This is a genomic window from Phormidesmis sp. 146-33, from assembly GCF_052939515.1.
On sequence record NZ_JBJPHU010000023.1, the window covers coordinates 1 to 54,616 of the forward strand.

A 54,616-nucleotide genomic window follows, 5' to 3' on the forward strand; every position below is an offset into this window, starting at 1 on the left:
CACTAATTTCCTCGTGTTTGTTGGGTTTCACCTACTTCTGTCAGGCAACCAGGTCTATTAGTTGCTCACTAATACCAAATTCACTAGTTACTGATACAGATCCTCGCCCCCTAAATCCCCCATTTTGGGGGACTTTGAAACGGCTTCCCTGATGGGGTTTTTTCAAATCTGAGAGATAGAAATCGGTTAATTAACTGATTTTTTATGAGTATCATTTGTTGGTTGATTTGGTATAAGTTGATACGAGAATTCAACCCCGGTTCGCTTTGACAGTCTCAATCTGCTTGCTGTCTGCTAGTACTACGATCGCTCAACCTAAGCCAATTTTCTCACCTCGGCAACTAACACCCAGTTCTACAACTTTACCTAAGCAAGATAAAGAGCTTGAAAAAGTTCAATTTGAGAACATTCGGTTGGAAGCGTATAGAGTCGCCCGACAAGAGGTTGACAAAGCGTTTGGAATACTATCCATTGCTCTCACCATAACAGGGCAAACGCATGAAAATTCTTGATCCTTTCAGATTGAGGATTTCAGCCTCTAAGCATTTTTGCCCATGAGGTCTGGAAGCCTTGCAGGGTAGTCACCCAATTTTTTTATGCGTTTGCCCTGTCTCACCATAACGGCTGGTGTACTGTGGACATTTCGCCAACGCATAGTGAGCGATCTAGAGAATCAGTTGGAAAAGCAATTCAACGAACAAATCGATAAAAAGCTTGACCAAAAAGTGGCAGAGCAATTAAAAGAAGAAAAAATTGAGCAAGCAGTAGAAATGCAACTAGGCAATGGAGTGAGGTCAGAAATTAATAATCGAAAAGAAGCATTTAGTAAAGATTTTGAGGAAATGAAGCTAGACTTCCATAGCAAGATGTCGCAAATAAGGGTTGATGGCGAGAAATTTAGAGAGGAGCTTTTACATCAACTTTCAGGAATACTGCCACCAATGCAACAAACACTCAGTTTTGAAGAATCTCAAAGCACACCCAAGCGACAACAGAAACTTCAAAGGCTCACCACGCAGCTTAATCTTCTGGACTCTGCAATTCCGCAGTTGTTTACAGCAGAAGATTACATAAAGCAGGGACAAGCTTTCTACTTTGAGTCTCGGTATGATGACGCACTTGCTTCTTATGAAAAAGCCAATCAAATGAGACCTGACTACCTTGATGCTTGGTTTGGTAAAGGGAAGGCATTGAGAAGATTGAGACGATACAAAGAAGCAATTATTGCTCATGAAAAAGTTATTCAAATTGACCCTGATCACTATTCTGCATGGGTCGAGAGAGGTTCTGCTCTTAGATGGTCAGAGCAGCCTAAAGAAGCAATCCTGTCATGTGAGAAGGCTATCGAAATCAAACCTAACTATGCTAGAGCTTGGTATAACAAAGCGTGTTATCTTTCGCTACAAAATGAAGTTGAACTGGCAGTTGAAAGCCTGAAAGAAGCAACTAAACTTACTCCTGATGGTAAATATAGAACAATGGCACAAACTGATTCAGACTTTGACTTCATTAGAAATGACGAACGATTTAAGAAGTTGCTCAACATTTAGCTTCCCTTGTTGATGGACTATAAAATTATTCCTCTTAACAGTTAGATGGTTAGTCAAAGGCTAATACTATTTCTGAGTAATAACCTGACCAATCCGCTTTAGCACCCGCGTTGCATTGTAAAGCTCTCTAGCTGAGGTGAAGGGCGCGAACACTCGCGAAAGCGAATATTGAGAAACTTTACCCTGAGCCAACTTCACAAAAAGAATGTCATCTCCATTCGTAATCATGCCAAAGCCAGGTTGATCAGGATGGGGACTTGCCATGAGATAGGTCAGCGCTTGAGGTAAAGCAGCCAAGACAGCAAGAGTCGTTTTCTTGGATTCTAAAATTACAACCCAGAACTGGTTTTGCATCACCAAGACATCGATCCGCCCCCGCAAAACCTCTTCACCATCATCTAATACCAAACCGTCCAACTAATGATACAGATATAATGTAGTCAAGTTAAGAGGCTAACAAGATGGCACCTCAAAAATCTCATGCACACTCAGTGCCATGCTCGCAGTAAAGAACGGATTCAACTACTGTATCTTCTGCAAAGTGGTCAAGCCAAATCGGTGACTCACGCCGCCGAACTGCTAGGACGAGGGCGCATTACGCTACAGCGTTGGTTGAGTAAATACGATCATGGCGGCATGGAGGAACTGTTAACCCGTGAAGTCCCAATCGGTCGAACCTGTCAAATCCCGGAGGCAGCTCAAGCAGTCTTAATAGAGCGACTGTCCAGTCCAGTCGGGTTCAGTAGCTACGGCGAAATCCAAGAGTGGCTGAAGACTGAGTACGATCATGAGATCACCTATGAAGGCATCCATAAGCATGTTTGCTATCGACTTGGGGCAAAACCGAAGCGACCTCGACCCATCAGCACTGAGCAAGACCCGCAAAAAGTGGACTTTTTTAAAAGATCTTAGGGGCTGAACTGAGCGATATTTTGGAGGAGGATGGGAGAATCCGCCCGTTGAAATATTGGTGTTAAGATGAAACCCGCCTGGGATTACTGACCACATTAGGCAAACGCATCACCGCCCTGGGTGTCAAACCGGCACAGCCGGTGCAGTGGCCCAGAGAAGCAATTTGGCTATATGGGGTGGTTGCCCCCAGTACCGGTGAGTCGTTCTTCTACGAATTTTCCCATCTCGATACCGCTTGTTTTGAGGTGTTTTTAGACCTAGTTGCCCAAGCGTATCCCCATGTCCTGAATGTGATTCAAGTCGATCAAGCTCCCGCTCATTCCAGCCACAAGCTTTGCATCCCGGAGAACATTGTCTTACTTTATCAGCCCCCTCACAGTCCGGAACTCAATCCGATTGAGCGTCTGTGGGAAGATTTGAAGCTGGATTTCAAAGGAGAAATCTTTGCCACCCTAGATGAGTTGAGGACAGCACTGCGCGAAGTGTTGGGCTATCTGACACCGGATTGGATTGCTGCTGTGACACAATATCCATTCATCATGAATGCCCTATCTGTATCTATCTCTAGTTGATTTGGTATAACGTGATTTGAACCGTTGGCTCTGCTTTCACCTTAAACGGCGGATTATAAAATCCTGCTACAGCCAAAAGTGGCGAAGCCATCAGCAAAGAGACAGTCCCTTCTAATAAGTCGCCATCAGTACAGTGATACACATATCTTCGTCGAAGCGTGTCCAAAACTTCCCGATCGACATCCGTCAGATCAGGTAACCCTTCAATCCACTCTTTAAAGAACTGCTCATCTTCAGTCCGCCTCAACCCAAACTGATTTTCAGCTTCGGCTAAAGTCGTAATGGCATCAGTGATGGCAGTAATTTGAACCATCAACTCACCGCTGCTTGGTTTCCACTCTCTGCTGCCAAGACTTCTAGTCGCTCTTGCTGGTCTTGAGAAATGCAGCTTTGAATCAACTCTTCCAGGTCGCCCTCCAACACAGGCGGCAGCGAAAAGTTTTTGCCCAAACGGTGATCTGTGACGCGACTATCTTTGTAGTTGTAGGTACGAATCTTTTCCGATCGCGATCCCGTTCCCACCTGAGACATCCGCAGCGAAGTCACTGCCTCTTGCTGTTCTTGCAGCTTCAGTTCATACAGTTTGGCTCGGAGAATCTGCATCGCTCGTTCGCGGTTTTGCAGTTGCGATCGTTCCTCAGTGCAAAAAATCCGAATCCCCGTTGGCTTGTGTCGTAAATCAACGGCGGTTTCTACTTTGTTGACGTTCTGACCACCCGCACCGCCCGATCGCGCTGTCGTCAATTCAATATCTTTGGGGTCAATGTGAACTTCCACTTCGTCTACTTCCGGCATCACCGCGACCGTCGCCGTCGAAGTGTGAACTCGTCCCGATGCTTCGGTTAAAGGAACTCGCTGGACTCGGTGAACTCCCGCCTCAAATTTCAGTTCGCTGTAGACGCGATCGCCCTGAATCTCCAGAACCGCTTCCTTAAAGCCGCCCATGTCTGCCAGAGACTCACTGACCAGCTTCACTTTCCAGCGCTTCGTCTCCGCATAACGAGAATACATCCGCAGCAAATCACCCGCCCAAATACTCGCCTCATCGCCACCTGTCCCCGCTCGAATTTCCAACATGATGTTTCGGTCATCATTCGGATCGCTGGGCAGCAGCATCACTTTCAGTCGAGTTTCCAAATCATTGAGGCTTTGCTGAAGCTCTTCAGCTTCCATCGCAGCCATTTGCTGCAACTCCTGATCGCTGCCCGACTCTTTAACAATTTGCCGAGCGTCGGCCAGATCCTGCTGAGTTTTGCGCCAGGCTTCATAAGTATTGACGACTGTCTCTAGAGACGATCGCGCCTTTGCCACTTCTTGAAACTCAGCCGGATTTTTAGCGATGTCAGGATCACTCATCCGCCGAGTCAACTCATTAAAAGTTTGCTCAACGGAATTCAGCTTGTCAATTAAATAAGATTCAGCCATGAGACCAGAAAAAAGTAGGGGTTAACTAGGCTCCACGATCAGTTGGGGCGATCGTCGGAGAGATTGAATCCAGAAGTCGGACATCAATCCAAACTCTAAAATCCAAACCGCCTAGCTTGGCTACTTTGCTTGTCCGGCTGAGTCGTCCGTCATGCCATACTTCCGCAAGAATCGTTCCACACGACCCTCGGTATCAATAATCTTTTGCGTCCCGGTAAAGAATGGGTGATTGCCAGACCACACGTCAACATGCAGTTCGGGCTTGGTGGAACCGATGGTCATGACGACTTCGCCATTACAGTAGACTTTCGCCTCTGGGTACCACTTGGGATGAATGTCAGGTTTGGGCATCGAAATTTCTCCAATCTTTCTAGATCTATTTTAGCTTTTAGCAATCTGCTGTGAGCCAGCTTCCTACCGTTTCGAGAACTGAGGAGCCTTACGCGCTTTCCGCAGACCGTATTTCTTCCGCTCTTTGGCACGGGGATCACGAGTCAGGTAGCCTTCCGTCTTCAAAGGCTTACGGTTTTCAGGGTCAAGCTGACACAGGGCACGAGCCACACCGAGACGAATCGCATCCGCTTGTCCCGTCAATCCGCCCCCGTGAGCATTCACGAGAATGTCATACTCACCTTCGAGTCCCAAGGTTTCCAAGGGAGCCTTTGCCGCTGAAATATACTCAGGATTGAATTGAAGATACAGATCTCCAGCTTTACCGTTCACTGTCAGCGTTCCATCACCCGGAACCAGACGAACTCTGGCCACCGCAGACTTACGGCGACCTGTGCCAAGATAAACGACACGACCTTCAGTGGCTTGCATTAGCTATCTTCTCCGGGAATGGTATTGATTTGTAGAACTTGAGGCTGTTGGGCGGCATGGGGATGAGCCGCTCCCGCATAAACTTTCAGCTTGGTGAATAGTTGGCGACCCAGAGAATTTTTGGGCAGCATTCCTTTCACCGCATGTTCGATGATTCGCTCTGGAATTCGAGCTTGCAGTTTGTCAAACGTCTCGGTTTTCATTCCACCAGGACGCCCAGAGTTGCGGCGATAGATCTTCTGAAAGCGTTTTTTCCCGGTCACATCCACTTTCTCAGCATTGATGACGATTACAAAATCGCCTGTATCCATCGAAGGGGTATAAGTAGGCTTGTTCTTACCGCGTAAAATCATCGCGATTTCAGTGGAGAGTCGTCCCAAGCGCTGATTGGCTGCATCAATGACGTACCAATTGCGTTCTAGAGAATCGACAGGAGGGAGATAGGTCTTTTCCATGATTTCTTCAGTCTTGTAAAAATTTGCGATCGAGCTAACTCAAGCAATACTCTGAATCGGTCGGACTTGGCAGAACTAGCCTCGGCTGGCTATCAAACCAAACATCGGGCGAGAAGGGCGAATCAGGATAGCCAACCCTCAACAAACACAAGCCTTGAGACGGGGCAGCGTATTTCACTTCTTCTCGACGTTCCGCCGTCCAGAGTTGGGTGAAGTCATCGGGCGATCGCTCTCCTCGCCCCACCTGCACCAGCAATCCCACCAACAGCCGCATCATTCCATACAAAAAGCCGCTGGCCTGAACTTCAATGTACAAAAAGGCTCCCTGACGCTGACACTCTGCCGCCTGAACATCCACCCAGGAATGCGGACGACTCGATCCCGCACGATGAAAGGCTGCCAAATGGTGCCGACCCAGCATCGGATTCAGCGCCTTCTGAATCAGCGTCTCATCCAACGGCTCATAGTAATAGTGCCAAGCGTAAGGCGCGACAAACAGATTGGGACGGGCATCCGTAAATAGCGTGTAACGGTAACGTCTCCACACCGCAGAAAATCGAGCGTGCCAGGTCGAATGAACTGAAGTCGAGGCGCGAATCAGAATATCGTCAGGCAAACGAGAATTTAAAACATCTGCCCAACGATGAGCCGGAATCAGAGTTTCGGCATCAAAATGGACGACTTGGGCGGCTGCGTGAACGCCTGTATCAGTTCTTCCTGCTGCGTGAATCACCACTGGGCGGTTAAGAACCGATCGCAGCGCCGTCTCAATTTCTTCCTGAACGGTTCGCTGATTCGGCTGACGCTGCCACCCATGAAAACGAGTGCCCAAGTATTGAATAACTAAGGCAATGCGTTGAGTTGGTTGGGGTTGAGCAGCGAGCATGAGGTTAAGTCAATTCGATGTACGCCATTTCTGCGTTGTCGCCGCGTCGGGGAACAGTTCGGATAATCCGGGTGTAGCCACCTTGGCGATCGGCGTACCGTTCTGGAGCTTGCTCAAACAGGGCGTGAACCAGTTGTTTGTCGAAGATGTATCCCATGGCTTGACGACGGGCCGAGAGGGAACCGTCTTTAGCGAGGGTAATCATCTTTTCGACTTCAGGGCGCATGGCCTTGGCGCGAACTTTGGTCGTCTTGATTCGACCGTTGCGGATCAGTTCAGTGGTAAGCGATCGCAAGAGCGCTTTACGCTGATCCGCAGGTTTTCCAAGCATGGGAACTCTGCAACGATGACGCATAACAAGTTTATAAGTAGAGGGACTTCGTTCCAAATTCTAAGTTCCAGGCTAATGACTCAACCCAGAACTCAAAACGGATTTTAGTTGGACTTTTGGGATTTCTCTTGAGGCAGAGTAATTCCTAACCGTTGCTGTAAGGCTTCGACCACTTCTTCGGCCGACTTTTGCCCGAAATTCTTTATTTCAAGCAGGTCTTCCTGGCTGTAGTCGAGCAGGTCAGCAACTGAGTTAATTTGCGCCCGCTTCAAGCAGTTGTAAGCGCGAACCGAGAGTTGAAGCTCTTCGATCGGAATCTGACTTTCTGGCCCGTCCTCTCCAGTGAAATCATCATCGGCAGGTTCAGAAGGAATGTCTTTAAGGGGATTGAACAAATCAACCAAGATGTTAGCAGCCTGACTCAACGCTTCTTGAGGCGTTAAGCTGCCATTTGTCCAAATCTCCATCAGGAGACGGTCTTTCTCAGTCGCACCGCCGCCTCTCGCATCTTCAACACTGTAATTCACCTTCCGAACGGGCATGAACACAGAATCAATCTGCAAAAAGTCCAGCGCTGCGGTTTCCTCACGATTTTTGTCAACCGCTCGGTAACCTTTGCCTTTCTCAATTCTGAACTCCATTTCCAGCGTAGAACCCGCCGAAAGCGTTGCAATATATTGATCGGGATCGACTAGCTCCACCTCAGCCGGGAGATCGAACTGCTCGGCCGTCACCGTCGCAGGCCCTTGCACCAGCAATCGACCAATCTGAGGTTGAGCAGAATAGCTCTTAAAGACCACCTTCTTCATGTTGAGAAGAATGTCTAGAACATCCTCGCGTACCCCTGGAATGGTGGCAAACTCGTGAGAAACGCCCGCAATCCGAACAGCCGTTGCTGCGGTTCCTTCCAGGTTTGACAGCAAAACCCGCCGCAAAGCGTTACCAACGGTCGTGCCTTGACCCCGCTCTAGCGTCTCTAAAATAAACTTGCTGTACTGGCTCTGGTCTTTGTCCGTTGTGGACTCTACACATTCAACCTGAAACTGTGCCACGGAGTGACCTCCCTTCTCCTTGATCGTGAGGGCTTTCCCTCATTTGACTCAAACCCGAACCTTTTCTGGATAGCTGGCAAACACAACCCAAACGCTTAGACTCGACGACGCTTGGGTGGACGGCAGCCATTGTGAGGAATCGGAGTGATATCACGAATCAGAGTAATTTCTAACCCTGCCCCTTGCAGTGCCCGAATCGCGGTCTCTCGACCGGCTCCCGGCCCGCTGACCATCACTTCTAACTGACGCATTCCTTGATCCATTGCGCGACGGGCTGCACTTTCTGCCGCAGTTTGAGCCGCAAAAGGCGTTCCTTTCTTCGCACCCTTGAATCCACTGGAGCCAGCAGAGGCCCACGAGATGACTTCGCCACCTGTATCAGAGATGGTGACGATCGTGTTGTTAAACGTTGATGAAATGTAAGCCACGCCGCTGGGGACGTTTTTCTTTTGCTTACGGGGGCCAGTCTTTCTGGTTGGTTGTCTCGCCATGTCTAAACTCTGATCTAAGGTTCTAAATGAGTGCTGAGAAGGAACTTTAGACTCTAGACGATGGACTTTGGACGAATCCAAAATCTCAGGTCTAGAGTCTGGAGTCTACTTATTTCTTACCGGGCGCTTTCTTCTTACCGGCCACAGTTCGACGACCACCGCGACGAGTCCGGGCGTTGGTGCGAGTTCGTTGTCCGCGAACGGGTAAGCCAAGACGATGACGACGACCGCGATAGCAGCCGATATCCATCAATCGTTTGACGTTCAGGTTGTCAAATCGTCGTAAGTCACCTTCGACTTGATAACCACTTTCGACCGCTTCTCGAAGGGCCGAAACATCCGCATCGCTCAAATCTCTAACGCGAGTATCCGGGTTCACGCCTGTTTTGGCGATCACTTCTTTTGCTCTGGTGAGTCCAATTCCGTAAATGTATGTCAGACCAATCTCAACGCGCTTATCGCGGGGAAGGTCTACTCCGGCAATCCGTGCCACGCTTCTCTCTCCCTATACTGAATTGCTTGAGGATGTAGATATTACCCTGCTTGCCTAGAAGTCCCCTTCCTCTGAGGCAAGTCTACCAACTAACCTTGGCGCTGTTTGTGCTTGGGATTTTCACAAATCACCATCACGCGACCCCGACGGCGGATGACGCGGCACTTTTCACAAATCTTCTTGACTGACGCTCGAACTTTCATGCCTTAACCTTGGCAACACTGCAACAAACACAACATTCTAACAATTTTTTATAGTTTTTGTCAAAGGTAGATTTCGCTACAGCCTTTTAAAACCATTTTTATTTTTTGTTTCGCAAGCGATAGGTAATTCTGCCCTTGGTCAAGTCGTAGGGCGTAAGTTCAACCTTGACGCGATCGCCCGGCAAAATCTTAATGTAGTTGCGACGAATCTTGCCAGAAATATGAGCAAGAACGTTAAAGCCGTTATCCAAATCGACGCGAAACATTGCATTCGGCAGGGAGTCAACCACCGTCCCTTCCATTTCAATCAAATCTTGTTTAGACAAACTGTTTTCCTCCGTTACAACAAAACATTTTTGGAGTCAAGAGAGTTTACACCATCTTTTCCAGTTTAGAGCATTAAATTTGCTTTCTGCATATCAGGAAGGTGACCATATCAGAAAACAAGGGGTAGAACCCACCGCAGCTAAGAAATTGGGAGCGGGCCGACTCATTAAGTCTTGTGCTAAACAATCTCTTTTAGGGCAGTCGTGACTTCTTCCAGTGGGCGATCGCCGTCAACCGTGGTCAAATTCTGGTGAGCTTCGTAGTATTTGATCAGGGGTGCGGTTTGCTCCCGGTAAACCTCTAAGCGACGGCGAATCACTTCCTCGCTATCGTCCTTGCGTCCGCGACTCAACAAACGCTCTACCAGGGTTTCGTCTGGAACGTCTAAATTGACGACGCGATCAAGGGTCTGACCCAGTTCCGTGACTAATTCCGCTAGAGAGTCGGCTTGGGCTACATTACGCGGGTATCCGTCTAGAATCCAGCCAGCCTCAGCATCCGACTCTCCCAGTCGTTCTCGAATCAGGTCAATCACAAGCTGATCCGGAACAAGTTCTCCCCGATCCATGTATCCCTTGGCTTTGACTCCTAGGATTGTCTGCCCAGCAACCGCCGCTCGTAAAATTTCGCCTGTGGAAATATGAGGGATCTGTTTAAGGGAAGCCAAGACCATTGCCTGGGTACCTTTGCCTGCTCCGGGTGGGCCTAGAAAGATGAGTCGAGCCACTACTGTTTCACCATTCCTTCGTATCTCTGGGAGATGACGTAAGTTTGAATTTGTTTCGCCGTGTCAATCGCGACCCCAACCAGAATTAGGAGTGAAGTTGCGCCTAACCCCTGAAAGGTTGGAACCCTAGTTGCGCTCTCCACGATCGTAGGGACGATCGCGACCACTCCTAGAAAGATCGCACCCAGAAATGTCAACCGATTTAAGACTCGCTCAATGTACTCAGTCGTCGCCTTTCCGGGACGAATTCCTGGAATACTTGCACCCATCTTCTTCAAGTTCTTTGACATCTCATCGGGCTGAACCACAAGCGAAGCATAAAAGTAGCTGAAGAAGAGAATCAACACAAGATAGACAAGATTGTGTGCCCAAGAAGTCGGCCCCAAATAAGTTCCAAGAAACTGGCTGACGGACGCATTTTGGAGCGCCTGAGCAACCAGCGCCGGAAGAGTCAGAACCGTAGAGGCGAAAATGATCGGCATGACCCCACCCTGGTTAAGGCGGAGCGGTAGATAGCTGCTTCTTTCTAGATACTGGCGACGACCAACCTGACGGCGGGCTGAAATGATCGGAATTCGACGAGTGCCCTCTTGAACAAAAACGATTCCAATCACCATCGCCAGGAACACAAGCAGTAGAATCACAACACCACCCACAACGCTGCGATCGCCACTCTGCGCTAACTCAAATGTTTTTCCTAACGAAGTCGGCAAGGTTGAAACGATGTTTAAGAAAATCAGCAAGGAGGCCCCGTTTCCAATGCCTCGCTCCGTAATGACTTCACCAACCCACATCACAAACATTGAACCCGCAGACAGCGCCAATGCCGTTTCAGCAACAAATAGGGGGCCTGCATCCAGCGCAAAAGGACGAAGTAGCCCGATCGCCAACAGCGAACTTTGAACAATTGCTAACCCTAACGCCACATAGCGAGTGATTTGAGAAATCTTGCGCCGTCCGGCTTCTCCTTCATTCTTCTGCAAGTCTTCTAACTGTGGGATTGCCGTAGTCAGTAATTGCAAAATAATCGAGGCGTTGATAAACGGCAAGATCCCCAGTGCAAAAATTCCCAGGGTTCTCAGACCACCGCCAGCAAACAAGTCAACAAAACTGAGAGCCGAGTTGCCCGAAATGTTGGCAGCAAAAGCGGCCCGATCGATCCCCGGTAGCGGAATATAAATCCCCAGGCGAACCAGAATCAGTAAGCCGATCGTCAAGAGCAAACGCCCTCTAAGTCCGGCAGCTTGAGCCATCTGAGAAAAGGTTTCCTGAGCGGTTGGAGCTTTATCTCGACTAACGACCATAAAAGAACACCTCGTACATATATTCGTAGCCTAGCAGACCGATTTGCCCAGTTCCAGAAGGTGCTTATTTTGAGACTAGAAAGCGCCACCCCGGCAAGGATGACGTTTAGTGAGCTGTTGAAACGGCTATGCTTTCACCTTGGGGGCACGATGCCAGGTTGGTTTGGGTTCCAAGACTTCACAGGTGCCGCCAGCTGCTTCGATTTTAGCGCGGGCACCCTCTGTAAAGCTGGTCGCTTGGACGTTCAGAGCTACAGACAAGTCTCCGTCACCCAAAATTTTCAGCGGCCCGTCATCTTGAGTGACAATGCCCACTTCCATCAAGGAAGCCAGATTAACCCCTGTGTTAGCAGCAAGCTCCGCCAGGTCGCCCACATTGATCACAGTGTAGTTTTGCCGATTGATCACAGTGAAATACTTGCGTTTGGGTAGTCGGCGATACAGAGGCGTTTGTCCGCCTTCAAAGCCTGGGCGAGTCGGGCGACCGGAACGAGACTTTTGACCCCGCATTCCAAAGCCACAGCTTGCACCTTGTCCGGCAGCAATACCTCGACCGACTCGACGGCCACGTTTGGTTGCACCTTGTTGAGGCGCTACATCATCGATTCTCATAGTGTTTAGTCAGTGCTAATGAAAGTTTCTTGACCTAATCTCTCGACTCAATCTTGAGAGACTAAGCGTAGAGGTTTTCGACTGGAACACCCCGTTCTTCAGCCACTTCCGCGAAGGTTCGCAGTCCATCCAACGCACTGACCGCCGCCCGTGCATTGTTGAGCGGATTGCCAGAACCAAGCTGTTTGGCCAGAATGTTCTTCACGCCCGCAAGTTCGAGAACCGTCCGAACGGCTCCCCCAGCAATTACCCCAGTCCCTGGAGCCGCTGGACGCATCATTACTTTTGCGCCGCCACCGCTGCCATTGGTTGGATGAGGAATTGAATTGGATTTGGTCAAAGGGACTTCTACAAGATGCTTCTTGCCATCCGCAACGCCTTTCTTAACCGCGCCGATGACATCGCTGGCCTTACCAACGCCGACCCCGACTTGACCCCGCTCGTTACCGACGACGACGATCGCCCGGAAGCTCAGTTTTTTACCGCCCTTGACGACCTTCGTCACCCGGCGAATCTGAACCACCCGCTCTTGCCAGTCCGATTTCTCTTCACGAGGCTTGTTACTTTTACGACCTTTTGCCATGAGTTTCTCCTAGAAATTCAAACCAGCTTCACGGGCAGCGTCTGCCAATGATTTGACCCGACCATGATAGAGATTGCCACCGCGATCGAAGACCACCGACTGAATGCCCTTGGCGATCGCGCGTTGCGCTACCAGCTTACCCACTTCTGCCGAAGCTTCCTGATTTGCGAATGATTCGAGCTTTTCTTTCAGTTCGGGATCGAGGGTCGAAGCCGAAGCCAGCGTATGTTGAGCCGTGTCGTCGATCACTTGAGCATAGATGTGCTGATTTGATCGAAACACTGCGAGACGAGGGCGTTCTGAAGTACCTTCGACGCGTTTACGAATGCGAGTGTGACGACGGCGAGTGGAGTCTTTACGATTCAGTTTCATGGCTTATTTCTTCCCTTTACCACCGGACTTACCAACCTTGCGTCTGACCGCTTCGCCTGCATAGCGAATTCCCTTCCCTTTGTAGGGTTCGGGAGGGCGAACGGCGCGAATTTTGGCTGCTGTATTGCCGACAATTTCTTTATCAATTCCGCTGACAATCACGTTTGTGTTGCCTTCCACTGCAAGCTGAATCCCATCTGGAGGCGGAATATCGACAGGCTTACTGTATCCGACGTTGAGGATCAGGTTTCTTCCCTGCACTTGGGCCCGATAGCCCACGCCTTGAATCTCCAGACGACGCTGGAATCCCGTGGATACGCCCTCGACCATATTGGCCACAAGCGTGCGGCACAGACCATGACGCTGACGAGCCGCACGAGACTCATCCCGACGCTTGACTTCGACCGTTGTCCCTTCCTGTTCCACAATCACTTCTGGGGGAAGCACTCGTGAAAGCTCGCCCTTGGGCCCTTTGACCGCCACATGCTGACCATCGATCGTGACCGTCACCTTGGCGGGAATATCAATGAGACGTTTACCAATCCGAGACATAGCTGAATTACCTTTATTGATAGAAGCGTTTAGCTGTTAGCGGCGGACTTGAGACTTGAGACTCTAGCCTTTGATCGTGATTTTTAGCTTGATCCAGTCCAACGTCTAATGCCTGAGATCTAGAGTCCAATTCGCTGTGAGCCAAACAGCAACGAATAATATCCAGACTTACCAGACGTAGCAAAGAACCTCACCGCCGACTCCAGTCCGTCGAGCTTCCCGATCGGTCATAATGCCGCTAGAAGTCGAGACAATTGCAATGCCAATTCCACCCAGCACACGGGGCAGTTCCTTCCGGTTGACATAGACGCGCAGACCGGGTTTGCTGACTCGTTTCAAGGCTGTGATAATCGGTTTGCGGTTTTTACCTTTGTACTTTAAGGATAGAACGAGCCGTCGATCGACCCCTTCGCCCGATTCTTCATAGCCCGAAATAAACCCTTCAGCCTGTAGCACTTTGGCAATGCTGTGGGTCATTTTGGTACATAGGACTTCCGTGGTTTGATGCCGCGCCAAACTTGCGTTGCGGATGCGCGTCAGCATGTCTGAAATTGTGTCGTTAGCCGCCATAGTTCCCTCTTAATGAAACTGCATCAATTTTCTCGAAAAGGCATACCCATTTCTTTAAGCAGGGCGCGACCTTCTTCGTCGGTGTTTGCAGTTGTGATGATTGAAATGTCCATCCCGCGAATCTGATCAATGCTGTCGTACTCGATCTCTGGAAAGATCAGTTGCTCTCTCAGACCGAGGGTGTAGTTGCCACGTCCGTCAAAGCTTTTGGGGCTAATGCCTCGGAAGTCACGAATGCGAGGAAGTGAAAGGTTGATCAAGCGATCGAGAAACGCGAACATGCGATCGCCTCTCAGCGTCACCATCACCCCAACGGGCATTCCTTCTCGGATTTTGAAGCCTGCAATTGCTTTTTTGGCGCGAGTCACGACGGGTTTTTGTCCGGCGATCGTCGCGATCTCATTGATAGAAGCTTCTAGCGCCTTGGCATTCTGTGACGCTTCGCCCAATCCCCGGTTGATCGTGATTTTGACCACCTTCGGAACTTGGTGGACGTTCGTGTAGTTGAATTGCTCCGTGAGTTTCGGGACAATTTTTTCTTGATACTGATCTTTTAATCGTTGTGCCATAGTTTCGAGTCCTTGCCCTGGGCTTGGTCAGGGATATAGTTTCGAGTTTTGAGTTTCGAGCGCTGAGGTTAAAGAACCTAAACGTTGGAACTCAAAACTCTTTAGTCGATGATTTCGCCTGTTTTCTTCAACATCCGCACTTTCTTGCCGTCCGAGTTGATCGTGTGGCAAACGCGGCTGGCGACTTTTTGCTTTTCGGAATAAAGCATGACGTTGGAGCTATGAATTGGGGCTTCTTGAACCACAATCTGACCCGATTCACCTTCTTGCTGAGGCTTGACGTGCTTGGTGCGAAGGTTTACACCTTTGACAATGACTTTGCTCGTCTTAGAAATCGTTTGCAGAATTTCGCCCACTTTGCCCTTGTCGCTTCCAGCAATCACCTGAACGGTGTCGCCTTTCTTGACGTGCATTTTGTAACGAACAGCGGGTTTTTGTTTAGTCGCCATTACAGAACCTCCGGAGCGAGGGAAACGATTTTGGTAAAGCTCTTGTCGCGCAATTCACGAGCTACCGGGCCAAAGACGCGAGTGCCTCTAGGATTGCCATCCGCGTTGATGATTACGGCGGCGTTGTCATCAAACCGAATACTCATGCCGCTGTCCCGACGCATCGTGTGTCTGGTACGGACAATCACCGCCCGAACCACATCAGACTTTTTGACCGCCATGTTTGGAATGGCATCTTTAACGACCGCGATGATCACGTCACCGACTCCGCCATAGCGACGGTTACCGCCGCCAATCACACGGATACACATCAGCTTACGTGCGCCACTGTTGTCCGCTACGTTGAGATAACTTTCTTGTTGAATCATGTCTAAGTCCCTCGTGTTTAACCTTTAAAGGCAGTACTCAGGATTTCAGACACAACCCATCGCTTAGTGCGGCTGAGGGGTCGAGTTTCCTGAATGCGAACGCGATCGCCTTCCTTGCACTTATTTTCTTCATCGTGGGCTTTGTACCGCTGGGTTCGCACCACGATCTTGCCGTATTTGGGGTGAGCCGATCGGTTTTCAACCGCCACAACCACCGTTTTGTCCATCTTGTCGCTGACAACTAAGCCAACTCTTTCCTTTACTGCCATTGAGATACTCCAGTTGAAATAATGAAGGATGAATGGGAATGATTTCAGGTTCAGCCTTCTAGCTTTCAGTCGGTTTCAACTGCCGTTCTCGCTCAACGGTCAGCAATTGAGAAAGCTGATGTTTTGCGTGCTTGAACTGGTGAGGCTTTTCTAATTGGCGAGTGCCCTTTTGCATTCTCAGTTCAAATAATTGCCGTTTGACTGCAACGATCTGATCTGCCAATTCCTGGTCACTCAAGTTTTTAGCGTCTTCAAATTTGGGAAGAGGCATAATTTAGGACTCCTCCGAGGCTTCGCGTGTGATGAACTTCGTTTTGATCGGCAGCTTGAAGGATGCTAGACGCATGGCCTCACGAGCCGTCGCTTCGGGAACGCCTGCGATCTCAAACAAGATCCGACCGGGTTTAACTACTGCCACCCAAAATTCGGGCGCACCTTTACCAGAACCCATCCGAGTTTCTGCGGGACGCATCGTGATCGGCTTGTCTGGGAAAATCCGAATATAGATTTTGCCACCCCGACGGATGTAGCGGGTCATTGCTCGACGACTAGCTTCTATCTGACGAGAGGTGATCCAGCTTGGCTCTAAAGCCTGTAAACCAAAATCGCCAAAGTTCAGGTCGGCTCCACGAGTCGCCATTCCTCTCATTCGTCCGCGCTGCTGTTTGCGGAATTTTGTTCTTCTTGGGCTTAACATGACTCAGTACCTATGGAGTGAGGAGTGAGGAGTGAGGAGTGAGGAGCGAGAAGGATTGGTTCATCCCTCATCCTGTGTCCTTTAACCCTCGTTCGATCGGTCTTCAAATTGTTGGCGACGACGCTGTTGACGACGACGGGGTTGGTTGGTCGGGGCGGCTTCGATTTCGCGATCTTGTCCAGGAATGATTTCACCCTTGAAGACCCAGATTTTGATCCCCAACGTTCCATAAATCGTTTGAGCGGTGACGTAGGCGTAGTCAATATCGGCTCTCAACGTGTGGAGTGGAACACGACCTTCACGAGTCCATTCGGGGCGAGCAATTTCAGCCCCATTTAAGCGACCGCTCACTTGAATCTTGATGCCTTCAATGCCAGCCCGTTGAGCGCGTTGAATCGCCTGACGCACGACCCGCCGGAAGGAAACCCGACGTTCTAGCTGTTCAGCAATGTATTCCCCAATCAGGGCAGCATCGGCATCGACGCGAGCCACTTCGACCACATTGATGCGGATCTGGCGATCGCTATTTCCCAAAGCGTCTTGCAGCCCAGTTCTCAGCGTTTCGATCCCAGCGCCACCGCGACCAACCACGACCCCAGGACGAGCCGTGCGAATTTCTAAATCAATCTGATCGGCTTTGCGCTCAATCCGAATTTCCGAAATTCCGGGCTTCTTCAAGTTGTCAAGATTTTTCGGATTCTTGGTGAAGAAATGGCGAATCTTGGCATCTTCTTTGAGCAGATCAGGATAGCGGGCGAAGTCAGCATACCAGCGAGAACCATGCTCCTTGATGACTCCTAGCCGAAATCCATTTGGATGAATTTTCTGTCCCATACGTTCCTCTAAAAGCAGTTTAAGTCGTCAGTCGGGAAGCGAACTAGGAGTCGGCACCCGGAGCCACCGCGACCGTGATATGACAAGTCGGCTTGCGAATTTGGTAAGCCCGTCCTTGCGCTCTCGGTCTGAATCGCTTGAGTGAAGGGCCGGCATCTGCAAAAGCTTGGCTCACCACCAAACTTGCTCGATCGAATCCTTCATTGTGTTCTGCATTAGCCGCGGCTGATCGCAGTACCTTCAAAACCGGATCACAGGCGCGATAAGGCATGAATTCCAGAATAATCAGCGCTTCTCGATAGGAGCGGCCCCGAATCTGATCCAACACTCGGCGCACCTTGTGGGGTGACATGCGGATGTAACGTGCGATCGCTTTAATTTCAGTCGTATCAGTAGCCATAGTTTTCTCCTTGAGCAGTTAGCGGATCAGTCATTGACCGTTCGCTAACCGCCTTTCTCCTATCGACGTGCCTTTTTATCGCCACCCGCATGACCTCGGAATGTCCGAGTGGGTGCAAACTCTCCCAGCTTGTGACCCACCATTTGTTCAGAGACGTAGACGGGGACGTGAGTTCGACCGTTGTGAACGGCGATCGTATGTCCAATCATCTGAGGCAAAATGGTCGAAGCTCGTGACCAGGTTTTGATCATTTGTTTGTCACCTCTGGCATTGAGCGCTTCGATCTTGCTCATCAGATGGTCGGCAACAAAGGGGCCTTTTTTAAGTGAACGTGCCATATGTAGGTCTCCCTAAGTGAATTACGATTCCCGTCCGCCGCGTCCCCGCTTGGAAGACTTACGACGACGACGCACAATCAGAGAACTGCTTGCCTTCTTCTTGTTGCGAGTTTTGCGCCCCAGGGCTGGCTTACCCCAAGGTGTCACCGGGCCGGGACGACCGATCGGGGCCCGACCTTCTCCACCACCATGAGGGTGATCCACTGGGTTCATCACACTACCGCGCACTTGAGGACGACGGCCTTTGTGACGAGTGCGACCCGCTTTACCCAGGCTGACGTTTCTCGCATCGATGTTGCCAACTTGTCCGATCGTCGCGTAGCACTCTTTGCGAACCATGCGAACTTCAGTCGAAGGCAGCTTCAGCGTTACATAGTCGCCCTCTTTAGCAGCCACTTGAGCAGAAGCACCTGCGGCTCTGGCCATCTGCCCCCCTTTGCCGGGAACGAGTTCGATATTATGAACGATCGTACCCAGAGGAATGTTTTCTAATGGAAGAGAATTGCCCACTTCGATCGGCGCATCTGCTCCAGCACGAATCACCGTGCCAACTTTCAAGGTGTGGGGATGAAGAATATAGCGCTTCTCACCATCTTGATAAAACAGCAGAGCCAGACGAGCGTTGCGGTTGGGATCGTATTCGATCGCGGCTACTCGTGCCGGAACGTTGAGCTTGTCGCGACGAAAATCGACAATTCGATAAAGCTTCTTGTGTCCGCCCCCGCGGTGGCGACAGGTGATTACGCCCCGGTTATTGCGTCCCTTATCTCTGTGCTTAGAAGTCGTTAGAGACTTTTCAGGCTCAGTTTTGGTGATTTCTGCAAAATCGGGGATCGTGCGCTGACGGGTGCCAGGGGTATAGGGACGATAAATTCGGATGCCCATAACTTGCTACTCTCAGGGATTCTAAACTTCTGGGAACAGTGTGATCGAGTCCCCAGATGCCAGGGTGACGATCGCGCGCTTGTATTGAGGCTTGTGACCTGCAAACTTACCGACGCGACGCGCTTTACGAGGGGGCATCAGGGTATTGATTCCAACGACTTTGACATCGAAGAGAAATTCGACAGCCGCTTTGATTTCGGGCTTTGACGCTCTGGGGGCAACCTCAAACGTGTATTGGTTGTCTTCCAAAAGGCGAGTCGCTTTCTCTGTGATGATTGGGCGACGAATCAGATCCGCTAGATAGCGGGGGTTAAAGTCACTCACCGTATACCTCCTGAATCATCGTGATAGCAGAAGCCGTAGCCACGATTTTGTCTGCGTTCAACAAGTCGAAAATATTGAGGTTGTTCGCCGAAATCATTCTCAGCTTCTCAATATTGCGGGCAGACAGATAAACTGTTTCGTTTCTCTCAGCCACAATCAGCAGCACTTTCGAATCGGGTTCGACTCCCCAGCGGGTAAGTGCTTGAGTCATTTCTTTTGTCTTGGGGCGAGAAAACTGATCGGCAAAATCCTGCACCACAATCAAATCTTCGACCCGACTTTGAAACGCCGTCCGAAGCGCCAGCCGTCGCTCTTTGCGGTTCATCTTAATCGTATAATCTCTAGGCTTTGGCCCAAAGATCACACCGCCACCCCGCCACAGGGGAGAACGATTGGAACCTGCACGAGCGCGTCCCGTTCCTTTTTGTCTCCAGGGTTTGCGACCGCCGCCTCTCACTTCTGCGCGAGTTTTGGTGGAAGCGGTGCCCTGACGCTGGTTTGCCAATTGACGCACCAAGGCGCGATGAACGACTCCTTTGGAGGTTTCTGCTTTGGCAACCTTGAGGTCGATCGAGGTCTGTCCCGATTCGGCTCCCTGCCAGTCTTTTACTACACAATCAACCATTGTCTTTTCTCCTTCCTGCCCTAGCGACCGACTTTCTTAGCAGGCATAATTTGCACCAGAGCGCCGGGCTTACCGGGAACCGCTCCTTTGATCAAGATCAAGTTGCGATCGACATCCACGCGCACCACGGTCAATTTGCGAACGGTAACTCGCTCGTTGCCCATCTGACCCGCCATCCTTTTACCGGGGTAGACCCGTCCGGGGGTGGTGCCTGCTCCAGTCGATCCGGGAGCGCGGTGATTTTTGGAGCCGTGAGCCATCGGCCCGCGTTTGAAGTTGTGGCGCTTTTGGTACCCTGCGAAGCCTTTCCCGATGCTGGTGCCGATCACATCCACAATTTGTCCCGCTTCAAACAAGTCAGCTTTGAGGGCTTGACCGAGTTCGTAGTCGGTGGGGGGTGCGTCAAGGCGCAGTTCGATCAGATGGCGCAGGGGCGCAGAATTTGACTTGGCAAGGTGTCCGAGTTCGGGCTTGCTGAGTGCTTTGACTTTGGTTTCACCAAATCCGATTTGCAGGGCTGAGTAGCCGTCTGTTTCGGGGGTTTTGACCTGAGTAATGGGGCATGGGCCAGCTTGAATAACGGTGACAGGAATGGCTTTTCCTGTGTCGTCAAAGACTTGGGTCATGCCGAGCTTTGTGCCGAGAATACCGACAGCCACTTGACTGGTCTCCTTTTCTACACATCTGGAAGGATGAGGGATGAGGGATGAGGAATGAAAGGGGAGACAAAAGCTCTTGGTTCATTTCTCGATCGATCATCCGTTCAGCACTTCCGTTTGAACATGGCAAAACCGCGATTTTGGATCGCAGCTTCGCTTTTCCAGAACGGATTCTACGGTCGGAAGACCAGAAGAATCGTACCTTTCGGCGTTTTGAAAGGCAGCGGATTCCGCGTTTTTAGGAAACTTGGGCGTTTTGGCAAAGCACTTTAGAGAACACGCTGGCTCTGGTGCTTACTCCAACCCGGACTTGAGAGGTAAACCAATCAGTATCCGCTTTGAGGTTGGGTTGAAACGCTTAGGCTGGGAACAAATTCCCGGAGAAAACTTTTCGCCTCTTTGCCCGAAGTTTCTTTCGCAATTTCCCTCATACGAGACGAAAAAGCTTGCAAATTGTGAGCTTCAAACTTACGCTTATCACTCAAACTTGGCTGCTTTCTCTTAGAAATCGCGCTTTCAGAATTTTAGCCACAGTCCAACAGTATAGGACAGGATTGGTAAAACCGTCTACTCATTTCCTAAATTTCTTTGTTGTCGTCGTTGCAATGTCGAAAGACACCGATTTCCCAGCTTTGAGAGTTCCAGAGACAGAAGAGGCAAAACGTTTGCACATTAACAATTTGAGATACGATGATGGACATTCAATCTCACCGTCTCAGATTATGGAACCGTTGGACGAGGCAGAAAAAACAACGATCGCTGAACTGGATGCCACTTTCAAACGACTGGTAAAAGTCTGGTCTGCGGTCAAAAAATCTCGCAAGGAATGGGACTTTAAAACCTCCTCGCAAACTTTAGAGGTGCTGACAGAGGAGTTGACTCGGCTAGACGATCGTTGGCAAGACCAACAAGCGGTGATTCAAAACGCCCTGCAAGCGGATCAAGACATTGTGCAGTCGGAGACGTATCCAGCCGAGGTTGAGAACGCCCTCAAAGCGGCGGGAGTGCCTGTTAGAGGTGAGTTTCCCGTCTATGAATTTCCGCCCTTCAAGCTAACCTTCAGCCGCGATCAGGGTGTGGTGAAATTGAGCATGGGACGGCGATCGCAGCAGACCAAAGCCTTTGCGCCTGATCAACTTGCGACCTGGGTTGCCGGACAATATAGCCGCGTGATCAACAGCAAATTTGACTCGACTCGGTTCTGTCGGGAGTTGTTGAGTGCATATGAAACGCTCAATCGTTTGGCGCTGCAAAACAATGAGGTGATCTGGGGACACTCCGTTTCGCTGAAAGAGATTTATCGGCTCTTGACGCTGAAGCAATCTGTGAGACAAGACTATCCCGAACCGCTATTTACTTACGATCTGGCGCGATTGAAAGAACAACCTCAAATTCGCTACGATCGCTATCAGTTCGATTTAGAACCTTCTCGCGAAACGGCCAAGACTCTATTGCTAATTAACAGTCAAGGACAAGAAAGCCGAGTCGGGACATTAGCTATTCACTTAGTTGAAGGGTGATTTTGCGTCGATGCAAATTGATGAGTTAGATATTGAAACCATGCTGTCGGGCAAGCCTCCCGTTCATGAAGAACTGCTGGCGGCAATGACGTTGGGGCGCGATCGCTGGCTCAATCACTTACGCGATCATTATCTAGCCAATTACATTGCCGATGGGGGCAGCAAGGTCAAAGTTCTAGTTGGCGGCACGGGGACGGGCAAAACTCATCTATTGCGATGTGTATTACAAGATGCTCAAGCGATCGACTATCAAACGGTCTATCTCTCTGCACGAGAATATCGGTTGAATGATTTAACTGGATTTTATCGAGCGATTGTTCAACAACTTGACAAACAAAAATTAGTCAGTGGCTTATGTCAACTGGTGATTAAAAAGTTGGGATATGGACAATATGATGATAGCGATAACATTCTCTCAATTTTAATTGAAGATCAAGGATTGACTCGTGACTTAGCCGTGCATGAGATTAGACGAGCGATCGGGATGACATTGCGCGATGTTGACTTCGGATCTTCTTTTCGAGCCTTTGCCCATCATGTGATCAGCAATCGGTTAGTCAATGGTAACGAAGACAGCATTAAGGTAGGACTGAAATGGCTTGCTGGCGAGAAGTTAGAGCGTCATCAAAAACAAGCGACATTGTTATATGAACGACTGCAAAAATCAAATGCGCGCTATTGGTTAAATTCCCTGATCCGACTCCTTCACCTTGCAGGCATGACCGGATTAGTGGTGGCGATCGATGACCTTGAAGCCATGACCGAACGCCATCCTGAAACTCGCCGCTTTAAATACACTGCCAATGCGATCAAAGACACCTGCGAACTATTTCGTCAAATCATTGATGATGTAGAACTATTGGATCACTTTCTACTGTTGTTAGCAGGACGACGCGACATGATCGACGACGATCGTCGTGGGTTCAAAAGTTACGAAGCCCTCTGGATGCGGCTGCAAACGGGACTGTTGCCCATCGATCGCTTCAATCCACTGGCCGACATTGTAGATACCGACATTCATCTAGTCGCGCAGGGCAGAAGTTTTCCTGATCAAGTGCAAGCTCGATTAAAAGTGCTATTTGAGGAGGCAGGATATGAAGTGAGCGATCGAGAACCTCCTGATCTCTATGAATATAGTCAACTACAAGCCAAAGTGATTGAAACAACGCTAATGGCGCTGGATGAAGTGTAATGAAGTTAAAGAACTGTGTGAAAAAAGAGACTCATAGAAGAGATGAGTCAGCGAGATAAGCTACTAGTCAAAATTCTGTCAGGAGCCTCGGATACCAACATTCCCTTTGAGCCACTCTGTCAACTTTTATCTGCCCTTGGTTTTGAAGAACGCATCCGAGGCAGCCATCATATCTTCTCTAAAGAAAGCGTAGAAGACATTCTAAATCTTCAGCCCAAGCAGGGAAAAGCAAAGGCGTACCAAGTTAAACAAGTTCGCACTGTGATTTTGAAATATCAACTTGGAGGACAAGATGAAAATTAAGTACGAACTCATTATCTACTGGAGTGAAGTTGATCAATGCTTTATTGTCGAAGTGCCAGAACTGCCCGGATGTGCGGCTGATGGTGAAACTTATCAGGAGGCTGTGCAAAATGTAGAAGTGATCATTCAAGAATGGATTGAAACGGCTCAAGAATTAGGGCGACCTATCCCAGAACCTAAAGGGCGATTATCGTTTGCGTAAAGCAGCAAAATAGGGAGGATAAGCGGGTCGCGACTAAACTCAATAGATCAATATAGATCAATAAGGTGAATGCTAATGGAAAGGTATGACGCAAATCGCAGAAAGTCGATCGCCGTTGTTGAAACGCTAAGAGCCGGAATTCCGACGCGCGTCTCGACGAGAGAACTGCCTGATCTGCGATCGTCGCTCACCAATCTGATTCGTCAGGATCTAGAACAATTTTCTCAAGGGCAGCGGTCGCTCGGTCGTCTCGCCTGGGGGCCCTATGGACAAGGTAAAACTCACGCCCTGACCACAGTTGAGCATGTGGCACTGGATATGGGCTACGCAGTCAGCCGCGTTTCTTTGAGTCGCGAAGTGTCTTGTCACCATCTACTGAATTTTTATGGACGGGTGGCTTCGGTGATTCGCACGCCCGATTCTAAAATGGCAGGCTTGACCAAAGCGTTGAATTCTCGCAAAGCAGGCGATTTGTTGAATAGTCCAATTGCCGATCGCGATCGCTACAGTCATCCCCTTCCGGCGATCGTGCTTGAAGACTACTTTTTCACGTCAGGCGAAGAACAAGAGTTGCTCTATGGCGACCTGACAGGCACTCGTCTCAGCAGTCCCGAACTCAAGCGAATTCATCGAGCGGCGCGGGGCGAACCGTTGCCCAAATTTGAGACGAATTTTCGCGCAACTCAGCATGGCAGTGCCTATTTTGGAGTCATGGCGGATGCGATCGCGCTCTGTGGTTACAAAGGTTGGGTGCTGCTGTTGGATGAAGTGGAACTGATCGGACGATTGGGCAAAATTGGCCGACTTCAGGCGTATCGCAATCTCAATTGGTTGTTGAATTGGTCAAATCGCGACGTGCGTCGAGACGGCGAACATGAACTGTTTTGCCGAAATCCCTATCCCATCTATACATTTGGCGTAGTCGCTTCTAGTTTGAGAAACGATGTGTGGTTTAGCGGCACCAGTACACCCAGCGCCAAGAACGATCGCACTCAAATTCCTGAAGTTGCGGTTGAGAAGTTTGGGGCAGATGCGGGAATTGTGATGCGAGACTTTTTTGACACGGCGATCGGCTCCAACTGTCCGACGATTCGTCCGCTCGAAACTGCAAACCTGGCAACCCTTTTAGAACGATTAGTCAAACTCCACGGCACCGCCTACGCCTGGGATGCAAGCCTTGATGTCATGGAATTGGTGGGAACGATCGGCAGTCAGCCCATCCGCACCCATATTCGCGCCACTCTCGAAGCGTTGGATATTGCTTATCTCTATCACGAAAGCGTCAGACTGGGCACCACCGATCTACTAGAAGCTTCTCTACAAGAACAAGAAGATTTCTTTGCACTTTCCGACGAGTCAGACAGTTGATTCAGCGATCAGTTCACATGCAAGTTTAGGAGAGGTGAAGATTGATGCAGAAAACCGATATCATGTCATCCCCCGCCCTCGACCCAGCCAAGCATGATTGGAGCTTTGTTGAAGTTTGGATTGATCCGATGCTATCGCCTCCCTATGTCCTGCTATTACTCGGCGATCGATCGGGTAGTTGTCGTGCACATGATCCTGCTGAGGGTTACAAGGTTGTGTTTACGGGTGCAACCTATGATGAAACTCAAACCTGGTTGTTAGAAGATGAATACGAACCGATCGAAGGACGACTTTCAGCATCAGAGTTGTAGCGAATTTGTTGAAAAGAACGATAGTCCATCATTTTCTTGGGAACGTTCGATGGGTGAAATCCCAAGCATCGTCTTTTTTACCAGAGTTTGAGCGCAAATCACGCTTAGAAAACTGCCGCAAGATTTCACCACTGACAAATTGGGTGTTCATTAAGAATCTTCCAAGATCTAAGCGAGAAACTTGCATAGCTTCATAACGACTTTTGACGTAATTTGGAAGCTGTTGAACTACAAATAGTAAAGTCTCTGTATTTACATTGGGAAGAAGTTCACCTGTTCTATTTACTAAGTTTTCAAGTTTATGTCCGTAGCCTTTTTTCTCATTCTTTAGCGTATCTTCACTAATACCATTTGCTAAGAGAGCGCCTTTCAGCAGTAGCTCAGTTGAAATACAACAATTTTGAATTACGGCATATTTATTAAAGGAGCCTAGAACAGTTGCAGCAGCGGCTTCAAGTTGCTGTTTGGCTAGATACCACCATTCCACAGTTTTATCAGGTAGTTTTCCTGTCTTTTCAAGATCATCGAGTCCATAGACAAAATCTATAAGATCGATAACTTGATCAAAGAATGTCAAGCCACTTTGCTTGTTATCAAATAACCATCGCTTCGGTACATCGGGCACATCTACTAGGAGATCGACCGGATTGATTGTGGGTGAACCATAAACGAGTGGGATACGTAGAGGAAAAAATACATCTCGAAACATGAACGCCCCTACATGCATAGGCGGGTTATCAAGATCCGATGGACGATATAGCTCACTGTACATCTGGTTAATGGCATTGAAAAGCGGGTCATACTCAAACGTGAAAGTGCTACCAGGTTTCAGCCGCTCTGCAATTTTCAAGCACGCTGGTAAAGGACGTTGAAAAGGCTCCATTCCTTCTTGAATGAGTTCGTCATCTACTTCAATAACAAGTTTCAGTAAATCAGTTTCTTCAGCCACAACTGCACTCTCAGTAAAGACTCATATCATTATGTTACAAGCCTTTGGTATTCAGTTACCACTAGTCTAATAAAAGGACTTCCCTATTCCCTCAAACAACACAAATTTCACCTGTCCTGCCTTCACCCTCTTGTTGAATTGCAGGAGAATAATACATTTACAGCTACCTATTTAACAGCAGAGTAGAATGTAAGAGCTGCAATCCTCGTGAGGAGAAATACATGACATTTATACCGTCACTCACCTTGGAGTTGTGATTGTGCGAGATTGCTTGATCGTTCAGTTGAGCAAAGAGGTGAATATCAATGTCTCACTACATTTTTACTGATTCCCAACACGTTAAAGAACTGGAACGACTACAAGCGATCGAACAAGTCTTTGATCCAGCCAGTCGCAAACGAATTCAAGCAACGGGAATCACAACAAATTGGCGATGTCTTGAAGTGGGAGCCGGAGCCGGATCAATTGCTCAGTGGATGGCATCTGTTGTCGGAGAAAATGGCAAAGTGGTTGCGGTTGATTTAGACACTCGTTTTGTAAATAACATTCAACTGCCGAATGTCGAAGTGTTGCAGGCTGATATTCGCAGTCTTCCACTTGAAGATCACTCTTTTGATCTGGTTCATGCCCGCTATGTTCTCATTCATATTTCAGACTTTCAAGTTGCTTTGTCGAGAATGTTGGATTTGCTGAAACCAGGGGGATGGATTGTGATCGAAGAGCCTGACTTCTCGGCAGCAAAAGCGATCGTCGGAGAAGAAGCCGCCTATCAATCTATGAATCGAGTTAATCAAGCGATCTTTCAAATGTTCGCTAATCGAAATATGGATTATGCACTAGGAATTAAATTACCCGCTATCTTTCAGCAGCTTGGCTTGCAGCCGTTAGTAGAAAATGATGTTCCCATCTCTCCTGGCGGTTCAGGAATCGCATCGGTTATGAAACTATCGACTCTGCAACTTGCAGACAAATATATTGCAACAGGGGAAGTTACTCAAGAAGACATTGAGCAATATTGTTGGTTTGCAGACGATCGCAATTCCTGGGCTATCTACTATGCCACTATCGGAATCACAGCCCAAACAAATGTATAAACTTTGTCTCGCTTCTACATTTTTTGTAGCACTTTACGAATCGTGTCTGGAGTCACTTGATTCGTGACGATCGCTTTCCCAATTCCTTCAGGCAACACAAATCGCACCTGTCCCGCTTTCACCTTCTTGTCGGATTGCAGAGAGTGGATAATTGCCTCAATGTCTAAACCTTCTGGTAACTGAGTCGGTAAACCTGTTTTTTTGATCAGAGCAAGCTGATGATCGCTCTCTTCCTGCGTCCACAAGTTCATCTCAACAGCAATTTGACCGACCGCGACCATGCCGATCGCCACCGCTTCTCCATGATTGACGATTCGATATCCCGTCAGACTTTCGACGGCGTGACCGATCGTATGACCATAGTTGAGAATTTCCCGCAGTCCCGATTCTTTTTCGTCTTTGCTGACGACGTGAGCTTTTGCCTGACACGATCGAGTCAGAATCTCTTGTAGCAGTTCGTCGCTGATGTAGCGGAGTTGATCTAATCGGGGCGCTTGTTCTAGCTGCTCAAATAAATTAGCGTCCCAGATAATTCCGTATTTAATCACTTCCGCCATTCCCGCCCGAAACTCTCGCATCGGCAACGTTTTTAGCACCTGCGGATCAATTAACACCAATCGAGGCTGATGAAATGCGCCAATCAGATTTTTGCCTCTGGGATGGTTGACTCCCGTTTTGCCGCCGATCGCCGCATCCACCATCGATAATAAAGTCGTCGGCACCTGCACTACATTGATCCCTCGCAGCCAGGTCGCCGCCGCAAAGCCTGTCATATCGCCGATCACACCACCGCCCAAAGCAACCATTGTGGACGATCGCTCCAGGCGATTTTCTAGCGCCGCATCATAGATCTTTTGCAACGTAGCAGGCGTTTTGTAGCGCTCTCCCGCAGGTAGAATGCAGCGATCCACACTGAATCCTGCTTGAGTTAGTGAATCTATCAGCCGTTGACCATAGCAGCGAAAGATGGTGGGGTTGGAAACCACTAGAATTTTTTGACCCAGTTTCAACGGCGTTTCTGCATCTGTAATCAGCTTGCCGACGCGATCGACGCTCCCTGGCGCAATGGTGATCTCATAAGACTTTTCGGGCAAAACAACCGGGATGACAGACTGCATGATGACTTTCGCGAAAATACCTTGTACTTGATCTTACTTGATGTGAACTTCTACAAATGGCGATGCGTTGTTCTGTATAGTTTTGTTAGAGGTTGAAATTGGAGACGAATTCTATGTCCGCAGTGATTGCTTATGTCGGTCTGGTAGGTGGCGCGATCGCGCTTGCCCTCACCTTATTTTTCGCATTCCGCGCTATCAAACTTATCTAGTGCAAACTGGCAACGGATGATTGACTTCAACTGTCCGTTGCTCAAGCTACTTGGGTCGTGCGCTCAAAGATCTATCGACTAAAGCAGATCGACCCGTTCTACGAGGAATTCCGCTTAACTTCAGCACGTCATACAGCGTTGCACAGTAGGTCGGCATTCCAAACGTGGCAGGAGTCGCGGGATTTTGGTGGGTGAAATGGCGATAGTGCAGAGAAAAGCGCTCCCAGTCACCCATCTGAATCCGAAATAGAAAAATGAAGAAATCCGCCAACCACAGCGAAAGGGGAATGCGAAAGTAGATTCTTTGGTTGAGATAGACGCAGGCCTCTTCGATCGCCTGATTTACCGTCAGTTTCTCATTGCCCAAAACCAGCTTGCGCGGGCCAGCCGCAGTCGGCGGGTTCTCGACCAAATGCTTCACGACGAGGGCGATATCTTGACCATGAATAAAGTGAAAGCTGCCATCAACGTCTAAAAAGCGAATTAGCTTAATCCAGCGCACCACTTCCCCCACCCCCAACGACACATGGGAATAGGGATAGCGATCGCCTCCCCCCAAGACCAGCGTCGGAAACAGCGCCGTAATTTTGGATGCGATCGCTAACTTCGAGAGTTCTTGAAAACAAACATACTTCGATCGCACATAGTCTGTGCCAAATTCTCCGGCTTCTTTGAGCAGTTGATTGTTGCGATCGAGCACACTAGCCGTCGAGAAATAAATCACCTGCTGACACACATCCGGGTCTAACAGCTTCATCAACCGCAGCGTACTCAGCACATTCACATCATTAATCTCATCACCGCCCCAAGACGTTGCCGTCAAAATCGCGCAATCGATCGTCTTCAACAGAGCGCTGTGTTGCTCAATGTCTCGCAAATCTGAACGAACGATCGTCACACCAGGCCGAACATGAACATCAAACTTGAGCTTGTCAGGATCTCTGACCATCAAGAACAATTCGTGCTCGGTTTCTTGAATTAAAGTTTCAGCAATATAGTGACCAATGCAACCACTCGCACCTGTCACAAAGATTCGCTTTGAAGTCATGGGGAAGGGATGAGGGATGAGGGGTGAGGGATGAGGGATGTAGGAGTCATTAAGCTATCAGTATGAATCATGAGTGTATGAGTTCATAGAATAAACGCAAACACTGAAACTCGAACCAATCATTCAATTCATCCTTCATCCCTCATCCTTCATCCCTAACAAGAGGTCGCCAGTAACTTATCAACCTGTTTTGCAGTTTCAAAGAAGAACGCCGCATTTTCTTCAGGTGTAAGTGGAAGAATACCATGACCTAGGTTCAGGATGTGTCCCCGATTACCAGCTTTGCGAATCGTATCGAGAATACGATCGCGAATGAACGCTTTTGAGCCAAACAACACGCCCGGATCGAGGTTGCCCTGCACTTTCATGTCTCTGCCGAGGCGCGATCGAGCGTCTGCCATATCCACCGACCAATCGACGCTGACAATATCGGCACCTGATTTGCCCATCCGCTCCAGCACGCCTGCACTGCCGCTCACCAACAGAATCAACGGCGTATCGGGGTGAGTTTCTTTAACCTGACGAAAAACGCGCTGCTGATAAGGCAATGCAAAGGTGTCATAGTCTTGAGGGCTGAGTTGTCCCGCCCACGAGTCAAACATCTGCACCACCTGCGCCCCGCAGTCGATTTGGTAGCGGGTGTAAATCGCGATCGCGTCCGCCAATTTCCCTAGTAGCTGGTGTAGGATTGTCGGATCAGAAAAGGCCATATTCTTGATCACCGAATAGGTTTTGGAGCCTTTGCCCTCGACGCTATAGGCTGCCAGAGTCCAGGGTGCGCCGACAAATCCCAAAACGGTTGAGCGATCGCCCACTTCGTCGCGCAGGGCTTTGAGAATCGGCTTGATAAAGGGCATCGATTCTTCGGGTTCAAGCGGGCGCAAGTTGTCCACCTGAGCTTGAGTGCGAATGGGGTCATCAATGATCGGGCCTTTGCCTTCGGCGATGTCCATGTCGATGCCGAGTCCGGGCAAGGGAGTCACAATGTCAGAAAACAGAATCACGCCATCGGGTTGAAAAGCCCTCCAGGGTTGAAGAGAAACCTCGATCGCGACTTCTGGAATCTCAGACCGTTCTCGAAAAGACGGGTATTTGTCTCGCAGATCTCGATAAGCTTTCATATAGCGACCTGCCTGCCGCATCATCCAAACGGGGGGACGATCCAAGGCTTCTCCCCGCGCTGCTCTTAATAAAAGTGGAACCCCCGCCATTTCGACCTCTTTAACCAGTATTTGAATTCATTTGTCAGCTTATCACCGGGGGGATCGGGTTTCGTGTGTAAGCGGCTGAATGTAACGGTTTTGAAATAGAAGGGAGCGTAAAGCAATCTCTTCGAGCTACCTGCAAGGAGTCGCGCCCATTTCTTTTAGCGTCAACTTGATGAAGTTTTTTCGCTTCGTTGCTCAGAACTTCTGCCTCCCAAGCTGCCAATTCTGTAGGACTTCTAGACAAGATTGGCGGTTCAAAGTCTCTTATTTGTGGAAGATTTGCGGTGAAAAATAGCAGCGAAGTCTTTCATCAAATTCACCGCCTTTCACTCTTTCACTAAAGCTTCGTCGAGGAGGCGAGTCATTTGCTCGATCGCTTGATAAACCTGCTGAAATCGCTCTTGTTTTTTGGTGCAAGATTCGTCGTAGCGTTCGAGCAGTTCGGTGGCGGTTTGAATGATGGTTAGGGGAGTGCGAAAGTCGTGAGAAACGGCTTCCATAAAGCGAATTTTCTGGTCAGATGGCTGACAAATTTCTGATGGAGGGTCAATTTTTTGGGTCAACCCTAACACTCGCATCGGTCGATTTTCTGCATCAAAACAAATGCGCCCCTGATTGCGAAGCCACTGAATTTTGGCATCCGATCGAATCATTCGATAGTCACTGACATAATCACAGCGCGTAATTAATGCCCGAATCGCTTCTAAATTAAATCGAACGCGATCGCCCGGATGAACCTGCTGCAACCAAGCTTCGTAGTTGACGGGAACGGCCGCGATCGAACAGCCCAATACAACCTCTAAATTTTGAAACCAGCAAACCTGACTTGTTGAAATATCCCATTCCCAGGCGGCGATTTGAGAAATTTGTAAAACGCCTCGAAGTCTCTCGATTTCATTGTCTGGCAGCGCGAATGAATTGTCGGTTTGATCAAGCCCTGGGGGTTTTGTTTCGATCGTCATTTCTTAAACCATATCTTTTAAAACTAAAAGCCTCACACTGTTTTGCGGGAAGGAGTTGAGTATCGATCTCAAGTGGTGAGCTTTATCAAGTACCAATTTTCAGAGACTATTTTCAGAAACTTCAGAAACTAATGTGGGAACCAAATTAATTATCAATTTGTAGCGTTTTGGACTCCCTTAGTTTTGCATGTGCTGTTTGTGACCAGCAGGTAACTATACCTTAATCTTTCTACAAGGTATAATTGTGTAGCCTAGCGCACAGTCTTAGTCTGATGTCAGTTCGATGAGAGTGAGTCGCTTCGTTTCGATCAGCTTCAGCCCCCTAAATCCCCCAAAATTGGGGGACTTTGACCCAGAGAAAGTTCCAGAGTTCAAAGAAATTATGCTGATTCAAAGTCCCTCAGAATGGGGGATTTAGGGGGCGAATCCCTTGGCAACGAAGCGAAAAAGTTTATCGAACTGACTGCTCAGTCGCTCCCAGGGTTCTCAAAGTGGCTTTTTGCGCTTCGGTTAAACCTGTCACTCCGCAAATGTTCATCGCTTCATAAGGTCGAAGATTGCGTAACACGCGCACACACTCGCCGGAGGTCGCGTCCCAGAGACGAATGGTTTCATCTTCGCTGCCGCTGGCGATCAAGGCTTCTGGCATTTTTGAAGAACGATCGGCTTCCGCAGACATCTCCTTGCGATCGGCTTCCGCAGACATCTCCTTGCGATCGGCTTCCGCAGACATCTCCTTGCGATCGACTTTGTTAGATATCTTTTTGAGATCGCGTCGATAGTCCGCCGACCAGATGCGCGCCTCATGCCCCTGCAACACTTGCTGACACTGGCCCGTTTGAGCATTCCAAAATTTGACGGTGTGATCAAAGCCACTGCTGATGATCTGAGTTTCGTCTGTGTTGAAGTGAGCCGATTTTACACAGTCGCGATCGTGCATCACCCGCAAACATTTTCCAGTATTAACATCCCAAATTCTGATGGTGTGGTCATCGCTGCTGCTGACTAACGTGTTCTGGTCTGCACTAAAAGCCACCGAACAAATTCGAGCTTGATGACCATTGAGCGTTTTTAGACACTGCCCTTTGTGAACATCCCAGAGTTGGATCGTGTGATCTTCGTCGCCACTGGCAAGCTGCTGACCATCAGGGCTAAAGGTAACCGTCCAGATGCGGCTGGGAGTCGCCAATACCTTGAGACAGTCGCCCGTCTGAGTGTGCCAGAGCCGAATCGTTTGATCAGAGCTGCCACTGGCTAACAAAATGCCATCAGGACTCATCGCCACCGACCAGACCCAATTGGTATGTCCGCGCAAAATCTTGAGACACTGCCCTGTTTGGCGACTCCAAAGCCGAATCGTTTGATCAAAGCTGCCACTTGCGAGACTTTGCCCATCAGGACTAAACGCCACCGACCAGACCCAGTTAGTATGTCCGTGCAGGGTCTTCAAACAGTCTCCAGAAGAAACTCCCCAGAGTTTGACGGTGTGGTTGGCACTGGTGCTGGCGATCGCTCCCCCATCGGGACTAAACGCCACCGACAACACAAAATTGGTATAGCCCTGCAACGTTTTGAGGCACTCCCCAGTCTGGTGATTCCAAAGGCGAATCGATTGGTCAGCGCTGCCACTCGCCAGAAGCGAAGCATTGGGACTAAACGCCACCGATCGCACCGCTTCGGTGTGTCCTTGCAAGGTTTTGAGGCACTTTCCGGTAGAGATATCCCAGAGCTTGAGCGTACGATCGAAGCTGCTGCTCACCAATGTTTTTCCATCTGCATGAAAGGCTAAAGAACGTACCTCACTCGTATGTCCGACTAGTGTTTTGAGGCATTCCCCTGTCTTCACATCCCAAAGCTTGATGGTTTGATCTTCACTTCCGCTTGCAATCAGAGATCCATTTGCGTTAACAGTCACTCCTCTGATGACGCTTTGATGTCCAATTAATGTGCGATCGCATTCTCCAGTTTGAATATTCCAGAGTTTTAGGGTGCGATCGTCGCTACCGCTGACCAGATCTCCAGTGGGGCTAAAGGCGATTCCACAGATCCAATGTTCGTGTCCTTCGAGGATTTGCACACAGTCTCCCGTGTGAATGTTCCATAAGCGAATGGTGCGATCGGAGCTACTACTGGCCACAAGCGATCGAGTTGGACTAAATGCCACCGAGATCACCCAATCGGTGTGTCCTTCTAGCGTTTGCCAACAGTGTCCGGTTGCGACATCCCAGAGTTTTACCGTCTTATCGCCACTGCCACTGACGAGCGTTTTGCCATCGGGACTGAAAGCGATCGAACAGACCCAATGCTGATGTCCGTGGCAGGTGATTAACTTTTGCCGATTTTGCAGTAAGTTCCCCTGCGGATCGCTAACGCGCCAAATGTGAATTTCTCCAGCCGTGTCGCTGGCCGCTAAAAGCGTTCCATTAGGACTAAAAGCCACTGACCAGACGTTGCCCAAAGTCTCCGAAAACACTGATCTACTTAAGTCAGAATTCGCAAAATTCACGCGGTGCAACTGGATGCCCTGAAGGTAAGCTTGCCAAATTGTTAAGTCCGAAAAGTCCCAATCGCTCAAGTCTGAATGGGATTGATTCAACAAGTTAATGATGTTACCTGCGCCGTATCCAGAAGTGCCTTCAAGCTGATTTCGTAGCCGATTTAAGAAGTGTTTAAGCTGACGTTCTACTTCTGGTTTATGATGCGACGCAAGAAAGCGATCGAGCAGTGGCTTAACGATCATTCGCACCTGACTTTCTCGAACATGATCTTCTACGGTTGCTTTCATCAAGGCGTGAGTGTGGAAGAGCGGAAGTTTTGAGCTTTTGATTGAATCCGCCCAAAGTTCTCTATAGATTTGCTCGATCAAGCGATCGGTGACATACTCCATCACCACAGGCTGTTGCGTAAATTTTGCGCCCTGCTTTTCCACGAGCGGCCGTCGAGCCAGCGATGCCAACGCCTCCATCAAATAGCGACGAGGCACCGGAGGAACGAGATCTTCAGCGAGATCTGAGAGCGATGCGCCTTCTCGATCGATAGTCAACCAATACATGATCTGCTTTTCGAGATCAGAGAGGCGATCGAACTGCTGATCCAACAGGTCAGAAATATCGCCAAAAACTGCTGTTCCATGTTTGAGAAATTCGGATACGTCGCCATCAAACAAGTCTTGAATCGTCGTCGCCGCAATCTTGAGCGCCAGAGGATTCCCCGCATACATTTCAATCAGTTGCCCAAAAACGGCCTCGGTAGCAGACAGGCGCTTTGTTTTGAGTAACTCGATCGTCTCTAATGAATTGAGACCCGTCACTTTGAGCGATCGGATCGCCATCCCTTCTAGCGCCACCACTTCTCTCGGTTTCTCACGGCTGGTAATCACCACACAGCTTCGATGCAGCGTTTCGCCAATCCGTTTGAACAGGTCACCGTAAAATTCGTACCCGATCGGGTAATGTCCAGCTTGTTCGCCCGTCCCTAAGATAGACTCAACGTTGTCCAAGATCAGCAAACAGCGGTGTTGTCTTAGATAATGCATCAGCCTACCTAACTTGCCGTCTACCGAATCTGGGAGTTCTGTTTCTTGCTGCTGAGAAAGAAATTGGATCAGATCAGACAAAATGGTTTCGACCGTTGGCGCGTCTCTAAGCGATCGCCAAATCACATACTCAAATTGGTTCTGCAATCGCTGCGCTAGTTTGACCGAGAGAACGGTTTTGCCCATGCCGCCCATGCCTAAGATGGCAATTAGCCTGGACGAAGTGGCCCACTGTTCTAAAATTTCTAGCTCATGCGATCGACCACAAAAATTGGACAGATCAATGACTTCGCCCCAATCCTGATAAGTCGAATCAGAGCGAGAAGAAGGAGAGGGAAGAAACGATGAGGGAGGAGTTAGCTCTTTTGGTTCAGAAGTCCCGATCCGTTGGCGCAGGACAACTCGAAAGTTATTTTTGGTCACCCGTTGTCCGACCAGTTCAGAAATCAGTTGCCACAGTTGAGAACCGACCAGCTTTACATAGTCAGCGTCATAGCCCTCGGTAGTGGCGATTTGTTCATAGGTTTGACCCTCCCAAGCGCGACAAAAAACAGTTTCTTGCAGATGGGTCAGGCGTTGTCTTCCGAGCAGACTATCCAAAACGATCAGTGCTTCTTCGATGGTCATCGGACTGCACCCCAAAATCTCCTGATTGACCGCGATCGTGGACTCTTCACCAATCGATCGTGATCTTCATTAAGTGATCCAAGTTGGCTACGTAGATTTCCGGTGATAGAGAATAAAACAATCCGTAAGATTACAGACTTCTAAAATCTAGAATCTCACGCTTTTCTAGGAAACTAACATTTAACTAACCTTTCCTTACGTTGAGCGATCGCAACTTCTAACTTTTCTCCACCGTCACGGGCAAAAGTTTGGTTTAGCTTCGTAAGTAAGTTCACGGAATGCTTCGCCGCAACTTTCTGGAAATCACGCCTACTTTTTGTAGTGAAGTGCATGACTGGATCTATTCAAACGTACTGAAGCAATAGTTAGTTAACCGTTCATTCCCAGCCCCCATAATGAACATGAGTTCCTCTGAAAATTCTAATCACTTTTTTACCTCTGTACTGGAAGGGTTTGTCGATGGCATTCTCATTGTGAATCCGCAAGGTGAATTTATTTATGCCAACACACCTGCTGCCCAGATTTGCCAACAGTTGAATCCTCAAAAAAATGCGCTGCCCGAAGAAGTTTGGCGATCGTGCGAAGCCCTGATCGAAAGTCGAGAACTCTATGGAGAACATCCGCTCATCATTGAGTCCGAAATCAACACTGAGCTTCAAACCTTTCGCCTTCGAGTCCAGTGGATCACGCTAGAAGATGCTCAAGAACCTTCTCTTTTAGTCCGACTTGAAGACCAGCAGCAATCGATGCAAAGTCTGGCAGTGACCGAAGCAAAAAAGTATGGATTGACCCCTCGTGAAGCGGAGGTTTGGTTTTTACGACGCTGTAACAAATCACGCAAAGAAATCGCGGCTCAACTGTACATCACGATCGATACCGTAAAGAAACACTTGGGCAATATTCAGTCCAAAAAACAAGCGCATCAAGAAAGCTGGTGCTGAAAGTCGCCCACCATCACTTAGAGGATGTTTGAAACGTATCGTTTATCGGATTCACCCGCCCCCAGACTGTAAAGTAGCTTCTGGTACGTTTCAAACGTTCTCTAACCATTACGTCAGTTACGTCAGTTTGATGAGCTTCTTCGCTTCGCTTGCAAATCCACAGAGCCAGCTAAATCCCCCACAAGTGAAGTTCTTCAGAATGGGCAGCTTGGGGGGCAGAAGATCCCAACATCGAAGCGAAAAACTTTCATCGAATTCACGCTAACAATTGCTGAATGAAATCATACAATTCTGGTTCGGGTCGGTCTTCGAGTTGCAGATCTTTGAGGTTAATTAATCCTTGAGCTAGTTCGATCGATCGCCCTTTATAACTATTGTGCGCGGCGACCAAATCCGTGAATACTTCTTGCTCAATTTGGAGCCGAGTGGCATCTTCTGGCAACGGCGAAGCGTATTCCACAGCGTTTGCTTCATACTTCAGTAAAAATATCAGAGCGCCACTGAGTTCTTTGAGTTGTTGCTGAAGTTTTTTGGTGTCAAGTTCCAATCGATCGAAGCCTACCTGCCCTTCAATTCTCAACTCAACCATTGGTTTTTTTTCAGGCTTCAACTGTTTTGATTTGATGGCTGATTGAACTTGAGCGATCGCCATTTCCTCAATTTCTTCGAGACTTTCTTGACCCCGCGCCGTCAGCTTTAATCGCACAAAAGGTCTCTGATAATACTCTTTTTTTAACTCTGCTTGAATGCCTTCAGGAGTCAGTTCTACTAGATAAGCACCGCGATCGTATTTCGACTCTTCAACACTATTCGCCTCCAACGACCCTGGATTAAAAATCCAACCCTGTTCACTATAGTTTTTGTGAATGTGACCCAACGCTAAATAGTCAATTCCGACGGCTTTAAGCGGTAACAAATCGTTGTAGCGCAACGCCCCTTGATATCTTGCAATCTGCCCTTCTAACCCGTGATGGAACAGCATCACCGAATGCCCCGGACTCGCCGGAAGTTGTTGAATGGCATCTGCCAAACGCTCGATCGCTCCCGGTGCAGACGCTCCATACCACTGAGAACCCAGGACGCGCACCCCACAGTCGAGATCAATATAGCCGCCCGATTCGCCATTCCACATTTCGTAGACGACTTCTCCCTGAGCCGATCGCTCTGGCTCCAACAAAATCAGCAGTTCATCTTGCGCCAGGTATTTCAGCCAATTGGTCTGCGTTCCGTAGGGGCGATTGTCGTGATTTCCCTCGATTACAATGACGGGAATGTGCTGTTCCTTCAGCATTTGCAAACACAGTTTTGCCTGATTGAGAATGTTGGGCTGAAGGGTGCGATGCTCAAACAAATCGCCTGCGATCGCGACAAAATCAACCTCAGCCTCGATCGCATACTTCTGCAACACGTCCTCAAACGCCAGGTAAAAATCTTTGGTGCGCTCTTTGCTGTCGTAGCGATCAAATCCCAAATGAACATCTGCGACATGAAGAAACCGAGGCATAACGATTAGGTGAGAAATAGTACAAGTAGTCTAACAGCGAATGACTAAAGGTCAAACAACAGTGAGCGATTTTCTCACAACTACTAACAATTGCTCATCTTTGAGAACTTGGAGCAACATCCGAATTGCGCCTGTCTTGGTGGCACCTGTTTTCTTGCAGTATGCTTCGAGTGCTGCAAAGTCTTCATCTGAAACCCGAAAATCTAATCGTTTAGACATGGTGTTTGTACGTTACTTGCCGTACGATAATATCATGCTCTTAGGATTCAAGACGGAACTCAAACTCAACCATCAGCAGCGTACCGACCTGCTGAAACATTCTGGCGTAGCGCGTCATGCGTGGAATTGGGGACTCGGACTAACCAAACAAATTCTTGACCACAACCAAGCAAATCCAGAGAACAGAATTAAATTCCCTTCTGCAATTGACTTGCATAAATGGTTGGTGGCATGGGTGAAGCCTGAAAATCCCTGGTACTTTGAGTCCTCAAAATGTGCGCCTCAATATGCGCTGCGAGATTTACGACTGGCTTGGGATAGGTGCTTTAAGAAAGTCTCAGGGGTTCCCAGGTTTAAGAAGAAAGGTAAAGGCGACTCATTTGAGTTGGACGGCACAATCAAGATTCGTGGTACTCGTCGAATTCAGGTTCCGAAACTTGGCATCCTGCGAACTTACGAAGAGTTGCCGCAAGTGCCCATCAAGAATGTCGCGATTAGCCGCACCGCCGATAGATGGTATCTCTCATTCCGAATTGAGGTAGAGCCGATCGCATCGCCTAAATCAGTTGATGTTGTGGGAGTGGATTTAGGCGTGAAGTCTCTCGCCACTCTCAGCACGGGCGAAGTCTTTGAGGGTGCGAAATCGTATCGCAAACTTGAATCAAAGCTGTCTCGACTGCAATGGCTCAATCGCCACAAACAGCGAGGATCAGCCAACTGGAAGAAAGCGCAAATCAGAATTGCCCGATTGCACCAACGGATTGTCAACCTCCGCAAAGACACGCTCCACAAGCTCACGACTTCTCTTGCCAAGAACCACAGCACGGTAGTCATTGAGGATCTTAATGTGTCTGGAATGATGGCAAATCACAAGCTTGCAAAAGCCATAGGTGATATGGGCTTCTATGAGTTCCGTCGGCAGTTGGACTACAAAACCAAGCTGTACGGGTCTGAACTCGTCATCGTAGACCGCTGGTTTCCATCAAGTAAAACTTGCTCGAATTGTGGAGCCAAAAAAGAAGCACTCACCCTCTCTGAGCGCGTGTTCACCTGTGAGCATTGCAGATTCAGTCTTGACCGAGATTTGAATGCGGCAATCAATTTGAAAAACGCGGGAAGCCATCCCGTGTCAGCCTGTGGATCGGGTGAAGCCGACTTCTCCGAGTTGAAGCAGGAAGATTTCAGTTTGTTAGCAAACGTTAGTAAATTATGAGCGGCGGTCGCTTACACTTCAACAGCTTGGGCGATCGCCCCATCAAATTCACAACTTCATCAAAGCCCTATTTCCCAATCCATTCCTCAGAAGCTTCCCGGATTGTCGTCTAGTGCCAGCAAGAAATTGACCAAATCATTCTGCTGAGAAGGCGAAAAACCAGTCGTAGCATCTACATAAAATTCGTGACCTGTGCCGTCTAGATTGCTCAGTTGCAGGGCAGGATTTAGCCGATTTACCGCAATCACTTGAGTTCGGAGAGACCGATCGAGCAACGCCCGCAAACTATCTGCCGGATCTGCTGGAATCGCCTGACTGAGCGTGCCCGAAAGTCCCAATCCGCTAGGGTCAACGATACTAAAACTGCCGTCTGCTCCCACTTGCAGCGCCCCCTTACGAACCGCCACGCCACCATCGTGCAGGTAAGGTGCCGTTAGATACAATCCCCGCAAAGAAGGCGTTTTGTAGCCACCGTCTGGCAACAATCCCTTGGGCAGTGTCGTTGGGCTGTCAGAAATGCCCGCCGTCGGCACGTCGATCACTTCAGCATTGGCAGGAATGGGAACTGGCGTATTCAAGCTGTAAATCTTGGGCGGAACCAGCAGCGCATTTTGAGCCAGACGCGATTCAGCACGAGCCGGATTTGATTTAATCTCAGCGATCGGGTGAATCAGATTATCTGTAAAGAAGGGCGATCGATGGCAGGTGACACACTGCGCTTGTTCAAAAATTTGGGCACCCCGTTCGACAGACCCGCTCTGCAACGCTTGCTGATTTTGTAGCGTCTGATTGGGTGGCGGCACCAAACTATTTTGCCAAGCGGACATCGCATTTGCCGCAAACAAAAACCGACCACTGGCAATGTCAAACTTAAGCGTATTGGGGCTAAAAACCAGACCATTGTAGGTAAACAGCGACAGCTTTAGATTGGGATAGCTGCCCACTCCCGGAGCCGCCACCTGATCTTCAAGTTCTGCTTGAGACAAATTGGGAGCCACCTGACGCAGCCACTCCGAGGGTTTGACGGGCGGCCCTGCTGGCAATCTCAGTTTTGGATCAGCCGCATTTTGCAGAACTGTCCCTAAATAAACTTCTCGATCGACCCCAAGCGTTTCTGCACTTCTCTGCGCCGCCGCCAACAAATTAATCTCCGACGAGTGAACGCCATTATTGATTGCACTCAACCCCCCAAACGGGCCAACCGCAAACTCGCCACCTGCTGTATAGGGGCCAGACTTAAAAGTAAATACCGCCGGAATTTGGGTCGTATTGTCAATGCTGTCGGGCGAACTTTCAAAATGACCGTAAGGCACCGCCAACACTGCATCATCAAACGCTCGTTCAAAGATTTGCGGGTCGGGAAGTTTTACTAATTTTCCGGTGCTGTCGAGGATCGTCTTGCCGTTGCCCTGATATTTAGCATCCAGCGGGTTGAAATTTAAGCGGGCAAACCCTGCGGCCGAGTTAGGAGCCAGCGCAATCAGCAGCGGCACCCCCAAATCGCCATTGGGAACGCCCTTAAGCTGCTCACCTTTGGGTGAAAGCGCAACATGGCAAATGGCACAGGTCACATCACCGCTGACTTTGAGACCGATCGGTAAGACCCCCCCTCGCGGAATATCCAGCCCCGTACTCACCGTTGTTCCTTTAAGAAAGGTTTGACTTCCTAGCGTGATGTTTTTCTGAAGCGTAATTTTGAGATTGCTGGTGGGCTGTCCGCCTTGTTTGAGAATCGCCGCCGTTAGCTCTGGAAACACTTGGGTGATGCCCTGTCCAAACCCCAAGACTCGCTGCAATCCAAAGGTATCGCCAATTTTGCGATCGAAAAAGATTTGCTCTCCTTTACTAATTAGTTGGGACGTGATTTTAACAGCCCCAATTCGAGCGTAGGACGTGGAGCTATTTGGATCAAGCCCTTTTTGACGAACGAGATCTGCGGCTTCTTGAGCAGTCAGCGATCGCCCAAAATAATCATAAGAGCCGATCACTTGAGTAGGCGCAGGGGACAGTAAAGGAGAAGTAGCATTTACTGCACCTGGATGTACTAAAAGATTTGAGATAAAAAAGGCTAAAAAGCTGACTAAAAGGCTGATCAAAAATAGAAAAAGTGTTCGACGATATCTCATGGAATTTTCCTCGTCTAGCTTTACTAAACTGCGGCAAAAGTTAGGCACTTCGTCAGACTCAACGATGCCCCTTCTGGATTTGGCTTGTAAAACTTACTTCGAGCGAATTCAACAATCGACGCACGATAGCGATCGATTCACTATCATCTTCTCGACAAATCCATTCAAAATTTGTTAATTATTATTTCCGTAAGCCTTAAGTTAAGAACTGTCTCATACGACTCAAAAAATTAGCGCTAACTCAACGTTTTAATTCATGTTTTTTAACAAAACTCTTAAATAAAAGAGATGCCTTACGATGAGATCGAGAAGGAATCAAAATGTCTTGTTATTCGCCTCTAAAATTCTGTTTTGGTCAATCTTGTTTCAGGAGATTTCCTTTATGAAACTTGCCCTTTGTCTGACGACAGCGTTCTACTGCTTACTTCTATCAATGTCGCCTGCTTTAGCTCAAAACGTTGACTACCCATGCTACATGCAAGGAGAAAATCGGCTTGTAGATCTTTCTAAACTGTGTGGTCAGCCTGTCTCAATGCCTGCCAACAGTGCCTTTGTGAGCGACTTTCAAACGTTGGCTGGTCAGTATCCGACTCAGGTCAATCAAGCACTCAACCAGTACATTGGGCAAAATCAAGGAAGCGCGATCGCCGCCGCTAAAACCACCTGCCGAGTGGTGAAATTTGGTGGTTCAACTGCCGCAGAAACTCGCCAACGAGCGCTTTTGGCTTACAACAATTCACCTGTAGACCAGGCAAAACAGCAGATTACCGCAGATCTGGCAACTACACACTTTTGCCCATAAACTGCTCAGTGCTGAAAAGTTCTAGCTTTGGAGTCCAGCGGGCAACTCAAACAGCCCATCCGATCCGGGGACAAAATTTACGACTTCGACGATCGCATCCAGGTTTAGCACGCCATACAAATGAGGAAACCACTTATCTTCCTCGACAAGCTCATACTTAATCTCTGACTGCACCTTGTCAATCTCAATGCAAAGCAACACCAGCGACAATTCGCTTCGATAAAAGCGGTTAGCTACCCAGACAACTTGTTGAAGCTCGGAGCAGTGAATAAAGCCCTCTGTTTCTAGAGAATCACACCGATAAAAGCCTTGCTGTTGTGCTTGCTGCCATTGGTCTTGAGAAGTAATGTGGAAAATAAGACTCATAGCCAGCCAAAACGATTAGTGCGTCAGCGTCTGTTGCGGTGAAGAAGTCTGCATGTGCAAACTCAATGAGGGCAGTGAGAATGCCTGAAACGATGAGAAACTAGGCGCTTCACTGGCTTTGGGTGATCTTGCCGCCGCCAGAAGACTCAGGAGTAAGGTGATTACCGCCGCTTGGAGTAGTTTTTCTAACATCACAAATTCTCGACTTCAGGAACAACCGAACTGCGTAACCACCCTTTCAAAAATCCTACTCAAGAAAGGTACGATCGCGTTCTTCTTTTAAGATGTCCTAATTGATTGAGATGGTTTGTGATTTCCCTCACGACGGCATAAACACTTAATCACTTTGCTCACAGAATCTTCATATCCTGAGAATTACTGGATCAAGTGAGCAGAGCCTAACAGTAAAGCACTCAGACCATGTTTTGCCTACGGAACGGTGGCTGCGATCGATTTGAGTTACCCGCAAGGAGTCACCTCGCACTAAACCTTGTCACACCGAATTTCAATCAAAAACCCATCCGGGTCATAAAAATAGATCCCGCGCCCCGTCGGACGGCTAACCGGGCCATGATCGATGAGAATCTGATGGTGATGCAACACCTCAACGGCACGATCGAACGCTTCAGGAGCGATGTCAAACGCTAGATGATTGGCGCGAGTAAACTGCTGTCGGGGGTCAGGATGAGGCGCAGACAAGTCAGGCTCCCAAAACAAATCGAGAATCATGTCATCTGGAGTCTTAAAATTGGCAACCTTCCCAGAAGCAACTTCAGCCTTTAGCGTTTCGGGGACTTCTGCACCCGTTAGCTCGTGTAGCCCTAAAACTTCACCGTAAAAATGACGAGACACCTGCATATCGCGCACATTGATGGCAAAGTGATGCACACGACGCAGGCTACCTGGAGACAACGTAAGGGTTGGAGATGTGGAGAGCATATAACGTGTTGAGGAGTGAGGGTTGGATGTCAAAAGACTTTCATAGCAGCTAACACTCTTTTAGCGTGAGACTCTACAAAACTCACCCTTTTCTCAAAATTCAGTCGATCGCAGGCTGACATTATGGGGATCGTCAAATCTCGATTGTTTAAAGCATCTGCGATAGCAAGCTGAGATCTGGGAGCACTTTTGAGGAGAGCTAGAGGGGATCTAACGGCGAGTCACCGACTAAAGATATTTATCTGCGCTCAGTTTGAAATTGCTTGAAAAGACGTTTGAGAAGCAGCGAATCGATCGTAGATACAAGGTATTTCAGCTTATTCTTTATTAGAATCTTAACGAAGTCAGTTTTCTCTAACACCTCCACTGAGTACGTCTCAGGCTTTTCTAGACCTTCCAGACAACTAACAAAATTAACTCAGCACTCGCTTAAAAGTCTGATGTCAAAATTTAGAACTGGCCCACGGGGATCAATCACTTTTCGATAAATAAAATTACTTCCCTCAGATAGAGATTTTTACTTCACATTAACTTTATACTGTCTATTGGTGAAAAAGTATCGTCCACTACAATTTATTCTAGACACACATGTCAATCCTTGGTTTTGTATGGGTAGCATCATGGTTTGGCTGCTTTCCAGAGATTGGGGAAAAGCTGATCGAAGCGCCTAAACACCTGGCGCAGATCTTCTCCAATCAGATACCGCAGCCTCTTCGAGATACCCGCAAGGGGTCGAGCAATGCGTCTGACATTTCAAAAACCTCCCTAAAAAGCGCAATCAACTCAGTTCGCAGTTCCTATCTTTTCAACCTTGTACCGCTTAATTTAAAGCTGAGTCAAAGTTTTCATCCAGCACAATCCGCAGAACAGCCCGCCTCACCCAACGCAGTTTTGTTAGGAGCGATCGAATCTTTTTTAAGTCCCAAGTCAGCTTCTCCAGAGACGCATTCAGAAAGCCCAGAATCAGCCTTGCAGCCGATCGCTTGGACAGTCTCCTCAGAAGTTGTTACGGACAATCCGTTTAACTACCTGGCCGAAGTGGTGCAAAACTTCTTTACGGGGGTGCCGACTTTAGCTGCGGAGTCCAGTTCTGTAGTCGTGCTTCAAGCAGGGTCGCAGCAGAGCGAAAGTTTGAAACAAGTCCGCACTGGCTTTTGGCGATGTCCCACCCAACCCGAAAGCTTCTCAGGGCAGACCACAGGATTTCAAATTTGGGTCAAAGGATGCCTCGTGGCAGAGATTCCCCATCAGACTGAAGCAGAAGCGATCGCTCAGAAACTAGAAGAGCTGCTCAAAGAGCCTGGACTCGATGCTTCCCAATTAAGACCCAGCATTGAGCGCAACCATCCCGCCGGAAAGTTGGGCGATCGCGTCCTATTTGTCATCGACGATGATTTGGCGGCTCAGTTTGAGCGTCCGGCTGAGATAGTGGCGATCGAATGGGTCAACAATTTGCGCGTCGCTCTGAGTCAGCCGTCGCTTTCGCTGGCAGACGCTCAGGTGACTATGCACAGCTTGCGAGACACCGGAGACAGTATCAGTGGGTTAGCGTCCTGGTACGGCCCTTACTTTCATGGACGAGAGACGGCAACCGGGGAGATTTTTGACCAAAACGAACTGACTGCTGCTCACCCTTCCTTGCCCTTCGGCACCTATTTAAGGGTGACCAATCTGGCAAACGGCAAAAGCGTCGTCGTGCGGGTCAACGATCGTGGGCCCTACTTTGACAACCGAGTATTGGATCTCTCTAATCGGGCCGCCCGTTGTATCCACAGCGAAGACAAAGGGGTGGTGCCGATCGAAGCTGTGATCATGCAGCCCACCCTCAGTGAAAATATTGCCTTTAAGTAGTCCCAAACGGCAAAACGATGTGGCGGGTGGCATCGATCGTCAACCATCCTTCTTCTCGAAGCTGGCCGAGGAGGCGGGTAATCGTGACGCGAGTGGTGCCGATCGCATTGGCCAGGTGTTGATGTGTCAGCCTTACGTTAATGCGAACTCCTGCCTTGACGGGTTGCCCAACTTCATGTTGTAGCAGCAAGAGAAGCTGACGCAATCGATCTTCGACTCGGCGGCATCCGGCCAATGCCAGAAAGGCTTCTGCTTGCTGAAGGCGACGACTCATATGGCGACAGATTTCCTGGGCCAGAACAGGCGATTGCTCGATTTCTGACAGGCTGACAGCCATCAAGTCTACATCGGTGAGGGCGATCGCTTGATAAGGCTGAATGTAGGTCAGAGGCAACCCAAAGGGCATAGAGGAGTTGGCTAGTCCCAGTAGCGCCTCGTCCCCAGAGGGATAAAGCGTACTCAGGAGCACTACACCTCGACAGACGACCCAAATTTCGTGAGGCGACATCTGGATTGACTGCCCACTGCGAAATGGCTGCAAATTGCGTCCTTGATAGCGCTGCTCTAAAACTTGGCGCAGATCAGGATGGTTGAGAACTTCGGAACTAAAAGATTGGATCATGTGAGGTTCAAGGGGATATCAGATCCTATTCCTCACCTTAGAACCTTGACTTCAAGGTTAGGTAATTTCAAGGTTGGGGTCAGGTTAAGCTTTGGAGTAATCAATGATTTGAGTTGGGAAAGTCGATCGTGCTTTCGATCCGTTGCCGAAGCTTGAAGTAGCGAACAACCGAATCCTCACAACTCAAACCTCACAACTCAAATAAGATAGCGATAGTTGCGCTTTCCTTAACCTGGTTACAATGAGGGGTGAGAACCGGATAAGGGTGAAATTGCGGTGACTGCAACTCCAGATGGCGACGGGCAGAAGGGGCCTTACCAGAAGGTCGCGAGTTCTAATCATTACACCCTGTTGGGGCTGCATCCCTCAGCGTCGGTGCAAGAAATCAGACAGACTTACCGGGAAATGAGTAAGCTGTATCACCCAGACACGACTCAGTTGCCGCCTGCGATCGCCACTCAAAAATTTCAGCAACTCAACGAAGCCTACGCGACGCTTTGTAATCCCGATCGCCGAAGTGCTTATGATCTCAAGATTGGGTACTCTCGTGTCGTTGTGGTACAGCCGCTTCCTAGTTTGAGTCGGCCCCAGCCGCGCTACACCGATTCTGCTTACATTGACGCAACTGATCGACCGCTCTCACCCGGAGAGATTTTTGCCCTGTTTATTTTGGGCATCACTTTTGTGGGATGTTTAATTTTGGCCATTACGATCGGCTTTACGAGAGGAGAGTCTGCTTTCCAGCCGCTGACGACTCAAGAAGCGATCGTCCAAGAGATTCCACAACTTCCACAGCCGATGGAGAAATTAACTTCTCCCGAAACGCCCGAAATCCCAATAACGTCCAATGTCCCTTGATCGAATCTCAACCCAAACCCGCATGACTCTTCCTTCGGCTGACACTCCCTTATATAACCATCCTCTTCCCCAGATTGAATTCTGGCTTGCCAAAAAAGGCGGTCAGCAAGATTCTGAAGATTTGCACTGCTGGCTGATCGAGACTCCCCAGTGGCGAGCCGAAATCTGTCTAGAAGTTGAGCAACTGGCAGTTCGCTACTTATTAGATGATCGGCCCGATGTGCAAAGAGCCTTTAAATACTCGCTGAGTCGTCAGGATATCGAAGACGCTATTTTTGCTGGCCCGTGACTGTCTTCTATTTTTCTAAAACTCTGCCAAACCTGCGATCGCGCTCCTGATAAGACACCAGAGCTTGATGAAATTCGTGACGATTAAAGTCAGGCCACAAGGTTTTCGTCACGTAGATCTCGGCATAGGCCATCTGCCACAGCAGAAAGTTACTAATCCGCATTTCTCCACTCGTGCGAATTAGCAGGTCAGGATCACAGGTTCCCGCAGTGTAAAGGTGTCGCTCAAACAAACTTTCGTCGATCTCGTCGGGCTGCAAATGTCCCTGTTGTACTTGAGTAGCGATCGCTCGGCAGGCCTTGAGAATCTCTTGTCGTCCGCCGTAATTGGTGGCAACTGTAAAGCGAATTCCTTGATTGTCCTGAGTTTCTAGCATCGATCGCTCGATCTCATTTTGTAGCGTTGGGGGCAGAGCATCCAGATTACCGACGAATTTGATCCGCACATTTTCCTGCATCATTTCGCGCAGTTCTTGCCGTAAGACTCGCTCAAACAGCGTCATCAAAAACTCCACTTCTTCGAGCGGCCGGCCCCAATTTTCGGTCGAAAAGGCATAAGCTGTTAGCGCTTGAACGCCCCAATCTCGACAGCACCTCAACAGATCTTTGAGCGCATCCACCCCTCGCCGGTGACCCATAATTCGCGGGAGACCCTGACTTTTTGCCCAGCGGCCGTTGCCATCCATAATGACAGCAACATGTTTGGGAAGGCGAGCGCGATCGAGGTCAGCCGGGAGTTCTTGAAGGATCGTTTGCTTGGCAGTCATTGTTTTCTGGGGGAAGCCGATGCTTGAGGTGGAAAAGGGTTGTAGGTGTCGAGCAGGATTCGACTCTAGAGTAACGATTCTGAGACGAAATAAAGATAAATCTCTTGCAAAGATGCCATAAGATCAGTCCCTTCATTCTGCTTTTTTTTCATCTTTGGGCCGGCCACTGATTTTTTGGGTGCCGCTAATTTTTGAAAACAGGGCGAAAACTTTGGTGGCAATTTGGCGGCCCAGGGTGCGGAAATCGGGGGCAACGGCTTCGCGATCGCCGGATTGAGAAAATCGCGCTTCCAACAGTTCTTTGAGTTTGCTGCTGGTTAAAGGACGGTTTAGTGTGCCCCGCTCGGCTAAGGAAATTGATCCGGTTTCTTCAGATACAACAACACAGATGCAATTTTCGACTCGTTCGGTAATTCCCATTGCGGCTCGATGTCGCGTCCCCAATTGTCGAGAAGCCGTCCGCTCTGAAAGAGGCAAAATCACGCCTGCGGCCAGAATGCGCGACCCTCGAATCAGCACCGCCCCATCGTGCAGCAGCGTCGTCGTTTGAAAGATAGTTTGCAGCAGTTCTTTAGACACTTCCGCGTTGATCTTGACCCCAGGAACGGAGAAATCTCGCTCATCGATCGGGCTAGAAGTCTCCAAAATTAACAGTGCCCCCGTCCGATTCTGAGATAATTCTTTAACGGCATCGACGATCTCATCGCTGACGCTATCAGTTCTAGGTAAGCTGCCACGCGATGGTTGGAACAGTTGAAGGATCTCTCCTCGTCCAAGCTGTTCTAAAAAGCGTCGAAACTCTGATTGAAGAATAAAAGCCATCGCAACCGCCGCCCCGATCACCAAATTATTCAGCACAAAACTGAGCAGCGTCAGGTCGAGTCTGCGACTAATCGCGGCTGCCAACATCAAAACGATGAAACCTCTGACCATCCAAAGGGTTCGACGCTCACCAATGATGACTAACATCACATACGTAAGCGCCAACACTAACCCAATGTCAATCAAAAACCTGAGATTTGAAAGTATAAAAGTCAACAAGGACTGTATTCCAGTCAGGGGTGAGGGAGAACTTCGTTCCGCTTCGCGAGGAGGGACGAGGGAGGGCGTTGCCCCGCTTTTGCGAGGAGGAATGAAGAAGTCATGCGATCGAGAAAACGTCTAGGTTGCCTCTAGCGTAATCTGACCAAACACCTTTTTACCTCTGCCCTGATCCTCTATTCCGTCTTATTTCAGCCGTTCGGGTAATCGATCGTGCCGAATCAAATCTTCATAGGTTTCGCGCTGCAAGATGATGTTAGCTTCACCTGCATTGACCAAAACCGCCGCCGGGCGGGGTAGACGATTGTAGTTAGAGGACATGCTGTAATTGTAGGCTCCTGTTGACATGACAACTAGCAGGTCACCTGATTGCGTTTCTGGCAGTGCAGCCTCTTTGATCAGAATGTCGCCCGATTCACAGTGCTTTCCAGCGATCGTGACTTGAGTGGCGATTGGCGCAGACATGCGATTGGCGATTAAGGCTCTGTAAACCGACTGGTAAGTGATGGGGCGAGGATTATCCGACATGCCGCCATCCACACTAAGGTAGGTGCGAATGCCCGGAACCGTTTTTTGTCCCCCGACGGTGTAGACGGTCACGCAGGCAGAGCCAATCAGCGATCGACCGGGTTCCGACAATAGTTTTGGCAGAGGCATATTTTCACTCTGACAGGCAGCTACTACGGAGTCACAGACAACTTTTACCCACTCGTCAATGCTGGGAGGATCGTCTGATTCTGTATAACGAATGCCCAATCCACCGCCGATGTTGAGTTCTTGAATCTTCAGGTTATGTTTGGCCGCCTTGCTCAACCACTGCACCATGACTGATCCCAAATCCTGGTGAGGTTGCAGTTCAAAAATTTGGGAGCCAATGTGAGCATGTAAACCCACAAATTCCAGCGCAGGTTGCTGACTGACAAATTGAAAGATTTCGTCTACCTGGTTGGGATCAAACCCAAACTTGCTGTCGAGGTGTCCGGTGCGAATGTATTCGTGAGTGTGGCACTCGATGCCCGGTGTCAAGCGCAGCATAATCCGAACGGGATTTTTCCCTTTCACCAAGTCAGCCAGCGTTTGCAGCTCTAGCCAATTGTCGATCATCAAAGTGCAGCCTGAGTCGATCGCCAGCTTCAACTCATCCAAAGATTTATTGTTGCCGTGGAGATAAAGCTTTTGGGGATCAACGCCGGCCTTGAGTGCAGTGTAGAGTTCGCCACCCGAAACGATATCGATGCCTAAGTCCTCACTGGCGACGATCGCGCAGACCGCTAAACAGTTCCACGCTTTGGATGCATAAAGAACCTGCGACTCGCCTGGATAGTATTTTTTGAACGCATCCCGATATTGACGACAGGCTGTTCTCAGCGTCTCCTCATCCAAAACATAGAGGGGAGAGCCGTATCTTTGCACCAGATCAACCAGATCACAGCCTCCGATTTCGAGATGATCGCGATCGTTCACTCTTGCGGTGAGAGGCATTAAAAATTGATTTGGAGAGCCATCGGAGTCAGAATTTGGAATATACTGACGACCGGAATTAGCAATTGCAATCGGGGTCGATACCATGCGTTGTTCCTCAATGCTGGCAGGTGTTCTAGTTAGCTTTTTCGCAGTATCTACCAGTCTACAATTGAGGGCTGTGGATTTAGGGCAAATTTTTAGTTAGGCACTTGAGATAAGCACTTGGGACATTTCTAGGTCAAAGTCAGACCTGGTAAAATTTTTTAGAAAACCGCCACAATCATCTGCTGGGCGAATTTGTTGAAGGAACAGAAGCAGGAATCGTAAATAATGGAAGTGGGCGCTTCTTGAGTGCAGGCTTATTCAGAATTCGATCGATTGCCGTTGCTTTCTGAGGTTGCTTCAGAGATCGATATTTTTCCGCAATCTGATCGAGCGTCTGCCAGTGCCATCGAGCGATCGCAGAACTTCCATTAGACAGCTTTTGCACAGATTCTTCTCTGTTCTTGACCACAGTTTGGGCTGCGACGACAGCTAAATCCAGCGATCGAATCGCACTGGAATCTTTTTTGAGGGTTCGATATTGATTTGCGATTTCTAGCAGAATCTCAGCACGATCAGCATAGAACTGAAATTGCTTTTGATCTTCGGTCATGCGCTCAAGTAATTTCGTAGCTTGCGACTTGCGACCGACTCGAATGTTGTATTGCACGAGCGATAAGCGAAACTCTGCCAAAGCTTTGCGATCGCCTAATTTATCTTCGTTGATCGCGTTCAGCAATCCCTCAACTTGATCGAGGATTGCACCTTTTTCCTGGATGTGATCGTTTGATGCCCCCCGTGTGATGCGGTCTGCAACCTCGACAAAAAATCTCGATCGAATCATGCAGTCTTCAATCTCATTCGCCAGAATCCATCCATTGACCGCATCTTTACCAGAAGCAGACATCCAGCGGTTTGCCATTTTTTCTTGAGTTCGCGATCGCACTTTCGGGTCATCGATCAGTGCAACAAAGCGCTTTGACATCTCTAGCTCTAGTTGTAGTTCCCCAATTCCTAGCCAAATTTGAGACTGAGCATCAGAGTTTGGAAAGAGCCTTGCAATCTCTCGAAATCCTTCTAATTGACCGATAATTGCAAATGCGATCGCGACTGGCGTGGTCGCTTCATCTAGGTATTCTGAATCTTGAGGCACCGTTTTTAAAAGCGCGATCGCTTCAGGTTTTCGATTGCTCTTGAGCAAGCGGGCGGCGATCGCTCCAATCCCTCTAGCACGCTCACGAGACCGTCGAGGAAATTGGGTAATCACTAGACGAGAGGCCCGATTTATCTCACCTGATTCGGCTAGTTCGTACGAAAGTCGAGAAAACAGTTCGGACTGAATGGGTTCAGACTGCTTCTGAATCTCCGCAAGGGCTTCATCCCATTGTTTTGCGTAAATCAACTTCGAGATCCGATCTTTGATCTGATTCTTCTGATTCTCTTGTTCAAAATCAACCCTACCGCCTGAACCCGATTTGTTTGAAGAGTTTCCAAAGTACTCTGCAAAAATCGGCCGTCGCGCTTGAGCATCTGTCTTACAATCGGTCTGAATTTTAGGAAGTTCGATTTTGGCAGCGATCGCTGGGCAACTTGGAGCAACTAGTGCAGAAGTTAACAAAATCATCAATGACTGGGCAAAACGCATGTTTTCAAGCAATCGCAAAACTCACCCAATTATTCTACAGCAAGCCCTTAAGGTCTGAAATTTTACGATCGCAGTCTCAGAGAAGCTTCGATACAATCAGAACAGGACTCATTTTGTATTCGTGTGACTCTGATTGCTCTACGACTGATCGATCGCGATCTCTTACCTGCCATTCTTGAACTCGATCGCCTCTGCTTTGGAGGACTGTGGACACTTGAGGGCTATGAGCGTGAAATCGACAGCCCAAATAGTGAACTCGTTGCGATCACCTTAGACCAAACGCTGGTGGGTTATGGCTGTCTCTGGTCGATCGTTGATGAAGCCCACATTACGATCGTCGCTGTCCATCCCGATTACCGTCATCAAGGCTTAGGTCAAACCCTCCTGCTCGCCCTCCTAGAGTCTGCTCATCAGCGTGGATTGGAACGATCAACCCTGGAGGTCAGAATTTCTAATCAATCAGCTATTGACCTTTATCGAAAATTCGGTTTCAAAGTAGCCGGACGACGCAAAGGTTACTACGAAGATACTGGTGAGGATGCGTTGATTTTGTGGCGGGGCGGACTGCAAACCCTTGAGTTTTCTGACTTGTTGAGCAAATGGGCGACTGAAGTGAGCGATCGTTTAACGCGATCAAATTGGGCAATAACTGTCAATTTAGATACTATTACAAGAAAAAAATCTTTCTTGACAGATTCTTAAGACTTCGTTGACAATCTGCCCTTGGCGGTAAAATTCACCCTTTGACGAAAGCGAATCATAGCGTTCGGTTATCGTCACCTTAACCTGTTGCTCAAACCCAGCGACCGGAGATTTCGGCTATGTTAGAATCTGTTTTACCGGCAACGCAGCAGGTGAGTGGAAATACGCCATGTTTGAACGCTTCACAGAAAAAGCCATTAAGGTGATCATGCTAGCCCAGGAGGAAGCTCGCCGCCTGGGTCACAACTTCGTGGGTACAGAGCAGATCCTACTGGGTCTGATTGGAGAAGGGACCGGCGTCGCCGCCAAAGTACTGAAATCTATGGGTGTCAATCTCAAAGACGCTCGGATTGAAGTTGAGAAAATCATCGGTCGGGGTTCTGGTTTCGTTGCGGTGGAAATCCCATTTACACCGAGAGCCAAGCGGGTACTAGAACTGTCACTTGAAGAAGCTCGCCAACTAGGGCACAACTACATCGGCACCGAACATCTGCTCCTGGGTCTGATCCGGGAAGGTGAGGGTGTCGCGGCCAGGGTACTCGAAAACCTGGGAGTTGACCTTTCTAAGGTGCGGACACAAGTGATTCGGATGCTCGGCGAAACGGCCGAAGTGTCTCCTGGTGGTGGTCAAGGCCGTACCAAGACACCCACGCTGGATGAGTTTGGCGCAAACCTGACTCAGATGGCTGCCGATGGCAAGCTTGATCCTGTCGTGGGTCGGCAGAAAGAAATCGAACGGGTGATTCAAATCCTCGGTCGCCGGACGAAAAACAACCCTGTCTTGATTGGTGAACCTGGGGTTGGTAAAACCGCGATCGCCGAAGGACTTGCTCAACGCATCGCCAACGACGACATTCCAGACATCCTGGAAGACAAGCGCGTCGTCACATTAGATATTGGACTCCTGGTTGCAGGCACTAAATA

Annotated in this window: 69 protein-coding genes (1 of these 69 cut by a window edge); 19 read left to right on the forward strand and 50 right to left on the reverse strand. The window is 48.9% G+C overall.

The genetic code is table 11. The features are described from left to right. Positions 1–656 precede the first annotated feature (656 nt). On the forward strand, positions 657–1,550 hold the full coding sequence (locus ACJ2PR_RS11535; protein ID WP_446869779.1) for a tetratricopeptide repeat protein: 894 nt from the start codon (positions 657–659) through the stop codon (positions 1,548–1,550). A gap of 66 nt (positions 1,551–1,616) precedes the next feature. On the opposite strand, the gene ACJ2PR_RS11540 is transcribed toward ACJ2PR_RS11535, so the two are convergent. Beyond that, the gene (locus tag ACJ2PR_RS11540) at positions 1,617–1,958 is read right to left on the reverse strand and encodes a type I restriction endonuclease (RefSeq protein ID WP_446869778.1); all 342 of its coding nucleotides are present in this window, start codon (positions 1,956–1,958) and stop codon (positions 1,617–1,619) included. Positions 1,959–2,030: 72 nt separating this feature from the next. Between ACJ2PR_RS11540 and ACJ2PR_RS11545 the strand changes: the two genes are divergently transcribed. Next, the gene (locus tag ACJ2PR_RS11545) at positions 2,031–2,462 is read left to right on the forward strand and encodes a helix-turn-helix domain-containing protein (RefSeq protein WP_446869777.1); all 432 of its coding nucleotides are present in this window, start codon (positions 2,031–2,033) and stop codon (positions 2,460–2,462) included. Positions 2,463–2,539: 77 nt separating this feature from the next. Next, positions 2,540–3,034: an IS630 family transposase gene (locus tag ACJ2PR_RS11550; protein WP_446869780.1), complete on the forward strand. Its 495-nt coding sequence runs from the start codon at positions 2,540–2,542 to the stop codon at positions 3,032–3,034. On the opposite strand, the gene ACJ2PR_RS11555 is transcribed toward ACJ2PR_RS11550, so the two are convergent. From ACJ2PR_RS11555 to rplC, 32 genes are all read right to left on the reverse strand, one after another. Beyond that, complete coding sequence (locus tag ACJ2PR_RS11555; protein ID WP_446877109.1) at positions 3,027–3,347, reverse strand: hypothetical protein; 321 nt, start codon at positions 3,345–3,347, stop codon at positions 3,027–3,029. The genes ACJ2PR_RS11550 and ACJ2PR_RS11555 overlap by 8 nt on opposite strands. Further along, positions 3,347–4,459 (reverse strand): peptide chain release factor 1, encoded by a 1,113-nt coding sequence (gene prfA / locus ACJ2PR_RS11560; protein WP_446869775.1) that lies wholly within the window; start codon positions 4,457–4,459, stop codon positions 3,347–3,349. Before prfA ends, ACJ2PR_RS11555 begins: the two co-directional genes overlap by 1 nt. Positions 4,460–4,579: 120 nt before the next feature. Further along, positions 4,580–4,810 carry a 50S ribosomal protein L31 gene (rpmE, locus tag ACJ2PR_RS11565; RefSeq protein ID WP_446859483.1) on the reverse strand — a complete coding sequence of 77 codons (231 nt, stop codon included), beginning with the start codon at positions 4,808–4,810 and terminating at the stop codon, positions 4,580–4,582. A gap of 63 nt (positions 4,811–4,873) precedes the next feature. Continuing rightward, complete coding sequence (rpsI, locus tag ACJ2PR_RS11570) at positions 4,874–5,281, reverse strand: 30S ribosomal protein S9 (RefSeq protein WP_446859484.1); 408 nt, start codon at positions 5,279–5,281, stop codon at positions 4,874–4,876. Continuing rightward, positions 5,281–5,736: a 50S ribosomal protein L13 gene (gene rplM / locus ACJ2PR_RS11575; RefSeq protein ID WP_446859485.1), complete on the reverse strand. Its 456-nt coding sequence runs from the start codon at positions 5,734–5,736 to the stop codon at positions 5,281–5,283. Before rplM ends, rpsI begins: the two co-directional genes overlap by 1 nt. 34 nt (positions 5,737–5,770) lie before the next feature. Continuing rightward, positions 5,771–6,622: a tRNA pseudouridine(38-40) synthase TruA gene (gene truA / locus ACJ2PR_RS11580; RefSeq protein ID WP_446877110.1), complete on the reverse strand. Its 852-nt coding sequence runs from the start codon at positions 6,620–6,622 to the stop codon at positions 5,771–5,773. Positions 6,623–6,626: 4 nt separating this feature from the next. Next, positions 6,627–6,953, reverse strand: a complete 327-nt coding sequence (gene rplQ / locus ACJ2PR_RS11585; protein WP_446859487.1) for a 50S ribosomal protein L17 — start codon at positions 6,951–6,953, stop codon at positions 6,627–6,629. Between the two features lie 104 nt (positions 6,954–7,057). Next, positions 7,058–8,005, reverse strand: coding sequence for a DNA-directed RNA polymerase subunit alpha (locus ACJ2PR_RS11590; RefSeq protein WP_446859488.1), 948 nt, complete (start codon positions 8,003–8,005; stop codon positions 7,058–7,060). Between the two features lie 95 nt (positions 8,006–8,100). Then, positions 8,101–8,496, reverse strand: a complete 396-nt coding sequence (gene rpsK, locus ACJ2PR_RS11595) for a 30S ribosomal protein S11 (protein ID WP_446859489.1) — start codon at positions 8,494–8,496, stop codon at positions 8,101–8,103. Between the two features lie 109 nt (positions 8,497–8,605). Beyond that, positions 8,606–8,989, reverse strand: coding sequence for a 30S ribosomal protein S13 (rpsM, locus tag ACJ2PR_RS11600; protein WP_446859490.1), 384 nt, complete (start codon positions 8,987–8,989; stop codon positions 8,606–8,608). An 89-nt stretch (positions 8,990–9,078) separates the two neighbouring features. After that, positions 9,079–9,192, reverse strand: a complete 114-nt coding sequence (gene rpmJ, locus ACJ2PR_RS11605) for a 50S ribosomal protein L36 (RefSeq protein ID WP_073069333.1) — start codon at positions 9,190–9,192, stop codon at positions 9,079–9,081. Positions 9,193–9,290: 98 nt separating this feature from the next. Beyond that, on the reverse strand, positions 9,291–9,518 hold the full coding sequence (gene infA / locus ACJ2PR_RS11610; protein ID WP_446859491.1) for a translation initiation factor IF-1: 228 nt from the start codon (positions 9,516–9,518) through the stop codon (positions 9,291–9,293). 179 nt (positions 9,519–9,697) lie between these two features. Continuing rightward, positions 9,698–10,246, reverse strand: a complete 549-nt coding sequence (locus ACJ2PR_RS11615; RefSeq protein ID WP_446869774.1) for an adenylate kinase — start codon at positions 10,244–10,246, stop codon at positions 9,698–9,700. Next, on the reverse strand, positions 10,246–11,550 hold the full coding sequence (secY, locus tag ACJ2PR_RS11620; protein WP_446859493.1) for a preprotein translocase subunit SecY: 1,305 nt from the start codon (positions 11,548–11,550) through the stop codon (positions 10,246–10,248). Before secY ends, ACJ2PR_RS11615 begins: the two co-directional genes overlap by 1 nt. A gap of 126 nt (positions 11,551–11,676) precedes the next feature. Then, positions 11,677–12,162: a 50S ribosomal protein L15 gene (gene rplO / locus ACJ2PR_RS11625; protein WP_446859494.1), complete on the reverse strand. Its 486-nt coding sequence runs from the start codon at positions 12,160–12,162 to the stop codon at positions 11,677–11,679. Between the two features lie 61 nt (positions 12,163–12,223). Then, complete coding sequence (rpsE, locus tag ACJ2PR_RS11630) at positions 12,224–12,745, reverse strand: 30S ribosomal protein S5 (protein WP_446859495.1); 522 nt, start codon at positions 12,743–12,745, stop codon at positions 12,224–12,226. Positions 12,746–12,754: 9 nt separating this feature from the next. Continuing rightward, positions 12,755–13,117 carry a 50S ribosomal protein L18 gene (gene rplR, locus ACJ2PR_RS11635; protein WP_446859496.1) on the reverse strand — a complete coding sequence of 121 codons (363 nt, stop codon included), beginning with the start codon at positions 13,115–13,117 and terminating at the stop codon, positions 12,755–12,757. 3 nt (positions 13,118–13,120) lie between these two features. Further along, positions 13,121–13,669: a 50S ribosomal protein L6 gene (rplF, locus tag ACJ2PR_RS11640; protein ID WP_446869773.1), complete on the reverse strand. Its 549-nt coding sequence runs from the start codon at positions 13,667–13,669 to the stop codon at positions 13,121–13,123. 168 nt (positions 13,670–13,837) lie between these two features. Continuing rightward, complete coding sequence (gene rpsH / locus ACJ2PR_RS11645) at positions 13,838–14,239, reverse strand: 30S ribosomal protein S8 (RefSeq protein ID WP_446859498.1); 402 nt, start codon at positions 14,237–14,239, stop codon at positions 13,838–13,840. A 23-nt stretch (positions 14,240–14,262) separates the two neighbouring features. Continuing rightward, positions 14,263–14,808 (reverse strand): 50S ribosomal protein L5, encoded by a 546-nt coding sequence (gene rplE / locus ACJ2PR_RS11650; RefSeq protein ID WP_446869772.1) that lies wholly within the window; start codon positions 14,806–14,808, stop codon positions 14,263–14,265. A gap of 101 nt (positions 14,809–14,909) precedes the next feature. Further along, on the reverse strand, positions 14,910–15,257 hold the full coding sequence (rplX, locus tag ACJ2PR_RS11655; RefSeq protein ID WP_446859500.1) for a 50S ribosomal protein L24: 348 nt from the start codon (positions 15,255–15,257) through the stop codon (positions 14,910–14,912). Then, entirely contained in the window at positions 15,257–15,625 is a 369-nt protein-coding gene (rplN, locus tag ACJ2PR_RS11660) for a 50S ribosomal protein L14 (RefSeq protein ID WP_446859501.1), read from the reverse strand. The genes rplX and rplN overlap by 1 nt, the downstream gene beginning before the upstream one ends. 17 nt (positions 15,626–15,642) lie before the next feature. After that, positions 15,643–15,894, reverse strand: coding sequence for a 30S ribosomal protein S17 (gene rpsQ / locus ACJ2PR_RS11665; RefSeq protein ID WP_446859502.1), 252 nt, complete (start codon positions 15,892–15,894; stop codon positions 15,643–15,645). Between the two features lie 58 nt (positions 15,895–15,952). Further along, positions 15,953–16,165, reverse strand: a complete 213-nt coding sequence (gene rpmC / locus ACJ2PR_RS11670) for a 50S ribosomal protein L29 (protein WP_446869771.1) — start codon at positions 16,163–16,165, stop codon at positions 15,953–15,955. A gap of 3 nt (positions 16,166–16,168) precedes the next feature. Next, positions 16,169–16,591 (reverse strand): 50S ribosomal protein L16, encoded by a 423-nt coding sequence (rplP, locus tag ACJ2PR_RS11675; RefSeq protein WP_446859504.1) that lies wholly within the window; start codon positions 16,589–16,591, stop codon positions 16,169–16,171. An 81-nt stretch (positions 16,592–16,672) separates the two neighbouring features. Continuing rightward, a complete protein-coding gene (rpsC, locus tag ACJ2PR_RS11680) occupies positions 16,673–17,425 on the reverse strand; it encodes a 30S ribosomal protein S3 (protein ID WP_446877111.1) in 753 nt (250 codons plus the stop codon). 43 nt (positions 17,426–17,468) lie between these two features. Continuing rightward, positions 17,469–17,825 (reverse strand): 50S ribosomal protein L22, encoded by a 357-nt coding sequence (gene rplV, locus ACJ2PR_RS11685; RefSeq protein WP_446877112.1) that lies wholly within the window; start codon positions 17,823–17,825, stop codon positions 17,469–17,471. A gap of 59 nt (positions 17,826–17,884) precedes the next feature. After that, entirely contained in the window at positions 17,885–18,163 is a 279-nt protein-coding gene (gene rpsS / locus ACJ2PR_RS11690) for a 30S ribosomal protein S19 (protein ID WP_446859507.1), read from the reverse strand. 21 nt (positions 18,164–18,184) lie between these two features. Continuing rightward, positions 18,185–19,048, reverse strand: a complete 864-nt coding sequence (gene rplB, locus ACJ2PR_RS11695) for a 50S ribosomal protein L2 (protein WP_446859508.1) — start codon at positions 19,046–19,048, stop codon at positions 18,185–18,187. 21 nt (positions 19,049–19,069) lie between these two features. Further along, complete coding sequence (locus ACJ2PR_RS11700; RefSeq protein WP_446859509.1) at positions 19,070–19,372, reverse strand: 50S ribosomal protein L23; 303 nt, start codon at positions 19,370–19,372, stop codon at positions 19,070–19,072. Continuing rightward, the gene (gene rplD, locus ACJ2PR_RS11705; protein WP_446877113.1) at positions 19,365–19,997 is read right to left on the reverse strand and encodes a 50S ribosomal protein L4; all 633 of its coding nucleotides are present in this window, start codon (positions 19,995–19,997) and stop codon (positions 19,365–19,367) included. Before rplD ends, ACJ2PR_RS11700 begins: the two co-directional genes overlap by 8 nt. Before the next feature lie 20 nt (positions 19,998–20,017). Continuing rightward, positions 20,018–20,656: a 50S ribosomal protein L3 gene (rplC, locus tag ACJ2PR_RS11710; RefSeq protein WP_446877114.1), complete on the reverse strand. Its 639-nt coding sequence runs from the start codon at positions 20,654–20,656 to the stop codon at positions 20,018–20,020. Between the two features lie 605 nt (positions 20,657–21,261). Between rplC and ACJ2PR_RS11715 the strand changes: the two genes are divergently transcribed. From ACJ2PR_RS11715 to ACJ2PR_RS11740, 6 genes are all read left to right on the forward strand, one after another. Then, positions 21,262–22,176 carry a hypothetical protein gene (locus ACJ2PR_RS11715; protein ID WP_446877115.1) on the forward strand — a complete coding sequence of 305 codons (915 nt, stop codon included), beginning with the start codon at positions 21,262–21,264 and terminating at the stop codon, positions 22,174–22,176. A gap of 10 nt (positions 22,177–22,186) precedes the next feature. Beyond that, positions 22,187–23,368 carry a BREX system ATP-binding domain-containing protein gene (locus tag ACJ2PR_RS11720; RefSeq protein WP_446869768.1) on the forward strand — a complete coding sequence of 394 codons (1,182 nt, stop codon included), beginning with the start codon at positions 22,187–22,189 and terminating at the stop codon, positions 23,366–23,368. Positions 23,369–23,410: 42 nt separating this feature from the next. Continuing rightward, the gene (locus ACJ2PR_RS11725; RefSeq protein WP_446859514.1) at positions 23,411–23,671 is read left to right on the forward strand and encodes a type II toxin-antitoxin system HicA family toxin; all 261 of its coding nucleotides are present in this window, start codon (positions 23,411–23,413) and stop codon (positions 23,669–23,671) included. Then, positions 23,661–23,873 (forward strand): type II toxin-antitoxin system HicB family antitoxin, encoded by a 213-nt coding sequence (locus tag ACJ2PR_RS11730; protein WP_446859515.1) that lies wholly within the window; start codon positions 23,661–23,663, stop codon positions 23,871–23,873. The genes ACJ2PR_RS11725 and ACJ2PR_RS11730 overlap by 11 nt, the downstream gene beginning before the upstream one ends. A gap of 75 nt (positions 23,874–23,948) precedes the next feature. Then, on the forward strand, positions 23,949–25,241 hold the full coding sequence (locus ACJ2PR_RS11735; RefSeq protein WP_446877116.1) for a BREX system ATP-binding domain-containing protein: 1,293 nt from the start codon (positions 23,949–23,951) through the stop codon (positions 25,239–25,241). A 44-nt stretch (positions 25,242–25,285) separates the two neighbouring features. Then, positions 25,286–25,552, forward strand: coding sequence for a hypothetical protein (locus ACJ2PR_RS11740; protein ID WP_446877117.1), 267 nt, complete (start codon positions 25,286–25,288; stop codon positions 25,550–25,552). Positions 25,553–25,580: 28 nt separating this feature from the next. Here the strand turns inward: ACJ2PR_RS11740 and ACJ2PR_RS11745 are convergent, their stop codons facing one another. Next, a complete protein-coding gene (locus ACJ2PR_RS11745; protein ID WP_446877118.1) occupies positions 25,581–26,501 on the reverse strand; it encodes a hypothetical protein in 921 nt (306 codons plus the stop codon). A gap of 305 nt (positions 26,502–26,806) precedes the next feature. Here ACJ2PR_RS11745 and ACJ2PR_RS11750 point away from each other — a divergent pair, with 305 nt between their 5' ends. Next, complete coding sequence (locus ACJ2PR_RS11750; protein ID WP_446877119.1) at positions 26,807–27,595, forward strand: class I SAM-dependent methyltransferase; 789 nt, start codon at positions 26,807–26,809, stop codon at positions 27,593–27,595. Between the two features lie 14 nt (positions 27,596–27,609). Here ACJ2PR_RS11750 and aroB read toward each other — a convergent pair whose 3' ends face one another. Then, positions 27,610–28,713, reverse strand: a complete 1,104-nt coding sequence (aroB, locus tag ACJ2PR_RS11755) for a 3-dehydroquinate synthase (protein ID WP_446877120.1) — start codon at positions 28,711–28,713, stop codon at positions 27,610–27,612. 113 nt (positions 28,714–28,826) lie between these two features. On the opposite strand from aroB, the gene petL reads away from it, so the two are divergent. Next, complete coding sequence (gene petL, locus ACJ2PR_RS11760) at positions 28,827–28,922, forward strand: cytochrome b6-f complex subunit PetL (RefSeq protein ID WP_446859522.1); 96 nt, start codon at positions 28,827–28,829, stop codon at positions 28,920–28,922. A 46-nt stretch (positions 28,923–28,968) separates the two neighbouring features. Here petL and ACJ2PR_RS11765 read toward each other — a convergent pair whose 3' ends face one another. The 4 genes from ACJ2PR_RS11765 to ACJ2PR_RS11780 all read right to left on the reverse strand — a co-directional run bounded on the left by ACJ2PR_RS11765 (position 28,969) and on the right by ACJ2PR_RS11780 (position 36,302). Beyond that, positions 28,969–29,970: an NAD-dependent epimerase/dehydratase family protein gene (locus ACJ2PR_RS11765; protein ID WP_446877121.1), complete on the reverse strand. Its 1,002-nt coding sequence runs from the start codon at positions 29,968–29,970 to the stop codon at positions 28,969–28,971. Between the two features lie 155 nt (positions 29,971–30,125). Next, a complete protein-coding gene (gene hemE, locus ACJ2PR_RS11770) occupies positions 30,126–31,181 on the reverse strand; it encodes a uroporphyrinogen decarboxylase (protein ID WP_446877122.1) in 1,056 nt (351 codons plus the stop codon). A 323-nt stretch (positions 31,182–31,504) separates the two neighbouring features. Then, the gene (locus tag ACJ2PR_RS11775; protein WP_446877123.1) at positions 31,505–32,140 is read right to left on the reverse strand and encodes a PAS domain-containing protein; all 636 of its coding nucleotides are present in this window, start codon (positions 32,138–32,140) and stop codon (positions 31,505–31,507) included. Positions 32,141–32,591: 451 nt separating this feature from the next. Then, a complete protein-coding gene (locus tag ACJ2PR_RS11780; protein ID WP_446877124.1) occupies positions 32,592–36,302 on the reverse strand; it encodes a WD40 domain-containing protein in 3,711 nt (1,236 codons plus the stop codon). A gap of 401 nt (positions 36,303–36,703) precedes the next feature. On the opposite strand from ACJ2PR_RS11780, the gene ACJ2PR_RS11785 reads away from it, so the two are divergent. After that, positions 36,704–37,243 (forward strand): LuxR C-terminal-related transcriptional regulator, encoded by a 540-nt coding sequence (locus tag ACJ2PR_RS11785; RefSeq protein WP_446877125.1) that lies wholly within the window; start codon positions 36,704–36,706, stop codon positions 37,241–37,243. A 256-nt stretch (positions 37,244–37,499) separates the two neighbouring features. Here the strand turns inward: ACJ2PR_RS11785 and ACJ2PR_RS11790 are convergent, their stop codons facing one another. Both ACJ2PR_RS11790 and ACJ2PR_RS11795 read right to left on the reverse strand, forming a co-directional pair. Further along, a complete protein-coding gene (locus ACJ2PR_RS11790) occupies positions 37,500–38,747 on the reverse strand; it encodes a metallophosphoesterase family protein (RefSeq protein ID WP_446877126.1) in 1,248 nt (415 codons plus the stop codon). Between the two features lie 51 nt (positions 38,748–38,798). Beyond that, positions 38,799–38,966 carry a hypothetical protein gene (locus ACJ2PR_RS11795; RefSeq protein WP_446877127.1) on the reverse strand — a complete coding sequence of 56 codons (168 nt, stop codon included), beginning with the start codon at positions 38,964–38,966 and terminating at the stop codon, positions 38,799–38,801. Positions 38,967–39,000: 34 nt separating this feature from the next. Between ACJ2PR_RS11795 and ACJ2PR_RS11800 the strand changes: the two genes are divergently transcribed. Then, positions 39,001–40,179 (forward strand): RNA-guided endonuclease InsQ/TnpB family protein, encoded by a 1,179-nt coding sequence (locus ACJ2PR_RS11800; RefSeq protein WP_446877128.1) that lies wholly within the window; start codon positions 39,001–39,003, stop codon positions 40,177–40,179. Between the two features lie 86 nt (positions 40,180–40,265). On the opposite strand, the gene ACJ2PR_RS11805 is transcribed toward ACJ2PR_RS11800, so the two are convergent. Beyond that, positions 40,266–42,305: a hypothetical protein gene (locus ACJ2PR_RS11805; protein ID WP_446866425.1), complete on the reverse strand. Its 2,040-nt coding sequence runs from the start codon at positions 42,303–42,305 to the stop codon at positions 40,266–40,268. Positions 42,306–42,687: 382 nt separating this feature from the next. Here ACJ2PR_RS11805 and ACJ2PR_RS11810 point away from each other — a divergent pair, with 382 nt between their 5' ends. Then, the gene (locus ACJ2PR_RS11810; protein ID WP_446877129.1) at positions 42,688–43,107 is read left to right on the forward strand and encodes a DUF732 domain-containing protein; all 420 of its coding nucleotides are present in this window, start codon (positions 42,688–42,690) and stop codon (positions 43,105–43,107) included. A 21-nt stretch (positions 43,108–43,128) separates the two neighbouring features. On the opposite strand, the gene ACJ2PR_RS11815 is transcribed toward ACJ2PR_RS11810, so the two are convergent. The 3 genes from ACJ2PR_RS11815 to ACJ2PR_RS11825 all read right to left on the reverse strand — a co-directional run bounded on the left by ACJ2PR_RS11815 (position 43,129) and on the right by ACJ2PR_RS11825 (position 44,412). After that, a complete protein-coding gene (locus tag ACJ2PR_RS11815) occupies positions 43,129–43,473 on the reverse strand; it encodes a DUF952 domain-containing protein (RefSeq protein ID WP_446877130.1) in 345 nt (114 codons plus the stop codon). Between the two features lie 15 nt (positions 43,474–43,488). Continuing rightward, positions 43,489–43,665: a hypothetical protein gene (locus tag ACJ2PR_RS11820; RefSeq protein ID WP_446866422.1), complete on the reverse strand. Its 177-nt coding sequence runs from the start codon at positions 43,663–43,665 to the stop codon at positions 43,489–43,491. 291 nt (positions 43,666–43,956) lie between these two features. Continuing rightward, on the reverse strand, positions 43,957–44,412 hold the full coding sequence (locus ACJ2PR_RS11825; RefSeq protein ID WP_446866421.1) for a VOC family protein: 456 nt from the start codon (positions 44,410–44,412) through the stop codon (positions 43,957–43,959). Positions 44,413–45,000: 588 nt separating this feature from the next. Here ACJ2PR_RS11825 and ACJ2PR_RS11830 point away from each other — a divergent pair. Next, a complete protein-coding gene (locus ACJ2PR_RS11830; RefSeq protein WP_446877131.1) occupies positions 45,001–46,263 on the forward strand; it encodes a septal ring lytic transglycosylase RlpA family protein in 1,263 nt (420 codons plus the stop codon). On the opposite strand, the gene ACJ2PR_RS11835 is transcribed toward ACJ2PR_RS11830, so the two are convergent. Next, entirely contained in the window at positions 46,256–46,885 is a 630-nt protein-coding gene (locus ACJ2PR_RS11835; protein ID WP_446859538.1) for a Crp/Fnr family transcriptional regulator, read from the reverse strand. The two genes, ACJ2PR_RS11830 and ACJ2PR_RS11835, sit on opposite strands and share 8 nt — an antisense overlap. A 276-nt stretch (positions 46,886–47,161) precedes the next feature. On the opposite strand from ACJ2PR_RS11835, the gene ACJ2PR_RS11840 reads away from it, so the two are divergent. Further along, positions 47,162–47,743: a J domain-containing protein gene (locus ACJ2PR_RS11840; RefSeq protein WP_446866419.1), complete on the forward strand. Its 582-nt coding sequence runs from the start codon at positions 47,162–47,164 to the stop codon at positions 47,741–47,743. Next, entirely contained in the window at positions 47,733–48,032 is a 300-nt protein-coding gene (locus ACJ2PR_RS11845) for a DUF3143 domain-containing protein (protein WP_446859540.1), read from the forward strand. The genes ACJ2PR_RS11840 and ACJ2PR_RS11845 overlap by 11 nt, the downstream gene beginning before the upstream one ends. A gap of 7 nt (positions 48,033–48,039) precedes the next feature. Here the strand turns inward: ACJ2PR_RS11845 and uppS are convergent, their stop codons facing one another. The 4 genes from uppS to ACJ2PR_RS11865 all read right to left on the reverse strand — a co-directional run bounded on the left by uppS (position 48,040) and on the right by ACJ2PR_RS11865 (position 52,990). Continuing rightward, positions 48,040–48,798: a polyprenyl diphosphate synthase gene (gene uppS, locus ACJ2PR_RS11850; RefSeq protein ID WP_446859541.1), complete on the reverse strand. Its 759-nt coding sequence runs from the start codon at positions 48,796–48,798 to the stop codon at positions 48,040–48,042. A gap of 132 nt (positions 48,799–48,930) precedes the next feature. Next, entirely contained in the window at positions 48,931–49,788 is an 858-nt protein-coding gene (gene cdaA, locus ACJ2PR_RS11855) for a diadenylate cyclase CdaA (protein ID WP_446877154.1), read from the reverse strand. 237 nt (positions 49,789–50,025) lie between these two features. Continuing rightward, complete coding sequence (gene lysA / locus ACJ2PR_RS11860; protein WP_446877132.1) at positions 50,026–51,408, reverse strand: diaminopimelate decarboxylase; 1,383 nt, start codon at positions 51,406–51,408, stop codon at positions 50,026–50,028. A 175-nt stretch (positions 51,409–51,583) separates the two neighbouring features. Further along, positions 51,584–52,990, reverse strand: a complete 1,407-nt coding sequence (locus ACJ2PR_RS11865; RefSeq protein WP_446877133.1) for a hypothetical protein — start codon at positions 52,988–52,990, stop codon at positions 51,584–51,586. A gap of 123 nt (positions 52,991–53,113) precedes the next feature. Here ACJ2PR_RS11865 and rimI point away from each other — a divergent pair, with 123 nt between their 5' ends. Together rimI and ACJ2PR_RS11875 are read left to right on the forward strand one after the other, a co-directional pair. After that, complete coding sequence (gene rimI / locus ACJ2PR_RS11870) at positions 53,114–53,692, forward strand: ribosomal protein S18-alanine N-acetyltransferase (protein WP_446877134.1); 579 nt, start codon at positions 53,114–53,116, stop codon at positions 53,690–53,692. Positions 53,693–53,861: 169 nt separating this feature from the next. Continuing rightward, on the forward strand, positions 53,862–54,616 hold the start of the coding sequence (locus ACJ2PR_RS11875) for an ATP-dependent Clp protease ATP-binding subunit (protein WP_446859546.1). Its footprint extends 1,723 nt past the window's final position; 755 of the gene's 2,478 nt are visible here — the first part of the coding sequence; the start codon lies at positions 53,862–53,864; its stop codon lies off the right edge, out of view.

Coding starts and splice junctions, on each gene's coding strand:
- ACJ2PR_RS11545 (WP_446869777.1), top strand. CDS start 2,031: ATGCACACTCAGTGCCATGCTCGCAGTAAAGAACGGATTCAACTACTG.
- ACJ2PR_RS11555 (WP_446877109.1), bottom strand. CDS start 3,347: ATGGTTCAAATTACTGCCATCACTGATGCCATTACGACTTTAGCCGAA.
- prfA (WP_446869775.1), bottom strand. CDS start 4,459: ATGGCTGAATCTTATTTAATTGACAAGCTGAATTCCGTTGAGCAAACT.
- rpmE (WP_446859483.1), bottom strand. CDS start 4,810: ATGCCCAAACCTGACATTCATCCCAAGTGGTACCCAGAGGCGAAAGTC.
- rpsI (WP_446859484.1), bottom strand. CDS start 5,281: ATGCAAGCCACTGAAGGTCGTGTCGTTTATCTTGGCACAGGTCGCCGT.
- rplM (WP_446859485.1), bottom strand. CDS start 5,736: ATGGAAAAGACCTATCTCCCTCCTGTCGATTCTCTAGAACGCAATTGG.
- truA (WP_446877110.1), bottom strand. CDS start 6,622: ATGCTCGCTGCTCAACCCCAACCAACTCAACGCATTGCCTTAGTTATT.
- rplQ (WP_446859487.1), bottom strand. CDS start 6,953: ATGCTTGGAAAACCTGCGGATCAGCGTAAAGCGCTCTTGCGATCGCTT.
- rpsK (WP_446859489.1), bottom strand. CDS start 8,496: ATGGCGAGACAACCAACCAGAAAGACTGGCCCCCGTAAGCAAAAGAAA.
- rpmJ (WP_073069333.1), bottom strand. CDS start 9,192: ATGAAAGTTCGAGCGTCAGTCAAGAAGATTTGTGAAAAGTGCCGCGTC.
- secY (WP_446859493.1), bottom strand. CDS start 11,550: ATGGTCGTTAGTCGAGATAAAGCTCCAACCGCTCAGGAAACCTTTTCT.
- rplO (WP_446859494.1), bottom strand. CDS start 12,162: ATGAGAATCGATGATGTAGCGCCTCAACAAGGTGCAACCAAACGTGGC.
- rpsE (WP_446859495.1), bottom strand. CDS start 12,745: ATGGCAAAAGGTCGTAAAAGTAACAAGCCTCGTGAAGAGAAATCGGAC.
- rplR (WP_446859496.1), bottom strand. CDS start 13,117: ATGAAACTGAATCGTAAAGACTCCACTCGCCGTCGTCACACTCGCATT.
- rplF (WP_446869773.1), bottom strand. CDS start 13,669: ATGTCTCGGATTGGTAAACGTCTCATTGATATTCCCGCCAAGGTGACG.
- rpsH (WP_446859498.1), bottom strand. CDS start 14,239: ATGGCGGCTAACGACACAATTTCAGACATGCTGACGCGCATCCGCAAC.
- rplE (WP_446869772.1), bottom strand. CDS start 14,808: ATGGCACAACGATTAAAAGATCAGTATCAAGAAAAAATTGTCCCGAAA.
- rplX (WP_446859500.1), bottom strand. CDS start 15,257: ATGGCGACTAAACAAAAACCCGCTGTTCGTTACAAAATGCACGTCAAG.
- rplN (WP_446859501.1), bottom strand. CDS start 15,625: ATGATTCAACAAGAAAGTTATCTCAACGTAGCGGACAACAGTGGCGCA.
- rpsQ (WP_446859502.1), bottom strand. CDS start 15,894: ATGGCAGTAAAGGAAAGAGTTGGCTTAGTTGTCAGCGACAAGATGGAC.
- rpmC (WP_446869771.1), bottom strand. CDS start 16,165: ATGCCTCTTCCCAAATTTGAAGACGCTAAAAACTTGAGTGACCAGGAA.
- rplP (WP_446859504.1), bottom strand. CDS start 16,591: ATGTTAAGCCCAAGAAGAACAAAATTCCGCAAACAGCAGCGCGGACGA.
- rpsC (WP_446877111.1), bottom strand. CDS start 17,425: ATGGGACAGAAAATTCATCCAAATGGATTTCGGCTAGGAGTCATCAAG.
- rplV (WP_446877112.1), bottom strand. CDS start 17,825: ATGGCTACTGATACGACTGAAATTAAAGCGATCGCACGTTACATCCGC.
- rpsS (WP_446859507.1), bottom strand. CDS start 18,163: ATGGCACGTTCACTTAAAAAAGGCCCCTTTGTTGCCGACCATCTGATG.
- rplB (WP_446859508.1), bottom strand. CDS start 19,048: ATGGGCATCCGAATTTATCGTCCCTATACCCCTGGCACCCGTCAGCGC.
- rplD (WP_446877113.1), bottom strand. CDS start 19,997: ATGGTTGATTGTGTAGTAAAAGACTGGCAGGGAGCCGAATCGGGACAG.
- ACJ2PR_RS11715 (WP_446877115.1), top strand. CDS start 21,262: ATGTCGAAAGACACCGATTTCCCAGCTTTGAGAGTTCCAGAGACAGAA.
- ACJ2PR_RS11720 (WP_446869768.1), top strand. CDS start 22,187: ATGCAAATTGATGAGTTAGATATTGAAACCATGCTGTCGGGCAAGCCT.
- ACJ2PR_RS11725 (WP_446859514.1), top strand. CDS start 23,411: ATGAGTCAGCGAGATAAGCTACTAGTCAAAATTCTGTCAGGAGCCTCG.
- ACJ2PR_RS11730 (WP_446859515.1), top strand. CDS start 23,661: ATGAAAATTAAGTACGAACTCATTATCTACTGGAGTGAAGTTGATCAA.
- ACJ2PR_RS11735 (WP_446877116.1), top strand. CDS start 23,949: ATGGAAAGGTATGACGCAAATCGCAGAAAGTCGATCGCCGTTGTTGAA.
- ACJ2PR_RS11740 (WP_446877117.1), top strand. CDS start 25,286: ATGCAGAAAACCGATATCATGTCATCCCCCGCCCTCGACCCAGCCAAG.
- ACJ2PR_RS11750 (WP_446877119.1), top strand. CDS start 26,807: ATGTCTCACTACATTTTTACTGATTCCCAACACGTTAAAGAACTGGAA.
- aroB (WP_446877120.1), bottom strand. CDS start 28,713: ATGCAGTCTGTCATCCCGGTTGTTTTGCCCGAAAAGTCTTATGAGATC.
- petL (WP_446859522.1), top strand. CDS start 28,827: ATGTCCGCAGTGATTGCTTATGTCGGTCTGGTAGGTGGCGCGATCGCG.
- ACJ2PR_RS11765 (WP_446877121.1), bottom strand. CDS start 29,970: ATGACTTCAAAGCGAATCTTTGTGACAGGTGCGAGTGGTTGCATTGGT.
- hemE (WP_446877122.1), bottom strand. CDS start 31,181: ATGGCGGGGGTTCCACTTTTATTAAGAGCAGCGCGGGGAGAAGCCTTG.
- ACJ2PR_RS11775 (WP_446877123.1), bottom strand. CDS start 32,140: ATGACGATCGAAACAAAACCCCCAGGGCTTGATCAAACCGACAATTCA.
- ACJ2PR_RS11780 (WP_446877124.1), bottom strand. CDS start 36,302: ATGACCATCGAAGAAGCACTGATCGTTTTGGATAGTCTGCTCGGAAGA.
- ACJ2PR_RS11785 (WP_446877125.1), top strand. CDS start 36,704: ATGAGTTCCTCTGAAAATTCTAATCACTTTTTTACCTCTGTACTGGAA.
- ACJ2PR_RS11790 (WP_446877126.1), bottom strand. CDS start 38,747: ATGCCTCGGTTTCTTCATGTCGCAGATGTTCATTTGGGATTTGATCGC.
- ACJ2PR_RS11795 (WP_446877127.1), bottom strand. CDS start 38,966: ATGTCTAAACGATTAGATTTTCGGGTTTCAGATGAAGACTTTGCAGCA.
- ACJ2PR_RS11800 (WP_446877128.1), top strand. CDS start 39,001: ATGCTCTTAGGATTCAAGACGGAACTCAAACTCAACCATCAGCAGCGT.
- ACJ2PR_RS11805 (WP_446866425.1), bottom strand. CDS start 42,305: ATGAGATATCGTCGAACACTTTTTCTATTTTTGATCAGCCTTTTAGTC.
- ACJ2PR_RS11810 (WP_446877129.1), top strand. CDS start 42,688: ATGAAACTTGCCCTTTGTCTGACGACAGCGTTCTACTGCTTACTTCTA.
- ACJ2PR_RS11815 (WP_446877130.1), bottom strand. CDS start 43,473: ATGAGTCTTATTTTCCACATTACTTCTCAAGACCAATGGCAGCAAGCA.
- ACJ2PR_RS11820 (WP_446866422.1), bottom strand. CDS start 43,665: ATGTTAGAAAAACTACTCCAAGCGGCGGTAATCACCTTACTCCTGAGT.
- ACJ2PR_RS11825 (WP_446866421.1), bottom strand. CDS start 44,412: ATGCTCTCCACATCTCCAACCCTTACGTTGTCTCCAGGTAGCCTGCGT.
- ACJ2PR_RS11830 (WP_446877131.1), top strand. CDS start 45,001: ATGTCAATCCTTGGTTTTGTATGGGTAGCATCATGGTTTGGCTGCTTT.
- ACJ2PR_RS11835 (WP_446859538.1), bottom strand. CDS start 46,885: ATGATCCAATCTTTTAGTTCCGAAGTTCTCAACCATCCTGATCTGCGC.
- ACJ2PR_RS11845 (WP_446859540.1), top strand. CDS start 47,733: ATGTCCCTTGATCGAATCTCAACCCAAACCCGCATGACTCTTCCTTCG.
- uppS (WP_446859541.1), bottom strand. CDS start 48,798: ATGACTGCCAAGCAAACGATCCTTCAAGAACTCCCGGCTGACCTCGAT.
- lysA (WP_446877132.1), bottom strand. CDS start 51,408: ATGGTATCGACCCCGATTGCAATTGCTAATTCCGGTCGTCAGTATATT.
- ACJ2PR_RS11865 (WP_446877133.1), bottom strand. CDS start 52,990: ATGCGTTTTGCCCAGTCATTGATGATTTTGTTAACTTCTGCACTAGTT.